This is a genomic window from Pseudarthrobacter sp. rb (assembly GCF_056389225.1).
In genome coordinates this window covers 1-56615 of record NZ_JBWJAR010000003.1, presented here as the reverse complement: position 1 = coordinate 56615, position 56615 = coordinate 1, and the positions used below count along the sequence as shown (strand labels likewise).

Here is a 56615-nt window from a genome sequence, read left to right as displayed (position 1 = left end):
ACGTCCTCGAAGTCGATCACATTGCGGTCCGTCTTGACGTCCTCGTAGGACTGGAAGACGCGGGCCACCGCAGTAAGGTCGAACCCGCCAGGAGCGCCCCTCCCCTGCGCGTTTTCAAGGTAATTGGCCGGCGTAAGCATGGACACTTTGGCCCACTCGATCTCAGAGGCAAGGTCGCGGATGGAGGCCCGGTCCGTGCTGAGCCGGAGCCTCCGGGCGGCCTCTGCAATCATCTGGGCCTTGTGGTCCAGGAGGTTGGGCAGCGTGCCGCCCACGGCCTGGGGCCAAAAGAACTGCAGCTGGCGCAGGGCCGCGGCGTGGAACGTCCGGGCCTGCACATTTCCGGCACCGAGGTCGCGCAGCCGGCTTCGCATCTCTGCCGCCGCCCGGGCAGTGAAGGTCACGGCGAGCAGGCGCTGCGGGCTGTAGACGCCCGAGTGGACGCCATAGGCAATCCGGTGGGTGATGGCACGGGTCTTTCCGGTTCCCGCGCCGGCCAGCACGCACAACGGGCCGCTCAGCGTACTGGCCACCTCACGCTGTTCTGCGTCAAGCCCCCCAAGGATCCGGTCCTCAAGGGAGGCTGCTCCGTCAAAATTTTCTGTAGTCACTTCTGCTGCTTTGTTTCTCGACTACCGCGTGCTGGAGTCTGGTGGATGGAATAACTTAGTCGCCGGTCCGGTCCTGGATCCGGCCGCCGTACCAGTGCTCAATCAGGGAGCGGGCAATGGAGAGCCTGCTGGAAATGGTGATCTCACCACTGAGCACCGCTTCCTGGAGTTCCTCGCGGCTGAACCAGCGGGCCCTGGTGACCTCCACGCCGTCGGGCGTTGCCTGGGCGTCCTCGGTGACGGCGGTAAATCCAAGCATAAGGGAGGCCGGGAACGGCCACGACTGCGAGCCGAGATACTGGCAGGCGGTGACCCGGACGCCCACCTCTTCCTGGATCTCGCGGACCACAGCTTCCTCCAAAGACTCCCCCGGCTCAACGAACCCGGCCAGGGTGGAGTAATTCCGGGCGTCCACGGGGCCACCGCCGCCAAGGAGCAGCCGGCCGTCCGGGCCGACGACCGTGACGATGATGGCGGGGTCGGTCCGGGGATAGTGTTCAGATTTGTCTGCCGGGCACCGGCGTACCCAGCCGCCGGCTTCAACGTCCGTTGGTGTGCCGCAGCGGGGGCAGTGTGTGTGGGCTGCATGCCAGTTGGCGATGGCGCTGGCTTCCACGAACAGGGCTGTGGAGGTGGCCGTCAAGGCTGCTGCGACGTCCCGAAAGCCGGCCCAGGAAGCGTCTGCGGGAATACCGGCCGTGCCGGGTTCCGGAGGAGCAGGCAGGACGAACAGCAGCAGCTCGGTCCCCGCCGGAACGTCCGAAGCAGGCAGGGCGGATCCGAGGTACACCACGAGCTCCGGCGCTGATCCCGCCTCTTTGAGGTGTGCCAGGAGTTCCCTGGCCCCGGTCAGGACCAGGTTGCTGCCGCGCACCAGGCCTTGCCGGCCTGACAGCACTGCGGCCACCGCGTCCGGCCCGGCCAGCAGGTCATCAATCATCCCGGCCCTGATGCGGGCGGCTGATCCGCGGTCCACCAGTGCCGGCCTCACCGGGAGCAGGGTGTCCACCAGATGGTTCGCCGGCAGCGGCGCCGGCACAGCCTGATGGACGGTTACAGCGGACTCCGTGTGGCTCATGCTTCCACCGTACTGACTGCTACAGACATTTCACATTTTGGCCGGGCCCCATCCGCCCCGGGGTGCCCCCTAATTCCAGCTATCTCGAGACTCGCCGCGGCCAGACCGCCGTCTGGGACGGCGCGCAATCTACCGTGGAACGGTGAGAAGAAAACCGATTGAACTGGCGGCGATTGCAACCGCGGCAGTCCCCGGACTGACCCCGACAGCTGTTAGCTCTGCGCCGGACGACCCCGCGGACTTCGACTCGGCCCTGCTCCTCGATTCCGAAGGCAAGCGCTGGCGGGTCCGGTCGCCGCGGCACGCCGAAGCCAGCGCACGGCTGGAAACGGAGTTCCTGGTGCTGCGCGCCTTCGCTCCCGCCGTCCGGGCCGAACTGCCGTTCCTGATGCCAACGGTCGCCGGCAGTGTCCGGTTGGGAAGCCTGACCACATTCGTCTACTCGCACCTGTCCGGGAGCACGCGCAGCGTGGAAGAGCTGACCTCCGGACCGTCAGGCCTCGCCCGCGAGATCGGTTCCGCGCTGGCCGCGGTCCATGACCTCCCCCGGTCGCTGGTCAGCAACGCCGACCTCCCCAGCTACACCCCCAATGAGTTCCGCCAACGGAGGCTGAACGAACTGGACCAGGCGGCAACGACGGGCAAGATCCCGGCCGCACTGCTGCGCCGCTGGGAACATGCCATGGAGGACGTATCCCTGTGGCGGTTCAACCCCTGCGTTGTCCACGGCGACCTGCACGAGGACAACCTGCTGGTGGAGTCAGGCCGGGTGACTGCGGTAACCGGTTGGACGGACCTGCGCATCGGTGACCCCGCAGACGATTTCGCCTGGCTGGTGGCCTCCAACGAACAGGACTTCATTGATGCCGTACTGAAGTCGTACACGTCCAGCCGCCGCGACGTGCCGGACCAGCACCTGCTGCGCCGGGCCGCCCTGTCAGCCGAGTTCGCCCTGGCGCAGTACCTGGTCAAGGGCCTGGCGGCCGGCGACCACGACATGGTCAGCGAGGCCGAGGGAATGCTCGAGAGCCTTGCCAGCGACATCGCCGAATTCGGCGGCCAGCCGATCAGTGTGGAGCCGCTGCCGGCCAAAGGCACTCCCGCCGCACCTGCAGCAGCCGCACCCGCGGCGGCCGGAACGCCGGCTGCAGTCCCGGCTCCCTCACATGGCAGTTCAGCGGTCAGTCCCGCAGTGACGGTCATCCCGGTCCCCGTCGAACCGGCAGCAGATGCCATGCCGGATGTCCCGTCGCCGGCAGCAGTTCATGCACAGCCCGCCGTCCACGTGGCCCCTATCCCGGTGGAGCCAGCCGCGGGTGCTGAGGCCGCGGAGGTGCGGGCCGGAGAAACCAAGGCGGCGGACGACACGTCCACGGCAGCCATCTCGGTCATCAACGCGAACCGGAGCTGAGCCCGACAGGCCGGGCCCCCTGAGGCACCACCGTGGTGTTCCCCAGGTGTGGGCCCAGCCTCAAGGCCGGGTAATCGCAGCGGCAACGATTCCCTCCAGGTCGGCCGCCGTCCCCAGGTCGTGCGGCCGCACTACCGCGTTGTCAGCAACGTAGAAGAATGCCGCCCGCACCTCCTCCAGCGGAACATCCTTGAGGCGCGCCCAAGCCAGCCGGTAGACCGCCAGCTGCACCGACCGGGTCTTCAGCTGCTCTGCCGACGGCCGCCGGCCGGTCTTCCAGTCCACCAGATCCCAGCGGCCGTCAGCGTCCTGGAACACTGCGTCCACCCGGCCGCGCACCACCACTTCGCCCACCCTGGTTTCCACGGGAACCTCAACGAAAGCCGGTGACCTGTCGGCCCACGGGGAAGCCTTGAAGGTGGCTACCATCTCATCAAGGTCGTAGGCAGCATCGATATGGTCGTCCGAACCCGGTGCTTCGCCGAGGTCCAGCATGCCGGCCTTTCCGAAATACTCCTCTACCCAGGCGTGGAACGCCGTGCCCTTCCGCGCCGACATGCCCGGTTCGCGTGGCACAGGGCGGCGCAGGCGGCCCAGCACTGCCGTGGGGTCGTCTCCAAGGTCAACAAGGGTGGAAGCCGATATATGGGTGGGCAGGTGCACATCCTGGCCGCCTGACCTCCTTGCCCTGCGCTCCAGCAGCAGCGCAGCTTCGCGTGCCCAGCCTGCAGCTGCCCCAGTGAGCCCGGGCAGTGATCTGTCTTCCTCTCCGGGCTTGCCTGCCTGCCCTGTCCCCTCAGTCCGAAGCAGCCGGGCAGAACCGGCGGCCAGTATTCCGAGCACCTGCTGCGCCGCCGTTTCCATGGCTGTCCTGCGCCCGCTGGCCAGGCGCAGGCGTTCACCCGTCCGTGGGTCGACAGGTCCTTCAAGAGGATCGTAGGGCCAGCGGGCTTCTTCCGTTTCCAGCGTCAGCGGGCTCTGTTGGGGCAACGCTGCCTCTTCCAGCGACAACGGATGGACAACAGCCGGCACCCTGGATCCGCCATCAGCCGGTTGCGTGAGGGCTTCCAGTTCCGCGAGGAACGGGGACATTTCCGCGCGGCCGGCCCGCGATCCCACCCAGGCGGCACTGGACACCCACAGGACATGTTTGGCCCTGGTGTAGGCAACGTAAGCCAGCCGGCGTTCCTCCGACTCGCCGTGGGCCTGCACCCCGGCTTTGTACTCTTTTTCGGCATCCAGCCAGCCTTTCTGGTCCGGCTGGTCGAGGTCCCACTGCGGCAGGTCTGCCCGGTCCCCACGAAGCGGCCATGGCAGGGCAGCAGAACCGCTGCTCCAGCGGGAGTCCCGGTCGCTGGGAAAGGCGCCCGCGTTCATGCCCGGAACAAACACGACGTCCCACTCCAGCCCTTTGGAAGCGTGCACCGTCAAGAGCTGCACGGCTTCCCGGTTGACGTCGCTGGCTGGCGCCTCCAATCCGTTTTCCTCCGCCGACGCAGCCTCAAGCCAGGACAGGAAAGCGAGGATGTCCACCCGTTGGGAGGTGCGGAGGAACCCTGCAGCCGCATCCTGGAAGGCGTCGAGGTTGCGGCGGGCCTGGTGAATGCTGATTCCGGGGCGGGCGGCGACCTCGATGTCCAGCAGCATGGCCCTTTCGACCTCCCCCAGGAGCGTGGTGAGGTCGTCCCCGAGGTAGCCGCGCAGTTGCCGCAACTCGGCTGACAACCTGGCAAGCCTGCTGCGCGCCTCCGGGCTGAGGGTGCGGCCATTGGACGAGGTCCATCCGTCCCGGGGCAGGAAGTCCAGGGCCTCCACCAGGCTGGCTCCGTCGGTCAGGTCACCCTCAAGGACGGGGGCATCTGCTTCGTCGTTGTCATTGTCCTGGACGTCGTCGTCGAACCCCTGTGCGGCCTTCCCCCGGCTGCGTGCCAGCTGGCTGGACCAGTCGCGCAGGGCCATGAGGTCGGCAGGTCCTATCCGCCACCGGGCACCTGCGATAAGCCGCATGAGGGCATCAGACCGGCCGGGGTCTGCAAGGACGCGCAGCGTGGCCACCAGGTCCACGATTTCCGGAGTGTCCAGGAGGCCGCCGAGGCCCACGATTTCGTAGGGGATGCCCCGGGCCTCAAACTGCCGCCGGACGGGCTCCATCTGCGCGCGCCGGCGGCACAGCACGGCGAGCGCCGGGGGCTCCGGTGTACCGTCCGGCTTCAGCTCGAAGTCCGTCACGCGGTACCGCAGGACATCGTCAGCCAAGGCAGCAGCTTCCTCCACGTCGCTGGCGAAACGCCCCAGCACCACGGTTCCGTCCACGGCGTGGGGGCTCGGTTGCAGCGGCGGCACTTCAGCAGCAGCCGGCCTGCTTCCGGCAGGTCCATGATGTGCAGCTGTCCGGCCCAGGGATTGGGACATGACGTTGGCAGCTGCGAGGATCGACCGGCCGTTCCGCCATGCAGTGGTCAGGTAGGAGGTCGGGGCGGGCGCCCAGCCGGTTCCTTCCCCCGCTCCCCCGGTGCGCACGGGAAACTCGCGAACGAAGTGGAACAGCTGCCCCGCCGAAGCGCCGCGAAAACCATAGATCGACTGATTGGGGTCGCCGACCGCCGTCACGGCATGGCCGCCGCCAAAAAGGCGGGAGAAGAGCACCAGCTGGGCATACGACGTGTCCTGGAATTCGTCGAGCAGAACCACCTTGTACCTTTGGCGTTCCATCTGGGCCGCCAAGGGAACATCCTGCGCCACCTTGGCAGCGAGGGCCACAAGGTCGCCGAAATCGAGTGCCCCGCGGGCCCGTTTGGCGGCGGCGTAGCGGCCCACCATGTCGGCGACGCTTGCCCGGGTCCGCAGCATACCGCCGAGGTCCAACGCGGCCTTTGGCGTGTTCCTCTTCTTGTCGGCCAGGTACGGCAGGGATTCAAACTCCGAAAGACGCGCCATCAGCCACGCTTCCACGTCTTCGGGTTCCTGAAGGTGTTCGGCGCATTCACCGGCCAGTTGGATGACGGCCTTCACCAGGGTGGACTTGGCCGCACGGAAGTGCTGGTATTCGCCGTCGTAGGCTTCAACCACCTCGCTGGCAAGCTGCCAGGCCTGCGCACCCCCCAGCAGAACCACGTCCCGCTCCACCCCAAGCCGCAGCCCGTAGTCGGAAACGATGCCGCTGGCGAATGAGTGGTAGGTGGACACCTTGGGCTCCAATGCGTCACTGCTGACCAGCCCTGCCGGGAATAGCTCCCGGTGGTCGTCCTTCGCGGCAAGACGCTGCAGCGCAAGGAGTTTTGACCGGATCCTGCTGGCGAGTTCACCCGCAGCTTTGCGGGTGAAGGTCACGCCCAGGACTTCCTCAGGGGTGACCCATCCGTTGGCCACCAGCCATACCACCCGGTCGGCCATGGTGGCGGTCTTGCCTGATCCGGCGCCCGCGATGACCAGCCGGGGCGCCAAGGGGGACGAGATGATGGCGGATTGCTCGGGCGTGGGGGTGTTCTTCTCGCCGAGCAGCAAGGACAGTTCTTCGGGGCTGAAACGCACGGCCGGGGTGGCCTCCGCAGTAGGGAGTGCCCCACTCATTCGGTCACCTGCCGTCCACGCACACACAGCGGGCACACCTCGGGAAGCCGGCAACCATGACCGCCGTGGCTGCCCTTGGCGGGATCGTGCCGGGCAATGAATTCACTTCCACCCATGACGGCGGCGGCCTCCTTGACCATATCCAATGCCCAGTTCTCCTGTGGGTCGAGTGGTTCCTGCTGTTGGATGGCGGGACTTTTTGCCCCGGTCCCGAGCTGCGCCAGCACGGCCCCGCCGGACAGGCCCTGGCCGCCGCCGGAGGCGTCAAACCCGCCGGCGAGCACTGCTGCCTGGTAGGCGCCCAGCTGCGGATGGCGGGACAGTTCGTCCTTGCCCGGCTGCCTCTTCCCGGTCTTGAGGTCCACCACCACCAGCCGGCCTTCCCCATCGATTTCCAGCCGGTCCACCTGGCCGCGGAGCACGGACTCCCGCGGCGGAGCTTCATCCACCGCCACTCCGCCGAGGGCCACTTCGAAGTCCTGTTCAACACCCAGCAGACTGCGGCCCTCGTCTCTCATGGACAGCAGATACTGCGCCAGCTTCCGCACCATGGACTCGGCGCGCTGGAAGTCCAGCCGGCCCTCCCAATTGTCCTTCATGCCCAGCGCGGGCCACCGGCGCACGAGTTCAGCAACGTACTCGGATCCGGATGCGTCCGGCATGTCCTGCGCGATTGCATGCACCAGGGTGCCCAGGCTTCGGGCGAAGTCTGTGGCAGGCTCCCCTCCCGCTGCCTGGACGAACCAGTCCAACGGCGACTTCTGCACCGTTTCCACTTTCGACGGGGACACGGACACGGTTCCCCCGGGCGGGACCACAGCCTCGGAGGTGGTCAACGGGGCGAGTCCCCACCAGCTGCCAGGGTGGGCTCCGGCCACGGCTGGTTCGGCCGCTGCGAGATGCGCCAGGACCCTGGCGGCTTCCGCGGCTTGCGGCGCCGCGGCGTCGAGCTGGGCATGCTGCCTGAGCTCCGCCACCAGGGCGCGCAGCGTCATGGGCCGTTCCACCTGGGTGAAAGCCCGGCCCTCGCCTTCCGGTCCCAGTGGTGAAACAAAATCCAGGAACGATGACGGTTGGTGGTCCTCCGACGAAACCGCCGTGCAGACCAGCAGTTCGCGTGCCCTGGACACCGCAGTGGAGAAGCTGCGGAGTTCGTCATAGCGGATATCCCGCAGACGGCTGAGGGGATCGCGCTGCAGGGCGTATTCCGGGCCGTGTTCCACGGCATCCGCGTACAGGGTGCTGCCGAGCAGTTCACCGCGGAGCCTCGTATTGGGCCACACCCCCTCCTGCAGCCCGGCAATGATCACTACGGGCCATTCCCGCCCTGCTGCACTGGCCGGCGTCATCAACTCCACGGCGTCATCGAGCTGGGCCCGGGCGGCGAGGGTGTCCATGGGAAGCTCCTGGTTGAGGAGGTACTCCAGGAACTGTTCGGGGCCGGCGCCGGGCATCTGGTCCACGTAGCGTTCCGCGGTGTGGAAGAGCGCCATCATGGCATCAAGGTCGCGGTCAGCCCGCGCCCCGTGCGGTCCTCCCGACAAAGCTGTCGCTGTCCAGGCCGACGACAGGCCCGTTGAGTCCCAGAGCGCCCACAGTACCGACTCGGCATTGGCACCCGGCAGTCCGGCTGCTTCCCGGCCCGCACGGATCATCCGCGCCGTGCGCCGTGCAGCGCGCCCTTCGATCCCCAACGCCCCCAATGCTCCCGGCTCAAGCAGGGCCTGGACCAGCAGCGCATCACTGGCGCGGCCCCCGCCGCCCAGGAGTTCCTCGCGCCGCAACGATTGCCGGAGCCTGCGCAGCTCAATGGAGGTAGCGCCGCCGATGCGGGAGGTGAGGAGGGACACCGCGGCTTCGGGCGTCAAAAGCTCCGGATCCAGCGCAATGGCGAACGCATCGAGGAGCGGACGTACAGCTACCTCATCGCGCACCGCGGATTCAGCCACGGGCACCCGCACGGGAATGCCCTGCCCGGACAAATAGCGCTGCAACTCGCTGACCTGGCCGCCGTTGCGCACGATCACTGCCATATCCGCGAGATCTCGATTGTGGTTTATGTGCTGGTCCAGGATCCGCTGGGCAACGTACCGCAGCTCATGCACCGGAGTAGGGACAAGGTGGGCCTCGACGCTGCCGGGTTCACCGTCATGGCCGGGCCGGCTGAGGCGGCGGGCCAGTTGGCCGCCTGCCCGCTGTGAGATACGGCCTGCGACATTCAACCACGCCTCTGCCACTGCAGGCGCCAGGCCGTGGGAGTTCCACAGCGGACGCTCGAGGACCGTCGACTGGGCTGACAGCAGCCGGGGCAGTTCAGCCACCAAGTCCGGCCGGGCGCCCCGGAATCCCTGGACCACAGTGTCCGGGGACGACGTCACGTAGCAGTCTTTACCGGCGGCGATATCCGCCAGCAACTCGAAGATGGCGGGGTTTGCTTCCTGGATATCGTCCACCAGGACAACCTGCAGCCTGGCACGTTCCGCTGCGAGGAATTCCGGCGCGTCCTGGAAGATCTGCCGGGCGGCTGTGATGATACCGGCGGGGTCGAAGGCTTCGGGCATCCGCAGGTCAAGGACGTCCCGGTACTCGGCGTAGAGGCGCGCCGCCGCCTTCCAGTCCGGCCGGCCGCAGGCGTCCGCCAGTTGCGCAAGGTCCTCAGCCGTGCGGCCCGATTCAATGATGCGGTCAAAGAGTTGCCGCACCTCCTGGCGGAACCCTCTGGTTTCCAGGGCGCCATCAAGATCGGACGGCCACGGCAGTTCCAGGCCCGGCAGCCTGTGGCCCTCAAGGAGTTCCTTGATGATGAGGTCCTGTTCAGGGCCTGACAGCAGGCGCGGCGGCCTGGACAACGGTATGACGCCTTCAGCCTTGGCGCGGCGGATCAGGTCGAATGCGTACGAGGCCCATGTCCTGGCAGGAGTGGTGCTGAGGCTCCTGTCGAGCCGGGCAGTGAAACGGTCCCGCAGGAAGTCGGCAGCAAGCCGGGTGGGCGCAAGGATCAGCATGCGTTCTGGATCCACGCCGTCGCGGAAGACCCGTTGGACCGCGGCCTCGACGAGGACGGTGGTCTTTCCCGTGCCTGGTGCACCCGGAACCAGGACCGGTCCGGAACCTTGGGTGACGTCAACTGCTGCCTGCTGGTCAGGTGTGAGCACGGGTGACTCGGCGTGCACCCGCCGGGGCGGCAGCAACCGGAGGGCGGTGGTGGCCTGCGCGGCGCTCCCGCCGTCCGGGCTTCCGGGCACGGGGAAAGCCGGCTCCCTGCCTGCTTCCGGCTCCTGCCGGTGCGGGTCCCAGGGTCCGGTCAAAGGAATTGTTACGGTCACAAAATCATTCCATCATCAGGCACCGACAACCTGTGGAGCCGACGCTCCAGTTCCTCGGCAACTGCGTCGATACTGTCAAAATCACTGTCTGTTGGCGCCCAGCGTGCCGTGCCCAAATCCACCCGCCACCGCCCCTCCCCCGTGCGGAGATAGGAACTGTAGTCGCCAACCAGCGGGGTGCCTTCTTCAAGGTAAAGCAGCAGGGCCTCGGCCTCGTGCCCCGGGGGTGCGTGGCCGCTGGCCTTCAGGACGCGCCACCAAGGGACGGCGCCACCATGGTGGCTCATGACGGAACCGACCTGGCGTGGGCCGCCCGCACCCAGGAGCTCGGCAACGTCCCCATAGGATACGGCCGCCCCCGGCGGTACCAGGCCCACGACGGCCAGGACCGCTTGGACGTACTCATTCCGCATTGATCCAATTTAGCCGCAGTGGCGTTCCCCGGAATTGTCGGCGGGTCCCCTTAGCGTTGAAGCATGAGTTCCTGGAACACCCTCCCCCGCGCAGCCTTCGATCTGGAAACCACGGGCCGCAACTCGCGGGCGGCAAGAATTGTCACGGCATCAATCACCGTAGTGGACCACCAGGGTGAGGTCATCAAGGAGCATGAGTGGCTGGCCGATCCGGGGGTGGAGATACCTGTGGAGGCCAGCGACGTCCACGGCATCACCACCGAACAGGCCAGGCGTGACGGCCGCCCTGCGCATGAGGTCACGGGTGAGGTCGCCGCCGTCCTGCAGGAGCTGTTCGATTCCGGCACTCCGGTGATCGCCTTCAACGCGAGCTACGATTTCACTGTCCTTGCCGCCGAGTCGGCACGGTACGGGATTCCGCAGCTGAGCCGCTTCCCGGTCCTGGATCCCTACATTATGAACAAGCAGGTTGACCGCTACCGCAAGGGAAAGCGGACGCTCACCGCACTGTGCGAGGAGTACGGGGTGGTCCTGGACAACGCGCACACTTCCGCGGCGGACGCCCTGGCAACCCTCAGGGTGCTGGATGCCATGGCAGGCAAGTTTCCCAAGCTGATGATGCCGGCCAGCCAGCTGCACCAGCTTCAGGTGGACTGGGCGGTCAGCCAGGCATCGGACTTCCAGGAGTACCTTCGGAAGACGAAGCCGGCCGCTGTCATTGAGGGAGACTGGCCGGTGTTGCCGCCGCAGGATGCCACGACAGGTGGCTTCTAGGGGCGCTCCTGCGCTCACCGTTTTTGGGAGGCATGTCACAGTCACGCCGCTTAACAAAGTTTCGGGTTGCAGGCCGGGCATCGTTCGCCGGGATGGAGTCACAACCCTGCAACTGCTTGGTCCCGCGCCGCAGGGACGGAATTATATTTGGCCGGAATGCGCCTGACTTCCGTTTTGTTCACCTCACGTGCGGTATTCACTCAAGTGAGACAATAAAGTTTTGCGGTCACCCCTGCCCCGGACAGCTGGACCAGCGCCGGGCAGGTGCCAGGCGCCACAGCGCTGCCTTGCGGCCCGGTCGACTTATGCCTCATATGAAAGTGACAACCTGATGAACATCAAAGCGTTGAAGTGGCTCAGGACCGTTCCTGTTGCCCTGGCCCTTGCGGCATCCCTGGCCGCCTGCGGCGGCGGTTCCTCCCAGCCCAGCGGCTCCCCCACGGACGCACTGAAGGGCAGTGACCAGCAGACGCTGGACAAGTACACCACCGCCGATGTCACCCCCCTCGACAAGATTGATAAGAGCAAGCTCGGCCTCGTCACCGAGGGCACCCTGCGCGTGGGAACGTTGTCAGACGCCCCACCCAATATCTTCGTTGATTCCTCGGGCAAGTTCACTGGCTACGACAATGAGCTTCTGCGGGCGATGGCCGACAAGCTGGGGCTCAAGGTCGAGTTCGCCTCCACCAAGTTCCAGGCGCTTCTCAGCCAGGTAAAGAACAAGCAGTTCGACGTGGGATCCTCCTCGATTTCCACCACGGACGCCCGCCGTGAAACGGTTGCCTTCACCAATGGTTACGACTTCGGTTACATGGCCCTGGTGACCAAAGAAGACGCCAAGGTTCAGACGTTCGCGGAACTGAAGAGCGGCCTCCGCATCGGCGTCGTCAGCGGCAGCGTCCAGGAAGACTACGTCAAGAACACCCTGAACATTGAGCCTGTTTCCTTCCCCGACTACAACACCGTTTTCGCCAGCCTGAAGAGCGGGCAGGTGGACGCATGGGTGGCTCCGTCCCAGCAGGCGACCGGCCAGGTCAAGCCCGGTGACGGCACGAAAATCGCCGAGAAGAAGCTCAACACCCAGAACTTCACCGCTTACGCCGTTGCCAAGGACAACCCTGCCCTGCTCGAAGCGCTGAATTCGGCCCTTGATGCCATAGTCGCCGACGGCACCTGGTCCAAGCTGACTGCCGAGTGGTACACGGACCGCCCGACGGCTGCCGAGCAGACCCCCGAGGGTTGGAAGCCGGGCAGCAAAGCCGTCAAGATCCCAACGAAGTAGACACCAGCTACCCAGAAAAGATAACGACGCCATATGGATTTCCTGACACGACTCAGAGAGACCTTCCTTGACTGGGAGAAGATCGCTGAGGTTCTGCCAAGCATGTTCTCTGTGGGCCTGCCCAATACGCTGGTCCTTGCGATCACTTCGGGACTTATCGGGGCCTTCGCCGGCCTGGTCCTGGCTCTCATGGGAATCTCGCGGAATCCTGTGGCACGGTGGGCCGCCCGGGTGTACACAGACGTATTTCGTGGACTCCCGGCCGTCCTCACCATTCTGGTCATCGGCCTGGGATTCGGACCGATATTCCGCGAGATGACGGGCAGCAACAGCCCCTACCCCATGGGCGTTGCGGCTCTGTCGCTCATGGCCGCCGCGTACACGGGCGAAATCTTCCGCTCCGGCATTCAGAGCGTAGACAAGGGGCAGCTCGAGGCGTCACGCGCCCTGGGATTCGGCTACGGTGCATCCATGCGCCTGGTGGTGGTTCCCCAGGGTATCCGCCGGGTGCTTCCTGCCCTCATGAACCAGTTTATTGCGCTGATCAAGGATTCCTCGTTGGTCTTCACCTTGGGCTTGCTGGCCACGGAACGGGAACTGTTCCAAATCGGCCAGGATGCGGCCGCCCGCAGCGGGAACCTGTCCCCATACGTGGCAGCTGCCATTTTCTACCTGGCCATGACCATCCCGCTCACTCACCTGGTCAACTACATCGACGCCCGGCTGCGCAGCGGCCGGCCGGAAAAGAAAGAACCGGACGACGCCGCGGCCGTCGTCGGGAAGGGAGCCCAGGCATGAGCGAATTCGCATCAGGAACACTGAGCGCCAAGAACATCCACCTTTCCTTCGGCAGCAACCACGTCCTGCGGGGCATCGACCTGCATGTACCCCAGGGCACCACGGCGTCAGTCATCGGCCCGTCGGGTTCGGGTAAGTCCACCCTGCTGCGGGTCATGAACCGGCTGATCGAACCCGACCAGGGGGACATCCTGCTGGACGGCCGCTCGGTCCTGAAAGACAATCCCGACGAGCTCCGCCGCCGGATCGGCATGGTGTTCCAGCAGTTCAACCTGTTCCCCCACAAGACCGTGGAGGAAAACGTCTCGCTGGCCCTGCGCAAACTGCGCAAGCTCTCGAAGGAGGAGGCGCGCAGCGAGGCGCTGGAACAGTTGGATCTGGTGGGCTTGAGGCACAAGGCCGATTCCCGCCCGGCCAACCTTTCCGGCGGCCAGCAGCAGCGCGTGGCCATTGCCCGGGCGCTGGCCATGAAGCCGGAGGTCATGTTTTTCGACGAGGCCACCTCCGCCCTCGACCCCGAACTGGTCAAGGGTGTCCTGGCACTGATGACGGACCTCGCCAAGGGCGGCATGACCATGGTGGTGGTGACCCACGAAATGGGCTTTTCCCGCAACGTCTCCGACGCCGTGACGTTCATGGATGCCGGCGTCGTGGTGGAGTCCGGGCCGCCTGAGCAGCTCTTCACCGAGCCAAGGACCGACCGGCTCAAGGGCTTCCTCTCGGACGTCCTCTAACGCCTCGCACGCAAAGAAATCCCCGGCTGCAGCCTGCAGCCGGGGATTTTTTCGTAAGGAACGACGGCGGTGCTAGCCCTGGGCGGCCGCGGCCGCCTTCGCCGCGGCAGGCAGTGCATCGTAGATCCGGTTCATGGCGGCGTCGTCGTGGGCGGCGGAAAGGAACCACGCCTCGAAGACCGACGGCGGCAGGTAGACCCCCGACTCCAGCATGGAGTGGAAGAACGGCGCGTAGCGGAACGCCTCCTGCGCCTGTGCATCGGCGTAGTTGTGGACCCCGTTGGCCGAGGTTCCGAAGGCCACCGAGAACAGGTTCCCCGCGAACTGGATTGAGTGGTCCACCCCTGCGGAATCCAGCGCGTTGGAGACGGCGGAGGAAAGCTCCAGGGAACGGACGTCGATGAAGGAGTAGACATCGCGGGTGGCGTGGGTCAGTGTGGCAACGCCGGCAGCCATCGCCACCGGGTTCCCTGACAAGGTGCCCGCCTGGTACACGGGGCCGGTGGGCGCGAGGTATTCCATGACGTCGGCACGGCCGCCGAGGGCCGCCGTCGGCATTCCACCGCCGATGACCTTGCCGAAGGTGAGCAGGTCGGGCGTCCACGGGTTTTCCGCGTCCGGCGCACCGCCGGTGAGGCCCCAGTAGCCCGAGTAACCGGTGCGGAACCCGGTCAGGACCTCATCGACGATGAGGAGCGCGCCGTGCTCGCGGGTGATCTGCGACAACCCAAGGTTGAATCCCTCGGCAGGGGTTACTACTCCCATGTTCGCCGGCGCGGCCTCGGTGATCACGGCAGCGATGTTCGGCCCGTGCACGGCGAAGGCTTCCTTGACGGCGGTGAGGTCGTTGTAGGGCAGCACCAGCGTCTCCGCGGCGGTTGCTTCCGTGACACCGGCGGAGCCGGGCAGGGCAAGGGTTGCCAGGCCGGAACCCGCGGCGGCCAGGAGTCCATCCAGGTGGCCGTGGTAGCAGCCGGCGAACTTGATGATGAGGTTGCGGCCGGTGAATCCGCGGGCCAGCCGGACGGCGGTCATGGTGGCTTCGGTGCCGGTGGACACCATCCGGAGGCGTTCGACGGCGGGAACGCGCTCCTGGACGATGGCTGCCAGGTTGGCCTCGTCCGGGGTGGATGCGCCGAAGGAGAGCCCCCGGTCGACGGCGGCGTGCACCGCTTCCAGCACGGCCGGGTGGGCGTGGCCCAGCAGGGCCGGACCCCAGGAGCAGACCAGGTCCACGTATTCCTTGCCGTCGGCATCTGTCAGATACGGTCCCTTCGCTGAGACCATGAAGCGCGGGGTCCCGCCGACAGAGCCAAAAGCCCGCACCGGCGAGTTGACGCCGCCGGGCATCAGCCGGCGGGCGCGGTCGAAGAGTGCCTCGTTGCGAGGATTGCTGGAAGTCATGGTTTCTATTCTCTCAGTTAGCCGGAAAGCTCAGTTAGCCGGTAGGCGCAGTCAGCCGCAGAAGCCCAGTCAGCCGGCGAGCAGTTCCGCCACCCGGGGCGCCACCGCCGTGCCCATCAGTTCGATTGAGCGCATCATGGCGCTGTGCGGCAGCGGACCGTTGCTGTATTTCAGGTCGAAGCGGTCAACACCCAGGTTCCGCTTCAGCCGGACGATTTTTTGGGCCACCGTTTCAGGTGATCCGACGTAGAGGGCCCCTTCTGCGGAACAGAGCGCATCGAACTCACCGCGTCCGGCCGGACCCCAGCCACGCTCGGCCCCGAGCCTGTTCCGGAGTGCCAGCCAGTGGGGATAAAGCTCTTCCCGGGCCTGCTCATCCGTGTCGGCGACATGGCCAGGCGAGTGCGTGGCCATCTGCTGCATGGGATGTCCGTATTTGCCCATCGCCTCGCGGTAGAGGTCGGCCAGGGGCCGGAAGCCCCGCGGCTGGCCGCCGATGATCGCGAAGATGATCGGGTAACCGTACTGGGCGCACCGCAGCACGGATTCGGGGGTGCCGCCCACGCCGATCCATGTGGGCAGCACGTGGTGCTCCAGGGGCGGGTAGACGCTCAGCCCGTGCAGGGCGGGACGCGTGCGGCCCTCCCAGTGCACGGGTTTTTGCGCCCGGACCTTGTCGAACAGTTCGAGTTTTTCCTCGAACAGGACCTCGTAGTCCGCCAGGTCCAGCCCGAACAGCGGGAAGGATTCAATGAACGATCCGCGCCCGAGCATCACTTCGGCCCGGCCGTTGGAGATGGCGTCCACGGTGGCAAAGCGCTGGAACACCCTGATGGGATCGTCCGAGCTGAGGACCGTCACGGCGGACCCCAGCCGGATGCGGGACGTGCGCGCCGCGGCGGCGGCCAGGAAGACTTCCGGCGCGGAGACGGCGTAGTCCTTGCGGTGGTGCTCCCCCACGCCAAAGGCATGGAGTCCGACGGCGTCCGCCAGTTCCGCCTGCTCCAGCAACTGGCGCAGGACCTGGGCATGAGGCTGCGGACTGCCGTCCGGGTTCGCGCCGATGTCACCGAAGGTGTTCAGCCCAAGGAGGATGCGGTCCTCCCCCACGGGTGCGGTTGGCGCGGCGGAAGGACCGGTCACCGGGTTGCCTTCAGCCAGCCGGCCAGTTCGGCGGCCCAGTAGGTAAGAACCGTGTGGGCGCCGGCACGCCGGATACCCAGTACGGACTCGGTGATGGCGGCACGGCGGTCGATCCACCCGTTGGCGGCGGCGGCCTCGATCATCGCGTATTCGCCGGAGATCTGGTACGCGGACACCGGTACCGGGCTCATGGCGGCAACGTCGGCCACGATGTCCAGGTAGCTCATGGCCGGCTTGACCATGATGATGTCTGCACCCTCGGCCAGGTCCAGTTCCACCTCGCGCAGGGCTTCGGTGCGGTTTCCGGCGTCCATCTGGTAGGTCCGCCGGTCGCCGGTGAGCTGGGAGTCCACGGCCTCGCGGAAAGGTCCGTAGAACGCGGAGGCGTACTTCGCGGAATACGCGATAACGGAGGTGGTCACGTGCCCTGCTTCATCCAGTGCCGAGCGGATGGCGGCGATCTGGCCATCCATCATGCCTGACGGGCCGAGCATGTGGGCGCCGGCCTCTGCCTGGGCCACGGCCATCCTGGCGTAGATCTCCACGGTGCGGTCGTTGTCCACGTAGCCGTCGGCGTCGAGCACTCCGCAATGCCCGTGGTCGGTGAATTCGTCCAGGCAGACGTCACTCATGATCACCAGGTCATCGCCCACCTCCGCGCGGACGTCCCGGATGGCCTTGTTCAGCACGCCCTCAGGGTCCAGGGACGCGGTACCCTCGGCGTCGCGGGTTTCGGGAATGCCGAAGAGCATGATGCCGCCCAGGCCGAGCTCAACCGCTTCGGCGGCGGCCCGCTTCAGGGTGTCGGTGGTGTGCTGGACTACGCCCGGCATGGACGTGATGGGGTTGGGCTCGGTGAGTCCCTCCCTGATGAAGGCGGGAAGGATGAGCTCGGCCGGTGCGAGGCGTGTTTCGGCTGTCAGCCGGCGCATGGCCGGGGTGGTGCGCAGGCGGCGGGGGCGTTGGGTGGGGAAAGTCATGGGTCCTGTCCTTCGCATGGTTGTGAAGCTTTGTGGAGAGAAAACGTTCCGGTCCGGTCAGGGCGGGTTGAGGGCCTTCGCGACGGCTGCCACCAGCCCGTCCGGTGTGGGCTCTGCCGCCACCTCCGCGACCTCAAGGCCCAGGGCTGCGGCCTGGTCCGCCGTCGAACGGCCAATTGCCACCAGCCGGCAGCCGCCCAGCGGACCAAGGGCGGCGATCCGCCGCACCGCGCTCGGCGAGGCGGCGATCACGGCGGCAATGCGCCGTTCGGCGATGTCCGTGGCGGCAGCTTCCGGCGTTAGGAGGGAGTACGACGGCGGCTGCGGGCCGGCGTCGAACGTTTCCGCCCGGACGGCGAGACGGCGCTCCGCTGCCGCCGGGTAGTCGACGGTGCGGTAGGCAGTCACAGCGGTGACGTCGCCGCCGGCGGCTTCCAGTCCCGCCGCCAGCGTGCCGGCCGCGATATCAGCCTGCGGCAGCAGGATCCTGCCGCTCCCGGGCCAGACGGCGAGCAGGCCGGCGGCTGACTGCTCCCCGGCCGGCGTGAGCGCTACGTCCAGTCCGCCCGCATCCAGCAGCCGGTGGGTTGCCGGACCGATGGCGGCGATCCGCGTGCCGGAAGGTACCAGTTGGTCCAGGCGCAGGCCACGTTCGGCCGCCTTTTCCATCAGGACGTGCACTGTTGTGGCGCTGCTGACCACCAGCCAGTCGAAGGCGCCCGCTGCAAGGGCGTCACAGGCGACGTCCAGCGCGTGTTGGTCCGGCGCTCTTTCGAAATCGATGAGCGGAAGCAGCACCGGCAGCGCACCGGCTCCCTTCAGGGCCTCCACCAGGGCGCCCGAGCGCTCCGGGCTGCGCGTGACCAGGACCCGGACCCCACCAAGCGGCATGCCTCCATGCGGCTTGGCGGATCCGGAGTCACTGGAAGGCTGCGTCATTGCCAGGTCAGGACGCCTGCAGGTCTGCGATGTCGGCGGCTCCGGCAGCAAGGAGGGCCTCCGCCAGTTCAATGCCCAGCAGGGTCGCTCCCACCTCCGTCAGTCCGTCCGTGGCGCGCTTGTCCCGCACGGTGGCGGTGCCGTCCACGGCGCACACCACGGCTTCAAGGTGCAGCATGCTGCCTTTGCGGTAGGCGTATGCTCCCACCGGAGCTGCGCAGCCTGCTTCGAGCCTTGCCAGCAGGGCCCGCTCCGCCGTGACGGCAAGGCGGGTGTCGGGGTCGTCCAGCGCTGCCAGGGCCTGGGCCAGGACGTCACGGGAGCCGTCAGCCGCGCCGGGCTTTGGCGGGGCGTCCGCCGTCCGGCACTCGATGGCCAGTGATCCCTGTCCTGCTGCGGGCAGCATCACGTCGGTTTCCAGGTATTCGGTGACGGCGTCCAGGCGGCCGATCCGCTCCAGGCCGGCGGCCGCGAGCACCACGGCGTCCAAGTCACAGGACTTTCCGGGGACCACCTCGCCAGTGGAGTTGCCGGGCAGCCCGGGAACGCGGCCCAACCGGGTATCCACGTTGCCGCGGATGTCCACGATGTCCAGGTCCGCACGGGCGGCGCGCAACTGGGCCGCACGCCGTGGCGAACCGGTGCCAATGCGGGCACCGGCGGGCAGGTCTGCCAGCTTGAGTCCGTCGCGGGCGCACAGGACGTCGCGGACGTCCACACGGCGCGGGGTGGCGGCAAGGCTGAGGCCTACTGCTGCCCCTGTCGGCAGGTCCTTGAGCGAGTGGACGGCAACATCGCACTCATCGCGCAGGAGCGCGTCACGCAGGGCGGCAACAAAGACGCCCGTGCCGCCCATCTGGGACAGCGAGCCCGTGAGGACGTCGCCGTCCGTGCGGACGTGCACCAGTTCCACCGGGAAACCGCCGACGGCGGCAAGCTGGTCCGCGGTCTGCTGGGTTTGGGTGAGCGCCAGCTTGCTGGCGCGTGTTCCGATCCGGACTGTCACAGCTGGGCCGTTTCCGCGGCACCGCCGGACGGGTACGGGTCATGGCCGGTGCCTACCGTGGTGTCGGCCCCTGCAATGGTGGGCTTTTCGCCACGGAAGTTGGCGCAGCATCCTGGTCGGCAGACGTCGTACCAGGGACCAAGATCCGTCAGGGCGGGGCGGTCGCTGATGTTGTTGGCCACCGTCCGCTCGGAGATGAGGTCCACCAGGCCGTCAACGAACTTCCGGTGCGTACCGGGCGTGGGGACGCGGGTGGCGGCCAGGCCCAGGTTGGCGCAGGTTTCCATCGCTTCGGTGTCCAGGTCCCAGACGACTTCCATGTGGTCGCTGACGAAGCCGAGCGGAACGATGACGATGCCCTTGACGCCCTGGCCGGCCAGTTCCTCGATGGCGTCATTGATGTCCGGTTCCAGCCACGGCACATGCGGGGCACCGGAACGGGACTGGTAGACCAGGGACCACGGTGCGGTCAGCCCGGATTCCTTCTCCACCCGTTCGATGACGGCGGCGGCATTGGCGAGGTGCTGGGCCACGTAGGCGGAGCCTTCCTCGAACACGCGGGGCTCCCCCTCGGAGCGGCCCGCAGCTTCGGCGTCCCGGGTAGGGATGGAGTGGGTGGCGAACAGGATGTGGACGGGGGCATCCGGCGTGCCGGCTTCGGCGAGCTTGGCCCGCACGTCGGCCAGGCCGGCGGCGGTGCCCTCCACGAACGGCTCCACGAAACCGGGGTGGTCGAAGTACTGGCGGACCTTGTCCACTTCGAGTTTGCCGTCCAGACCGGTCTCCGTCAGCGCCATGCCGATGTCCTCGCGGTACTGGCGGCAGCTGGAGTAGCAGGAGTAGGCACTCGTGGTGAGCATCAGCACCCGGCGGTGGCCGGCGTCGTACGCTTCCTGCAGGGTCTGCGGGATGTAGGGGGCCCAGTTGCGGTTGCCCCACAGCACGGGCAGCTCGATGCCGCGGGCAGCCAGCTCGGCTTCCAGCGCTGCCTTCAGCTCGCGGTTCTGCTGGTTGATGGGGCTGACGCCGCCGTTTGCGCGGTAGTGGTGTGAGACTTCCTCAAGCCGCTCGTCCGGGATCCCCCGGCCGCGGGTGACGTTGCGGAGGAATGGGATGACGTCATCCTGGCCTTCCGGGCCACCGAAGGAGGCCAGCAGGACGGCGTCGTAGTTCTTGGGGGCCATGCGTCCGGCCTCGGTCACCGGGTTGACGGCGGTGGCGGCCTGCTGTTCCGGGCTCATGCCAGGACCTCGGCAACCTCTTCGGCGGAGATGCGGCGTCCGGTGTAGAACGGGACTTCCTCCCGCACGTGGTTGCGTGCCTCGGTGGCGCGGAGGTGGCGCATGAGGTCCACCAGGTCAACGAGCTCGGGGGCTTCCAGGCCCAGGATCCATTCCCAGTCGCCCAGGGCGAAGGAAGAAACGGTGTTGGAGATGACCTGGGGGAAGTCGCGGCCCAGGAGGCCGTGGTCGCGGAGCATTTTGCCGCGCTCCGCCTCGGGCAGGATGTACCACTCGTAGGAGCGCACGAACGGGTAAACACAGAGCCACTCCGCCGGAGCGACACCGCGGGAATATGCCGGGGTGTGGTTCTTGGCGAACTCGGCCTCGCGGTGGACACCCATCGCGGACCAGACAATCTCGGTGCCGGCGAAGAGGGTGCTGCGGCGGATGTCCCGGATGGCCTGCTGCAGCGCTTCCGGCTTGGGTCCATGGAGCCACACCATGACGTCGGCGTCGGCGCGCATGGCCGAGACATCGTAGCTGCCCCGGTGGGTGACGCCGGCGGCGGCGAGACGTTCCAGCAGCGCGTCGAAGTCGGCGGCGGCATCAGCGCTGCGGACCACTGACCCCGACCTCTTGAATACCGTCCAGAGGGTAAAGAACTGCTCGGCTGATTCTTCGGTTTTAGTGACAGATTCGGCAGAAGTGTGGCTCATGGTTACAAGTTTGCCCCTTCCCTGCCCCAAGACGAAACCGAAAAGTTCTACAGCTCGTAGAAGTGAGCAAAGTCACATTCCCTTGTGCAGCAGGCCACCGGATGCGCCCCTTAGAGGCGGCGCATCCGCAGGAACACCAGACCGGCAGCCGCTCCCACGCCGACAAGGCCCGCACCCAGCCACACCATGGCATCGGGTACGCCAGGCAATGGGCCGGTGGAGGAAACTGCCTGTCCCGGTCCGGCCGGGGCGCCGGCAGCGTGCGGTGCGCGGGTGGGCTGGGACTGGCGCGCGTTGATGGACAGCGACGTTGGCAAGGCGGACGCATATGTGGCGTCAGGACTACCCTCACCGTCGGAGCCCGGCACGCCGACAGCACTGCCGCCCGCCACGGCGGACGTGGGAACGAAAGGACTGCCCGCGCCGCCGGAGCCCGGCACTGCTGCCTGGGTTCCGGAGGCGGGAGCAGACCCTCCTGCTGGTGCTCCGGTGGCCGTCCCACCGGCGGAAGGAACGCCTTCCGGGGCCGGCGCCCCGGCCGCCGTGGAAGTGCCGGTTGCGGGGTCAGCGGCCGGCGCTGACGCAGTGGAGGGCCCGGACGCCGTGGGAGACTCTGGCCGGTCGGTGGCCGGAGAGCTGGTCGGAGTGGCAGCGGCTGTGGTTCGCGGGCCAGGTGCCGGCGGCGTTTCGGAGGACGTCGGACTGGGCGCGGTAGCCGACGTGGCCCCCGCGGACGGGGAACCGTTGGCCGCCGGAAGCAGGGAACCCGGCACCGGAAGAATGGGCCATGGCGTGCGCGGGGCTCTCGTGGCCGGGGATCCCGCAGGGGGTTCGTCCGCTCGCTGCCGGCCGTCTCCCTCATGCCCGGATGCACCGTTCCCCGTGGCTTCCTGAGTTCCGGGAGCGCCTTGACGGGCCGCCGTGGACAGTCCGAACGCCGCGGCGGTTGCGGCCACGGATCCTTGTGCCGCCGGATCCTGCGGAGGGGGGACCGCGTCGTCAGCCAAGGACGCCTGGACGCCGGTGGAAAGAACCAGTACCGCTCCGACGGCCGCTGCCGCGGTGCCGCGCCGGAGTCCCCCATGGATACCGGTCCGGGAAAGTGAAAGCTCGGACCTGTGTTGAACCATAGTCATCGACCCTAACCAGAACGGCTGGCCGATTGGAAACCAGGAAGGAGGCCCGGCTGTCCCGCCAGGCCGGAGCCGGGGACCGGCTTCGGGGCGCTGACCAGCACCGACGCTCAGGCGGCAGTCAGTTGGCCGATTTGCTCACGTGTGTCGGCCACCACAGCGGCCAACCCGTTCCCGGCAACCCATCCGCCCACGACGGCCAGGCCGCCCGCAGCGCTGCAGGACCGCCGGATGTCCGCTGCCCGTGCGCGGTGACCGACGGCGGCGAATGGCAGGGCTCCGCGCCACCGGACCACGTCCCAGCCCCGCACGTCCCCGCCGGTGATGCGGACGCCGAGCAGGGCGGATGCGTCCCGCAGGGCGGCCGCGAACAGCTCATCATCGGTTTGGGGACCGGCGGCGGCAGGGGCCGAAGCACCGTCCACCCGGCCGTACGAAAGGCGCACCACATGGCGCCCGGGGCCGGCAGCGGCGGTCAGCCAATCCCATTTGCCCGTGGCGTGCGTCAACGCCTTTGCTTCGATGCCGGGCGTTTGCGGGGCCACCAGGATTCCCGTCCCGCGCGGCCGCCGGTCCAGGTCCGGTTTGTCCAGGACCAGCGTGACCAGCTTGACGTCCGGCCCGGAGGCCGGTTTCTTTCCCGAGATGGCAGGTACAGCAGGTTCCAGCAGTTCGACGGCGGCCGGGCCCTCCACGGCCATGACAAGCAGCGCGGCATGGAAGGCCGCGCCGGCAGCGTCGACGCGCCAGCCTTCCGGGGTGCGGGAAACCGACGTGGCGGCAGTGCCCAACAGCAGGGTCACGTCCCGGCGTTCGAGCTCCGACACCAGGGCGTCCACCAGCGTGTGCATGCCGCCTTCGAGGCCTGCGACGGCGGACCCGGCCTTTGCCGGTTGGGGTGTCCGGGCCTGGGCGGTCGTGCCCGCGCCGCGCCGCTGTGCCGAGACCGCGGCAGCGAGGGAACCGTGCCTGCGCAGGCCTGCACGCAGGCCCGGAGCCACCATATCGACGTCGAGCAGGCCGGGATCGGCGGAGTGGACGCCGCCCACCACGGGCGAGACGAGGCGTTCCAGCACGCGGGACCCCATGCGGGTCCGGACCAGCGTTGAGACGCTGGTGACGCCGGCCCCTGCCCCTATGGATGCGGGCAGCAGCCGGTCCAGGGAGGCGCGCAGCGAGCCGAGGATGCCCAGGGTGCGGCGGACCTCAGGGTCCCAGGGGTTGGCGGGGATACCCAGCACTCCGGTCCGGGGCAGCTCGCGCGGCCCGTCCGGCAGCTGCACCCAGGCACCCCCGGGCCGCGGGGGAACGATCTTCGCGCCGAGCCCAAGGTCCGTGCAGAGCCGGGCTACGGCGTCGGACCTGGTGGCGAAGGACTCAGCGCCGCTGTCCAGGGTCAGCCCCGCGACCGTATGGCTGCCAACACAGCCGCCCCACGCCGTCCCGGCTTCCAGGACAGTCACCTCATAACCGGCTGCTGCGAGTTCCCGGGCGGAGAGCAGCCCGGAGATCCCGCCGCCCACCACGAGCGCCTGGCCAGGTTTCGCCGGGGAGCTGCCCACCGGTTACTCCGGCGAGATGGAGTGGATAAGCTCCACCACCCGGGTCAGGACGTCAGGGTCCGTTTCGGGCGGTACGCCGTGTCCCAGGTTCAGGACATGGCCCGGGGCGCCGGCGCCGGCGGCGATGACCTCGCGGACGTGCGCCTCCAGGACGTCCCAGGGTGCTGCCAGCAGCGCGGGGTCGATGTTTCCCTGCAGCGGCACGGTTCCGCCCAGCCGGCGGTTCGCCTCATCGAGCGGCAGCCGGTAGTCAACGCCCACCACGTCCACTCCAACGTCCCGCATGGCCACGAGGAGTTCGGACGTGCCGGTGCCGAAGTGGATGAGCGGGGCACCCAGGTGGCGGACATGGTCCAGGGCACGGGACGACGCCGGCGCAACGTATTTGGTGTAGTCGGCCAGCCCCAGCGAGCCCGCCCAGGAGTCGAACAGCTGGGCGGCCGAGGCGCCCGCCTCCAGCTGGGCCCGGAGGAACATGCCGGAAGCGTCGGCAGCCCAGTTGGCCAGCGCGTTCCATGTCTCCGGGTCGGCGTGCATCATGGTCCGCGGGCCCAGGTGGTCGCGGGACGGCTTTCCTTCCACCATGTAGGCGGCCAGCGTGAACGGTGCGCCGGCGAAACCGATCAGGGGCGTCTTGCCCAGTTCGGCCACCGTGAGGCGGACGGCTTCACGGATCGGCTCCAGGGCTTCCCATGTGAGCTGCGGCAAGGCGGCAACATCGGCTGCCGTGCGTACCGGTTTGTCGAGGACCGGCCCGACCCCGGGCACGATGTCCACGCCCACGCCCGCGAGCTTCAGCGGGATGACGATGTCGGAGAAGAAGATGCCAGCGTCGACATCATGGCGGCGGACGGGCTGGAGCGTGATCTCGGAGGCCAGCTCCGGGCGGAGGCAGGAGTCCAGCATGGCGATGCCTTCGCGCACCTTGAGGTATTCGGGCAGCGACCGGCCGGCCTGCCGCATGAACCAGACGGGACGGCGGGACGGCTTGCCGCCGTGGTAGGCCGTGATCAGCGGGGAGTCTGCTGTGCGGCCGTCCATCAGTGGATGGTCTGCGGCGAGGGTGCCGGCAGCGGAGACGGCAGGGCTAGGAGTCATGCTTTTGATTGTGCCCAAAAAGAGCTGCAAAAGATAACGACAACCTGTCGCTGAGGGCACGGGAATCGCCGAGGTGGCACGGATCACGTCCAGGTGTGGCGACTATCCTTTCCGGTGGTTGTTCTACCGGGCAACGAAAAAGCTATGATTGGTCTGCTGTGGTTCTTTTCTCATTGGTGGCTACACACGCCGACATCGATCTTGAAACCGTTGCTCAGTTGAGCAACGGTTCCTCCGGGATTGCCGCATCCGCGCTCACCGAATCCCCCGCCGTGGCCGGAGCGGTGGTCCTCGCCACCTGCAACCGCTACGAGATCTACGGCGAAGCCCCCAATCCGAACGACGTCGAAGCGGCCCGGGCGGCGCTGGTGTCGCGGATCAGCCAGGCCAGCGGACTCTCCGAGCCCCTCGTGTCACGCTCCTTCAGCACCCGGACCGGTCCCGAGGTGACCCAGCACCTGTTCGCCGTCAGCGCCGGACTGGACTCCGCCGTCGTTGGTGAACGCGAGATCGCCGGCCAGGTGCGCCGCGCCCTCATCACCGCACAGCACGACGGTACTGCCAGCGCCGGCCTGGTCCGACTGTTCCAGGCCGCCTCGAAAACCGCCAAGGACGTCGGCGCGCAGACGGCCCTCGGTTCCCGGGGGCTTTCCATCGTTTCGGTGGCCCTGGACCTGGCCACCGATCTTTCCGAAAACCCCGACTGGTCGACCAAGAAGGTTGTGCTGTTCGGGACCGGCGCGTACGCCGGCGCCACGATGGCACTGCTGCGTGAACGCGGCTGCACGGACATCTCCGTCTACTCCTCGTCTGGCCGGGCCGAAGGATTCGTGGCCTCGCGCGGCGGGTCTGCCCTGGACGTGGATTCACTGCGCCCGGCGGTAGCGGCCGCCGACGTCATGATCGGCTGCAGCGGCTCGGACACCCGGGTTGAAGCTGACGAACTGGCCCAGGTCCGTGCGGACTCACCCCAGCCCCTGATTGCCATCGACCTGGCGCTCACCCACGACTTCGATCCTGCCGTCGGCGAGCTGGACGGCGTGGAACTGCTGACCCTGGAATCGGTGCGCCTGGCAGCACCGCAGGAGCAAGCGGAATCGCTGGCCCAGGCAAGCGGCATCGTCAAGGGCGCCGCCCAAGCCTTCGAACAGGAGCGCGAAGCCCGCTCCGTGGACTCCGCCATCGTTGCCCTGCGCCGCCACACCATGAACGTGCTGGACGCGGAGATGGAAAAGGTCCGTGCCCGCCACGGCTGCACCGCTGCCGCCGAAGAAGTGGAGTTCGCACTCCGCCGCATGGTCAAGCAGTTGCTGCACGTCCCCACCGTCCGCGCCCGCGAACTCGCCGCAAACGGGCAGCAGGATGACTACGTTGCGGCGCTTGAGGCGCTGTACGGCATCACGGTCGAGCAGCCCGGCACGGCCGCGCCGGCAGTGGTGGAGGCCGAGTGCCCGGTGGACCACAAGGGCCGCGAGACCGCCTGACCCACAAACACCCCCTTGCTCTATCAGATATGGCTCCTAAACCACCGGTTTGGGAGCATATCTGATAGAGCAACCGGTCAGTAGACCGGTTTCCCGGGTTCCACATCCCGCACCCAGGCCAGGATCCCGCCGTCGAGATGGCTGACCCGCTGGTAGCCGGCCTGCCGGGCCGCCGCCAGGACGTTGGCGGAGCGTGTACCGGCCTTGCAGTGGAACACGATGTCCCGGTCCTGCGGAAGTTCATCCCAGGCCTCCCCGGCCAGGATGCGTCCCTGCGGGATGAGTTTGGCCCCGTCGATCCGGACGATGTCGTACTCCCCCGACTCCCGGACATCCACCAGCTCGAAGTCCTTGAGCCCGGCTTTCCGCGAGGCCAGCATGGTGGCCAGCTGGGTGGCTGTGACGGTGTGTTCCGTGTCCGACGGGGCGGCCGGGGCGATGCCGCAGAACGCCTCGTAGTCAGTGAGTTCCGTGATGGGCTGGGCAGCCGGGTCCTTCGACACGCGGATTTCACGCCAGCTGCCGCCCAGTGCGTCAAACAGGGCCACGCGGCCCAGCAGGGAACGTCCGACGCCGGTAATCAGCTTCACCGCTTCGGTCACCATGAGCGATCCCACGGCAGCGCACAGCATGCCGAAGACGCCGCCCTCACCGCAGGACGGCACGGAACCGGCAGGCGGTGCCTCGGGGTACAGGTCCCGGTAGGTGGGTCCGTGCTTCTCCCAGAACACACTGACCTGGCCATCGAAACGGAAAATGGAGCCCCACACGTAGGGCTTGCCCAGGATGGCGGCGGCATCGTTCACCAGGTACCGGGTGGCGAAGTTGTCGGCTCCGTCAAGAATGAGGTCGTACCCGCTGAACAGTTCCAGGGCATTGGAGGAGTCCAGGCGCACGTTGTGCAGCCGGACGTCAACCAGCGGGTTCAGCTCGGCAATGGCATCGCGCGCCGATTCGATCTTGGGGCGGCCCACGTCGCTGACGCCGTGGATCACCTGGCGCTGCAGGTTGCTCAGGTCCACGACGTCGTCGTCGACGATTCCGATCGTTCCCACCCCGGCCGCGGCGAGATACAGCAGGGCGGGGGCACCCAGGCCGCCGGCGCCGATGACCAGCACCTTGGCGCTCTTGAGCCGCCGCTGCCCCAGCGCGCCGATCTCGGGAATGATCAGGTGCCGGGAGTACCGTTCAACCTCGGCGGGGGTGAGGCCGGCAGCCGGTTCCACCAGCGGATCCAGGGCAGGGGTTGCAACATTTGCGGTGAAAGTCGAAGCCATACTTCAATGTATGCCCCGGGATACCGCCGGGTCATATTACCCCGCAGTAAAGTGAAGGGTAACTGCAATGGAAAGAAGGACAACTGTGGTCCCTGAAGCACGGGCTGACCGTCCGACCTCCGCCGCACCCCAAGCTCCCTCCCGCCCCGCAGGCCAGCGGTCCGCCCGCCTGCCCCGGGATGAGCGCCGCGCACAGCTCCTTGCCGCGGCCCAGGAGGTGTTCGTAGCCAACGGCTACCACGGTGCGGCGATGGATGAGATTGCAGAAACCGCCCATGTGAGCAAACCGGTGTTGTACCAGCACTTTCCTTCCAAGCGCGACCTCTACCTCGCCCTGCTGGAAAGCCACCTGGCCTCGCTGACCGAACTGATGCTGGGCGCCCTGAACTCCACCACGGACAATGATGAACGCGTCCAGGCCGTCATGCGCGCCTACTTCCACTTCATCGCCAATGACGACCAGGCCCACCGCCTGGTGTTCGAGTCCGACCTGATCAACGATCCCGATGTCAGCTCCCGGCTCGAAACCTTCAACCGGACCTTCGCCGACGCCATCGCCCGGGTCATTGCGGAGGACACCAAGCTCCCCCACCTGGAAGCCGAACTGCTGGGCCGCGGCCTGGCCGGAATGGCCCAGGTCAGCGCCCGGTACTGGCTGGAAACGGACGGCAACCTGGACCTCGATGTGGCCAGCGACCTCATCTACCGTTTAGCTTGGCGCGGAATCTCTCGCTTCCCCAAAGAGTCCTAGACTACAAATAAGACAACACCTCGTAGAGAAACACGAGTACTTTCACAGGCTGGGAGGCCCCCTTGGAAATTAAGATCGGCGTTCAGAACGTTGGCCGCGAAATCGTGCTGGAATCAACCCAGGATGCGGAGACGGTGGCCAAGGTTGTTGGCGAAGCCATTAATGAGGGCAGCGAACTGCGCCTGAAGGATGACAAAGGACGCCTGATCATTGTTCCGGGCAACGCGCTGGCTTACGTGGAAATTGGTGCCGAGGAGGTCCGGCGCGTAGGTTTCGGCCAGTTCTAGTCCGGCCCATTTCAGCCTCTGCCCTTTCCAGGGCCACCGCAGTTTTCCAAGGAGATCCATGCTTTCGCTGACCATCGTGGTGCTGGCAACCGTCGCCGCCGGCTTCGTCGTCTGGGCCAATGACAAGCGGCACGCCAAATACGGCGCGGCAGTGCCGGCCGGTGTTGCCGCGGGTGTTGCGGCGCTGGCGTGGATCATCCTGATGACCGCGGGCTTCGGCTACCTGCCGGGGACCACCTGGCTTCCGTGGGTCCTGCCCATTGTCGTCGGAGTAGCTGCGGCCATCGCCGCCGTCGTCTACCTGGGCCGTACCCGTGCACGCCGGGACACGGAGCGGCTGACTGTCATTCTGCGGCGCTGACCGCCGGCAGGTCAGTAAATACGCGTGTGGCCACCACCCATCCGGGTGGTGGCCACACCTGTCTCACGGTGGGGTCAGAGGAACTCCGCCCGGCCCTCCATCGCGGACGAGGCAAGGGCGTGCTCCCGGCGAGGGATGCGCCCGGCGGCCCTGGCCATCCTGCCGGAGATCACTGCATGCTTGAACGCCTCGCCCATGAGCGCGGGGTTCTGGGCCCGCGTCACTGCCGTGGCCAGCAGGACGGCGTCGCAACCCAGCTCCATGGCCAGCGCGGCGTCTGACGCCGTGCCGATCCCCGCGTCCAAAACCACCGGCACCGAGGCGCGGGAAACGATGAGCTCGATGTTGTGCGGGTTCAGGATTCCCAGTCCGGTGCCGATCGGGGCGCCCAGCGGCATGACGGCGGTGGCGCCGAGGTTCTCCAGCCGCAGCGCAAGCACGGGGTCGTCATTCGTGTAGGCGAAGACCTTGAACCCCCGGTTGACCAGCTGCTCCGTGGCGTCCACGAGCTCCACGGCGTCCGGCAGGAGGGTCTGCTCGTCCGCGATGACCTCCAGTTTCACCCAGTCGGTCTCCAGAGCCTCCCGGGCAAGTTCCGCAGTAAGGACCGCGTCCCTGGCCGTGAAGCAGCCGGCAGTGTTGGGCAGCACGCGGATCCCATGGTCCACCAGCAGCTGGAACAGCGACCCGGTTTCAGCCGTGGAGTACCGCCGCATGGCCACTGTGGTCAGGGCGGTGCCGGAGGCCAGCAGCGCTGCGCCCAGGCCGTCCAGGCTGGGTGCCCCGCCCGTGCCCATGATGAGGCGGGATCCGAGGGCGACGCCGTCCATCACCAGGGCGTCGGCGGCACCCGCGTTTCCGGCGGGGTTGATGGTGTTGGTTTCGGTCATGGCGTCAGCCTCCCTGTACTGCAGTGACAAGTTCAATTTCGTCGCCCTCGGCGAGCGCGGTGGCGAACCATTGGCTGCGCGGCACCACCTGGGCATTATGCGCGACGGCGACGCCCAGTTTCCCGCCGTCCGTCGCCTGTCCGTTGGGTGCCAGCGGGCGCCCGGTGACCTGGCTGACGAGCGTGGTGATGGAGGCGCCGTCGGCCACCTCGTGCGTGTTTCCGTTCAGGGTGATGTTCACGCTGTCTCCTTGATGTGGGGTGTGGTGGCGGCTGCCGCCGGCCGGGAGAACCGCTCCGGGCTGAAGGGCGCCCAGCGGGAATCGGATGTACCGTCCAGCAGCGCCGTGCAGATGGCGGCTGCGGCGGGTGTGAGCAGGACGCCGTGCCGGAAGAACCCGGTGGCGATGATGAGTCCCGGGACGTGCCCGTCGGCAGGGTTTCCGGACCCCGGATCCACCCGCACGCGGCCCAGCAGGGGCGCGTTGTCAGGGGTACCGGGGCGGGCCCGGGCGGTGCACTCGAGCAGTTCCAGTTCGGCGACGGCGGGCACCAGCGCCTGCGCGTCCCGCAGCAGCTGGTAGACGCCTCCGGCGCTCACGGCATCGGAGAGCGCGTCCTCGCGCTGGGTTGCCCCTATCACCACGGTTCCGTCCTGCCGGGGGACGATGTAGACGGGGACGCCGTGCACCAGGCCGCGCACCGTGGAGGTCACCAGGGGCTGGAGGTGCTGCGGAACGGCGAGGCGGAGGATGTCCCCGTGGACTGGGCGCAGTGGCAGGTCGAGGCCGTCGGGCAGGCCCCCAAGGTCCCCTGCCTGCAGGCCGTTGGCCACGATGGTTTCCGCCGCCAGGACGGTGCCGCCGCCGGCGAGGCTGGCACCGGTAACCGTTCCGCCCTCCCACAGCAGGCCGGCGGTCCGGTCGGGTACGGCATACCCGTCCACCGCTCCGGCGGCGGCCAGCTCCGGGGACCTAAGTGCAGCCCCCGCGAGGGCCAGCCGCAGGGCTGCCACCAGGCGCCGGGGATCCACCTGGTGGTCTGCGGGTGTGTCCAGGGCGCAGGCGATGGCGGGACTGAGCAGCGGTTCGCGTTTGCGGGCTTCGCGCACGGCCAGGGGCTCCACCCCCAGTCCGTTGGCCTGTTGTACCGCGCGGAGGTCCATCAGCGCGCGGCGGTCCGCGGCGTCGGCACCCACGGCGATTGTCGGCGTCGTCAGGTATCCGCAATCCGCCCCCGTCGCGCCGGCGATCCCCGCGGCGAACCCGGGCCAGCGGGACGATGCCTCAAGCATCAGTTCCAGGAGGTCCTCCTCCTGGTAGTGAAGTTCGCTGACCGGGGCAAGCATGCCCGCGGCGGCCCAGCTGGCACCGTTTCCGGGTGCGTCATCGATCAGGGCAACGGAGCGTCCGGAACGCTGCGCCTCCCAGGCGATGCCATGGCCCACCACTCCCCCGCCGATGACGGCGACGTCGGCACGGACGGTGGACTGGATGCCGGTATGGGCGGGCCCGGGGAAAGTGTCAACGGGGTTGCGCATGTGGTTCCTTCCCTACGCCGGCATTAACCGGATCAGGTCAAGCGGTCGGCTCTGACGCCCTCTCAGCCCGGCGCTTTGTGACAGCTGCCGCAGGCTCCCGCAGTACCTGCCCAGTTTAGAGGAACTAGGCTTGCAGGCATGAATGTGTCCGCCTCATCCCTGCCCGCCGGTCCCCACGCTCCAGCCACCGCAGCCCTCACCGCCGAAGTTGCCAACGCCGGCCACAGCGACGCCCTCAAGGCAGCCCGCCTGTATCTCTGCACCGACGCACGGACGGCGCGCGGCGATTTCGCGGAGTTCGTGGACGCCGCGTTTGCCGGCGGCGTGGACATCATCCAGCTGCGCGACAAGACCATCGAGGCCGCAGAGGAACTGGACCTCCTGGCGGTCCTGAAGGAAACAGCGGTACGCCATGGCCGGCTCTGGGCCGTCAACGACCGTGCGGACATCGCCGTGCTGTCCGGGGCACCGGTGTTCCACATTGGCCAGAAGGACCTTCCGCTGCCGGCAGCACGGACGCTGGTCGACGGAAACGCGGCCATTGGACTCTCCAGCCACACCACCGACCAGGTGGACGCCGCCTTGGCCGCAACGGTTGGGCCGTCAGGGCTGGACTATTTCTGCGTGGGTCCGGTCTGGGCCACACCCACCAAGCCCGGCAGGGCCGCCGTCGGCCCTGAACTGGTGACATATGCCGCCGAAGCCTCCCGGCAGGCCGGAGATCCCGTGCCGTGGTTTGCCATCGGCGGCATCGACCACGGAAACGTCCGGGAAGTGGTGGAGGCGGGTGCCGGCAGGATCGTGGTGGTCCGCGCCATCACGGAGGCACCCGACCCCGCGGCCGCCGCCGCCTCCCTGCTCGACGCGCTGGACGGCACCGGCTCCTGAGCCTGCTTAATTCCGGGACTTGGGGATACGCTGATTTTTGTGTCACATCATCGGTTGGCCCCCAACGTCCATGACCACAAGAATGCCCTGGAAGAGGCGCTGGGCCTGCTGCGGACGGAACTTGAACTGCCGGGGCCGTACCCCGCCGAAGCAGTGGAAGACGCCCGGGCCGCCATCGCGGCGCTGAAACTGCCGTCATACGACCTGACCACCGTCGAGTTCGTGACCATCGATCCGGCGTCCTCCACGGACCTGGACCAGGCAGTGTTCATCGAACGGGACGGAAACGGCTACCGGGTCATGTACGCCATCGCCGACGTTCCGGCGTTTGTTGCTCCGGGCGGTCCGCTGGACGCCGAAACCCGGCGCCGGGGACAGACGTTCTACGCCCCGGACGGCCGGATCCCGCTGCACCCCGAGGTGATCAGCGAGGGCGCCGGAAGCCTGTTGCCCGGCCAGGAGTGTTCGGCTTTCGTCTGGGACTTCACGCTCGACGGCGACGCGACAGTGCTGTCCGTGGGCGTCCGGAGGGCGCGGGTCATCAGCCGTGACAAGCTCAGCTACAAAGGCGCCCAGACCGATCTTGACGCCGGGACTGCCTCGACCGTGCTGGGGCTGCTCCGCGAGGTGGGGCTGAAGCGGGTGACGCTGGAACGGGCACGCGGGGGCGCCAGCCTGAACATGCCTGAGCAGGAGATCGTCCAGTTGCCCGACGGCGGCTACCGGATCGACGCTGTTCCGCAGCTTCCCGTGGAGGACTGGAATGCACAGATTTCCCTGATGACCGGAATGGCCGCCGCACAGCTCATGCTGGAGGGCAAAGTGGGCATCCTGCGCACCATGCCCGCACCGGATGAACGGTCCCTGCGGCATTTCCGGCTGCAGACCGAGGTGCTGGGCAGGCCGTGGGACGGGGAGGTCAGCTACGGCGAGTACCTCCGGTCGCTCGATCCCACCGATCCCCGGCAGCTGGCCATCATGCACTCAGCCGGCATGCTGTTCCGTGGCGCGTCCTACACCGCCTTCGATGGCACTGTCCCCGAAGACGGCATCCAGTCGGCCATCGGCGCCGCCTATGCCCACACCACCGCGCCGCTGCGCCGCCTGGTGGACCGCTTCGTGCTGGTCATCTGCGAGGCCCTGAGCAACGGCGGCAACGTCCCCGGCTGGGCGCGGGAGGCCCTGCCGCTGCTCCCGGGCATCATGGCGGGATCGGACCAGCTGGCCTCCCGAATGGAACGCCTGGCCCTGGATACCGTGGAAGCGGCGCTGCTGCTGAACCACATCGGGCAGGAGTTTGATGCCATCGTCATTTCCGGATCCAAGCCGCAAAACGGAAACGGGAACGGAAACGGCAACGGAAACGGCAAGAATGGAAACGGGAACGGGAAGAACGGCAACGGCAACGGAAACGGAAGTTCGGGGATCATCCAGATCGCCGAACCTGCGGTGACTGCACGCTGCGCGGGCGAACTGGAGTCCGGCACCAAGGTCCGCGTACGGCTGGTTTCCTCGGACATCACCACCCGGCAGATCCACTTCGAACTCGTTTCCTGAGAGGCCGGCAGGTGCCCCGGGCGGACCGAAACCGTGTTTCCGCGCCCGTACGGCTAGACTGGAAGGGTAGAACTGGATGCCCGGTCGTTGATTTCCTTGATTTGAAACCAACAAGCCCGCCCCTACGCGATCTTGAGATTTACCCGTTGGTCACCAGTGCCAGCATTTAGATAGCCCGCGATCGGCTTCCACTGGAATCGCTTGCGCGCCTGAGCGTGCTCCGGAGCGGCCAGCCTTGGCCGGCCCGTTGAGCAGGCAGCGCCATTGCCCAAATGAATAAGGAAACTCCCCTGTGAGTGAATTGCATACCCACCAGCTCCTGAGCGATGAGTCCGGCACGGAAACCATCGAGCCGGAAGAAACCATCATCTCCGACGAGACGCCGCACGAGATCGCGGAGAAGTCCTTCGCCGACTACAACGTCCGCGCAGACATCGTCGAATCCCTGGCCGACGCCGGCATCACGCACCCCTTCCCCATCCAGGCCATGACCCTGCCGGTCGCCCTGGGCGGCCACGACATCATCGGCCAGGCCAAGACCGGTACCGGCAAGACCCTGGGCTTCGGCATTCCGGCGCTGCAGCGCGTGATCGGGCAGGATGATCCGGGCTACGCCAAGCTGGCCGTGCCCGGCGCACCGCAGGCCCTGGTCATTGTTCCCACCCGTGAACTGGCGGTCCAGGTAGCCAACGACCTTCAAACGGCGGCGCGCAAGCGCAACGCCAGGATCACCACCATCTACGGCGGCCGCGCGTACGAGCCCCAGGTGGAGGCTTTGAAGCAGGGCGTCGAGGTAGTGGTGGGAACCCCCGGCCGGCTGATCGACCTTTTCAAGCAGAAGCACCTGAGCCTGAAGAACGTCAAGATCGTGGTGCTGGACGAAGCCGACGAAATGCTGGACCTGGGCTTCCTGCCGGACGTGGAGACGCTGATCGCGGCAACGCCCGCCGTCCGCCAGACCCTCCTGTTCTCCGCCACCATGCCCGGGCCGGTCATCGCCATGGCCCGCCGCTACATGACCCAGCCCACGCACATCCGCGCTGCGGATCCGGAGGACGAGGGCCTGACCAAGCGCGACATCCGCCAGCTGATCTACCGTGCGCACAGCATGGACAAGACCGAAGTGGTGGCACGCATCCTGCAGGCCCGCGGCCGCGGACGGACCATCATCTTCACCAAGACCAAGCGCACCGCAGCGAAGGTGGCCGAGGAACTTGTGGACCGCGGCTTCGCGGCCGCCGCCATCCACGGCGACTTGGGCCAGGGCGCCCGGGAGCAGGCGCTGCGGGCGTTCCGCAACAACAAGGTGGACGTCCTGGTGGCCACGGACGTTGCCGCGCGCGGCATCGACGTCGAGGACGTTACCCACGTCATTAACTACCAGTGCGTGGAAGACGAGAAGATCTACCTGCACCGGGTGGGCCGCACCGGCCGTGCCGGCAACAAGGGCACCGCCGTCACGTTCGTGGACTGGGACGACATGCCGCGCTGGGGCCTGATCAACAAGGCGCTGGGGCTGAGTGTGCCGGAGCCCGTCGAGACCTATTCCTCCTCGCCGCACCTCTACACCGACCTCGACATCCCCGAGGGCACCAAGGGCCGCCTGCCCCGTGACAAGCGGACCCTGGCCGGTGTCGACGCCGAAGTCCTCGAGGACCTCGGCGAGACCGGCAAGAAGAACAGCCGCGGCGGCCGCGACGCAGGCCGCTCACGCGACCGGGACGGACGGGGCCGCGGAAATACCGACGCCGGCAAGGGCGGCAGCCGTGAAGGCGGCCGCAGCAATGACTCCACCGGACGCCCGGGCGAGCGCCGTCGTCGTCCCTCAACTCCGGAGACCGCATCCGCCGCCGAAGCTGCGGCACCCGCGGCAGAGGGCGAAAAGCCCAACCGCGCCCGCCGGACCCGCACACGCACCCGCCGCCGCAACGGCGAAGTGGTGGCCGGTGCGGACAACGGCAGCCAGCCGGGCAACTCCGAGGCCTAACTGCCCTGATGACTGACACTGTTTGGGCGCCGGACGGCGGCAGCCTGGTGGTGCACGCGGACAACGCGGCGTACCTCCCCACGCTGCCGGACGGCGCCTTCACACTGATTTACGTGGACCCGCCCTTCAACACGGGCCGGCCGCAGCAGCGCCAGGAAACGCGGATGGTGGTGAACGCCGGCGGCAGCGGGGACCGGGTGGGCTTCAAGGGCCGCTCCTACGACACGATCAAGGGCGCCCTGCACCGCTATGACGACGCGTTCAGCGACTACTGGTCCTTCCTGGAACCCCGGCTCGTGGAGGCCTGGCGCCTCCTGGCCGACGACGGCACCCTGTACCTGCACCTGGACTACCGCGAGGTGCACTACGCCAAGGTGATGCTGGATGCCATCTTTGGCCGGGAGTGCTTCCTGAACGAGATCATCTGGGCGTACGACTACGGCGCCCGGGCGAAAAACCGGTGGCCCACCAAGCACGACAACATCCTGGTGTACGTCAAGAACCCCGCGAAGTACCATTTCGACAGCGCCGAGGTGGACCGGGAGCCCTACATGGCGCCCGGCCTGGTGACCCCTGCCAAGCGGGAGCTGGGAAAGCTGCCCACCGACGTCTGGTGGCACACCATCGTCTCGCCCACCGGCAAGGAAAAGACCGGCTACCCCACGCAGAAACCCGAGGGTCTGGTCCGCCGCGTGGTCGCTGCTTCGTCCCGGCCCGGTGACTGGTGCCTGGACTTCTTCGCCGGCTCCGGCACCCTCGGGGCAGTTGCCGCCAAGCTCGGCCGCAGGTTCGTGTGCGTGGACCAGAACCAGCCCGCCATCGACATCATGGCCAAGCGGCTCGGAGCGCACGCCACCCTGAGCTCCTTCCCGTCCCGCTAGTCAGGGTGTTGCCTGCCCCTTAGGGGCGGACGACGGCGGCTCCCGTACCCAGGTCCTCGATCCGCGCCAGCATCTCCGGGGCCGTGAGGTTTTCGCCGAGCAGGTTGGGCTTGCCGGTGCCGTGGTAGTCGGAGGAGCCGGTGATCAGCAGGCCGTGCCTGGCCGCGAGTTTGCGCAGGAAATCCCGGCCCTCTTCCGGATTGTCCCGGTGGTTGATCTCCAGGCCCGCCAGCCCGGCGTCGATCATCTCCCGGTAGGTCCGCTCCCCCACGATCCGCCCCCGGGAGGAGGCCACGGGATGGGCAAACACGGGCACGCCGCCGGCGGCACGGACCAGTTCAACGGCGGTGGCCGGGTCCGGTGCGTAGTGCGGGATGAAGTAGCGGGACCGGGAGGTGAGGATGGAGGCAAAGGCCTCGGACCGGTCCTCCACCACACCCGCGGCGACGAGGGCGTCGGCGATGTGCGGCCGGCCCAGGGTGGCTCCGGGCGCCACATGGTGGATCACGTCGTCCCAGGTGAGCGGATAGTCCTCGGCAAGGATGGTGACCATGCGTTCGGCGCGGGTCAGGCGGGAGTCCTTGGCCTTCGTGATTTCCTCGAGCAGCCCGGGATGGGTGGGGTCGTGCAGGTAGCTCAGGAGGTGGACACTGATGCCCTCCTCCGTCCGGCAGGAGACTTCCATGCCCGGCACCAGGGCCACTCCGTACGTGGCGGCGGCCGCGGCGGCCTCCGCCCAGCCGGCCGTCGAATCATGGTCAGTCAGGGCCACCACGTCCAGTCCCGCACGGGCAGCAGAGGCCATGACATCGGCCGGGGTCTCGGTGCCGTCGGAGACGTTGGAGTGGGCATGCAGGTCAATCCTCACTTATCCAGCGTAGTGGACCGGGAACAGGAGACCGGGGAGGCCTGTTCGCATAGCCGGGACGCTGGTGAGACGATGGTGCCGTGAACGATGCCGAAAACACCCAAAACTCTGCTTCCCAGCCGCTGGAGGACCGCGTCAACAACCGCTCCCAGCGGCCCAGTTCCAACGCCTTCAAGGCCTTCATGGCCAGCAACTGGGCGCCGTCCAGCCAGGAGCTCCCCGGGCGCGACGCCGTCGCCGGCTACGCCGCAACCCGGCGCAAGGCAATCTCGGCCCAGTTCAAAGGCGAACGCCTGGTCATCCCCGCGGGGCCGCTCAAGGTCCGTTCCAACGACTGCGACTACCGCTTCCGCCCGCACTCCGGCTTCGCCCACCTGACGGGCCTCGGGCTGGACCACGAGCCCGACGCGGTCCTGATCCTGGAACCGGTGGAAGAGGGAACGGGCGACGACGGCGCCCACCACCGCGCCACGCTGTACTTCCGGCCGCTGGCCGGCAGGGACACGGAACAGTTCTACGCGGACTCCCGCTCCGGTGAGTTCTGGATTGGGGCCCGCCCCACCCTCGAAGAGTTCGAGGCCCGGCTGGGACTGGCCACCGCGCACATCGACCAGCTGGAAACGGCAATCACCAAGGATGTGGGCGCCCCGGAGATCGGCGGCATCTCCATCCGCCTGGTCCGCAAGGTTGACGACAACATTGACGCACTGGTGGATACAGCCCGGTACAACACGGCCAGGGACCCCGAGAACCTGGACCTCGAAGTGCTCGACGCCCTGGACGAGAAACTCAGCGAAGCCCTCTCCGAACTGCGCCTGCTCAAGGACGAGTGGGAAATCGAGCAGATGAAGATTGCGGTGTCGGCCACCGTTGAAGGATTCGAAGAGGTGGTCAAGGCCCTGCCGCGGGCCCTCACGCACGCCCGCGGTGAACGCGTGGTGGAGGGGGCCTTTTTCGCCCGTGCCCGCGAGGTAGGCAACGAACTGGGCTACGACACCATCGCGGCGTCCGGCAACAACGCCACCGTGCTGCACTGGACCCGGAACACGGGCCGGATCCACGCCGGCGAGCTCCTGCTCCTGGACGCCGGCGTCGAGGCCGACTCGCTCTACACCGCGGACATCACCCGGACCCTTCCGGCCAGCGGCACCTTCAGCGACATCCAGCGCAAGGTCTACCAGGCGGTCCTCGACGCTGCCGACGCCGGATTCGCGGCGGCCCAGCCGGGAACCAAGTTCCGTGACATCCATACCGCAGCCACCACGGTCCTGGCCGAGCGCCTGGCCGAATGGGGAATCCTGCCCGTCAGCGTGGAGGAAGCCATCAGCCCGGAGGGCCAGCAGCACCGCCGCTGGATGCCGCACGGCACCAGCCACCACCTGGGCCTGGACGTCCATGACTGTGCGCAGGCCAAGCGGGAACTCTACCTTGACGGCGTCCTCACCGAGGGAATGGTGTTCACCATTGAGCCGGGTCTGTACTTCAAGAAGGAAGACCTGGCCATCCCGGAGGAATACCGCGGGATCGGTGTCAGGATCGAGGACGATATCCTCATGACCGCTGATGGCCCCGTCAACCTTAGTGCCGCCCTGCCACGCAATGCGGAGGATGTGGAGGACTGGATGGCCGGCATCTACCGGACCGAAGAAGCCTGACAGGGGCTGAAGAATCAAAGAGCGGGGGCGCGGGGATAAATGCACCGGCCCCCCGCGGTTTTTGTGGGCCCCGGTACGGACGCCGTCAGGCTCCTGGACCTCGACGCACCTGCGGTGTTACTGCCGGTGGTCGCCCCGGTGCTGGTCCCCGTCCGGACCATACTGGTTTTCACCCGGGTGCTCCGCGCCATCCTGCACGTGGTCCCCTGCCCGGTGTTCTGCTTCTGCCCGGTGTTCCGTGGTCTGTCCCATGCCCGGCTGCCCCGCTTCGGCGGCAGGGCCCTGGGGCAGGCGCACGCCGTACTGCGGGCGGCCGTCCGGCAGGTCCGGGTAACGGACGGAACGGACCGGCTGCTGGCCGCTGTGCTGCTGGCCGCCGTCGTACTGCTGCGCCGGCTGCTGGCCGGTATGCTGCTGGCCGGCGTCGTCCGGGTACCCGTGGCCTTCCTGCTCCGGCCCGTTATGGGCGGACGAACCGGAGGACCGCTGGCCGTAGGGATCGTTCCAGCCGGCGGGGCGGGCCGGGCCCTGCCCCTGCTGCTGCCCGGGCTGCTGGTGGTGCTGCTGCTGGTACGGCTGGTTGTAGTAGTCATGCTGCGTATACGGGCCGTGGCCGGATGCCGCGTCCGAGCGGGACATGGGCAACTGCTGCAGGAGCCGCCGGGCCTCGTGGGCTGCCTCCGGGGCCACGATCACGTCGTAGCTGGTGGCCACCACCTGGCTGGTGGAGGTGAAGTCCCGCTTGCCGCGCTGCATGGCGTAGGTGACGATGCCGAACAGCATGAAGAACGCCGCGCCCATCAGCACCGAGGTCATGATGGAGAAGTACCCGGGTGACGGAGCGAAGAAGGACAGCATGACGCCCACGAACAGGCCGAACCACATGCCGCTGAGCGCTCCCGACAACGCCACCCGCGGGTAGCTCAGGCGCCCCGTAACCCGCTCCACCATCTTCAGTTCATTGCCCACGATGGACACCATCTGGACCGGGAACTGCTGGTCCGCCAGGTAGTCAACCGCTTTCTGGGCGTCGAGGTAGGAAGTGTAGGAGCCTACGGTGTCACCGGTGGGAACAGCCCGGGCATCGTCCGGTCCGTTCGCGGCGCCGGCCTTGGGAGCACCAAAAATGTTCGACATAAACCCATTCTTGCCCATCAAGGTGGGTGCCGCCTGTAAATTCAGCTAAAAGAGAGCAGACTCGGTAGCCTGTAGTGGTGAGCACAACACCTACACGCGTCTTCGTGGCACGCCTCCTGGGCCTCGACGTCTTCGACCCGCTGGGCGACCGGCTGGGCCGGCTGCGTGACGTTGTTGTGCTGTCCCGGGGAACCCAGGGAGCCCCGCACGTGGTGGGCATTGTGGTGGAAGTTCCGGGCAAGAAGCGTGTCTTCGTGCCCATGACCCGCATCACCTCGATCGACCAGACGCAGATTATTTGCACAGGCCTGGTCAACCTGCGCCGGTTTGAACAGCGCGGGGCGGAAACCCTGGTGGTGGCCGAGATGTTCGACCGCCGGGTTACCCTCCGCGACGGCAGCGGCGACGCCACGATCGAGGACATCGCCATAGACCAGCACCGGTCCCGCGACTGGTTCGTCAGCAAGCTCTTTGTGCGGCGCGGCCACTCCCTGTCCCCTTTGAGCCGGCTGCGGCGCAACGAAACGTTGATCATCGACTGGGCGGACGCCCAGCAGGGGCCGCGCACCGAACCTCAGGCTGCCACCCAGTTCGTGGCCAACCACGAGGACCTCAAGCCCGCGGACTTCGCCGAGGCCCTGCAGGAAATGAGCGACAAGCGCCGCTTCGAGGTTGCCAGCGAACTGCAGGACGAACGGCTCGCGGACGTCCTCCAGGAACTGCCCGAGGACGACCAGGTGGAGATCCTCTCCGCCCTGGATGTCCAGCGCGCCGCGGACGTCCTGGAGGAGATGGATCCCGACGACGCCGCCGACCTCCTCGGTGAACTCCCCTCCGCCCAGGCAGAGGAACTGCTCCAGCTCATGGAGCCTGAAGGCGCCGAAGACGTCCGCCGCCTGCTTGAGTACGACGAGGACACCGCCGGCGGCCTGATGACCCCGGTGCCTGTCATCCTGCCCCCTGAGGCCACTGTCGCCGAAGCCCTGGCCCACGTCCGGCGCGAGGAGCTCTCCCCCGCCCTGGCGTCGTCGATCTTCATTGCCCGGCCGCCGCTGGAAACGCCCACCGGCCGATTCCTGGGCGTGGTGCACATTCAGCAGCTGTTGCGGTTCCCGCCGTTCGAGGCACTGGGAAACCTGGTGGACAAGAACCTGGAGCCGTTGTCCGACCAGGCCCACATCAGCGAAGTGGCACGGACTTTGGCGACTTATAACCTGAACTCCCTCCCGGTGGTCAATGACGCCGGCCGGCTTGTGGGGGCGGTGACTGTTGATGACGTATTGGATCACTTGTTGCCGGACGACTGGCGCGCCCATGATGGCGAAGCCCCGATAAGAAAGCTCGGTGGCCGCATTGGCTGATAACAGCGCTCCGAAGAACACCAACCAGCGGAACCTGGCCAATGCGGAATCAAAAGGCAGTCTCGACACACCTTTGAGCGCCCGTCAGCGGATCCTGCCCAAGTTCTCCCCGGACCCGGACGCCTTCGGCCACGCCACCGAGGGCTTTGCCCGGTTCATGGGCACCCCGCAGTTCCTGGTCTACATGACCGTGTTCTGCATTTTCTGGCTCGGCTGGAACACATGGGCGCCTGTCGACTGGCAGTTCGACTCGAGGGACCTGGGCTTCACCCTGCTGACCCTGATGCTGTCGCTGCAGGCCTCCTATGCGGCACCCCTGCTGCTGCTGGCGCAGAACCGGCAGGATGACCGCGACCGCGTCTCGCTGCAGCAGGACCGGCAGCGCGCCGAGCGCAACCTGTCCGATACCGAGTACCTGACCCGGGAGCTTGCCTCCCTGCGGATCGCACTGCGCGAAGTAGCAACCCGGGACTATGTCCGGGCCGAGCTGCGTTCCCTCCTGGAAGACCTCCTGGAAGCCCAGGAGGAGCTGCGCACCCACGAGGACTCCGGTCCCGGCTCGCACGAATCCCCGCGGGACAAGGTCAAGGACAAACTGCGCGAACAGCGGGACCGCCAGCGCAACCCGCGCACCCAGCAGATCCCCCGCGTTAAACCCGGCCACTCTGCCCAATGACAAGCAGGCCGACCGTCACCGGCCGGCCCGTCGCCGATACCGCACGAAAGCCGAGGCTCCGTCCATGAGCGCCCCCACAAACCCCGCAGCCACCGGCTGGTCACCACTGGTCCGTGCCGTCAACGATGCCCTGGCGACGGTCATTGATCCGGAGCTGCGCCGCCCCATCACGGAACTGGGCATGGTGGAATCCGTCCAGGTGTCCGACGACGGGAAGGTCACCGTGGCGGTCCTGCTCACCATCGCCGGCTGCCCGTTACGGGATACCATCACCGCCGATTCGCAGAAAGCCCTTTCAGCGGTCCCCGGCGTCACGGCCGTCAACGTCGAGCTCAAGGTAATGGACCAGGCGCAGCGTGATGCCCTCAAGGAAAAGCTGCGCGGGCCGGGCGGCCAGCGCAGGATTCCCTTCAACGAGCCGGATTCCCTGACCAAGGTCTACGCGGTGGCCAGCGGCAAGGGCGGCGTGGGCAAGTCCTCGGTAACGGTCAACCTGGCCACGGCACTGGCCGCCCAGGGCCTCCGGGTGGGCATCGTGGACGCCGACGTCTACGGCTTCTCCGTACCCGCCCTGCTCGGCATCACGCAAAAACCCACGCAAGTGGACGACATGATCCTTCCGCCGGTGGCCTACGGCGTGAAGGTGATTTCCATCGGCATGTTCGTGACCGGCAACCAGCCGGTGGCCTGGCGCGGACCCATGCTGCACCGGGCGCTGGAACAGTTCCTCACAGATGTCTATTTCGGCGACCTGGATGCCCTGTTCCTGGACCTTCCGCCGGGCACCGGTGACATCGCCATCTCCGTTGCCCAGCTGCTGCCCAAGGCCGAAATCCTGGTGGTCACGACGCCGCAGGCAGCGGCAGCCGACGTCGCCGAACGGGCCGGTGCCATCGCCACGCAGACCGGGCAGAAGATCGCAGGCGTCATCGAGAACATGTCGTATTTGGAGATGCCCGACGGCGGCCGGATGGAGCTCTTCGGCCGCGGCGGCGGGACGGTGCTCACGGAACGGCTCAGCGCCACGGTGGGAGCGGACGTTCCCTTGCTGGGCCAGATTCCCTTGGACATCGAGCTGCGCGAGGGCGGGGATGCAGGGGTGCCGATCGTCCTTGGCAGGCCCGGGGCTCCGGCGGCGGCCGCGCTTAACGGCATCGCCGGGCAGCTTGCCGCCAAACCGCGCGGCCTCGCGGGGATGAAGCTGGGTCTGCAGCCCCGCTGAGTGGGCCGCCTAAGTGGCTTCGGTGTCGAACGGGGCGGTCTCGCCCGGGGCGAGCCGCTGGACTACCCTTTCGGGCCGGTGGGGGGCGGCATCTGCTGCGGCCGCAGCACCGGAAACGGCAGCCGCCGCGGCGGGGGCGCCTGCGCTGACAGGCTTGGTGTCGTCGTCGAGCAGTGCTTCCTTGATGATGCGCCGGGGATCGTACTGGCGGGGATCGTACTTCTTCCAGTCGACATCGTCGATGTCGATGCCCACTTCTTCCTTGATTTGCTCACGGGCACCGTTGGCCATCCGGCGGACTTCCTTGACCAGGTTCGCCAGCTTCTGGGTATATTCCGGCAGCCGCTGGGGGCCGATCACCAGCACGCCAATGATCAGCAGAAGGATGAACTCCGGGCCGTTGATTCCAAACACTTTAGGAAGATTACCCTCTCCGGGCAGCGAGTGACGATTCCCACCCGGCGGGCGGGTAAACAGTCCGTGTCATTGGGTGAACAGGGCCGCGATCTTGTTGATTCCGCGCTCCAGCCGTGCATCCAGGGGTTCCGCGGCCTGCCCTTCCGGCCGGTCCGGGACGGCTGCCGCGACCCCCTCCGCCGCGGAATCGGCAAGCCGCTTGAGGATGGGCATGGCATCGTCGGCCTGCTCCGCGGGCAGGTCGGAGCGGTACGTGATGGTGAGGCCTGCGGCCCGGTAGGTGGCGGACCACTGGGAGGTGCCCGGCACCTGCACCGGTCCACCCTGCTGGCCCGGGTCGCTCTCCCCCTCTGCAACCCCGTGAACCACGGGGGCCTGGCCTGCTGGTTCATTGGTGACAAGGTGCTGCTCCGTGACAGTGGCGTGGTGTGCGCCGTCAGTGAGCCTCAGCTCAACTGCGGGCTCCCCGTTAACCACCAGCGCACGTGCCGCTTCCAGATGGAATCCCATGGCCTGCAGGTCCGGACACGCCCATCCTTCAGAACGCAGGGTGGCCAGCTGCGCGGCGGTCAAGGTCCGGCCGTCAGCGGGGGTCTGTGATGAGACATGCGAAAAAGCGGCCTCGGTTCCCGCTGGTTCGCCGGCCCCGGGGTCCCCGGCTGCCGTGAACGCCCCCACGGCCAGCACGCCGGCCGCGGCCACGGTTCCGCCGGCGGTGAGCGCAAGGGCCCGGGCGGCCATGCGGGAGGTGACACCCTGGTGCGCCGCCACCGGGGCGGCCGGCTGGGCTGCCAGTTCGTGGGTCCGGGCCAGCAGCCGTGCCGTCAGGTCCTGGCTGGCGGGCGGAATGGGAGCCTCCCGCAGGCGCTCAAGGTACTGCCGTTCCCGGCGCACGGTGGCGGCACACTCCTGGCAGGCCTCAAGGTGGCTGCCGGTGCGCTGATGCCTGCCGCCGAAAGGAAACTGGGACTTCATATGCCGTTCAGAGGATGCCGGCGATGCGGGGCATCGAAAGCTTGCGGCGGGACTGCTGCGGGCGCGGATCGCGGTGGGCCAGCTTTTCGCGGAGCATGGTCCGTCCCCGGTGGATGCGCGAACGGACGGTGCCCAGCTTAACGCCCAGGGCCTCGGCGACTTCGTCGTAGGAGAGCCCTTCAAGGTCGCACAGGACCACCGCGGCACGGAAGTCCGGCGGCAGTTCCTCCAGCGCGGCCTGCACGTCCAGGTCCAGGTTGTTCAACTCGAAGCTCTGCTCCGGGCCTGGCTCCCGGCCTGGCAGCCGGGACTCCGCGTCCTCCGCCAGCGCGTCGAAACGGATGCGGGTCTTCCGGCGGGCCTGGTCAAGGAACAGGTTGGTGGTGATGCGGTGGAGCCAGCCATCGAGGGTTCCGGGCTTGAAGTTCTCCAGCGAACGGAACACGCGGACAAAGACCTCCTGGGTGAGGTCCTCGGCGTCGAACTTGTTGCCGGTCAGGCGGTAGGCCAGCCGGTAGACCTTCGCGGAGTGGTTGGTGACCACTTCTTCCCAGGTGGGACGGACCCACTCATCATCGGGATTGTTTACTGCAGGGACAGGTGCCACAACTGAAGATGACATCGTCCACTCCCCTCGTGGAATGCTAACGCCCGGATACTGTTGACATCTCTGATTCGGCGCCGGTCACCTTTTGGATGAGCGGATACCAATCATTTCAAACTTGGCTGGGAATTTCCTGATCGGGCGCAAACTTCAGCCGTCGGCGCAACGCCTGCTTCCCTGCCCGGCCCGGCCGGACACAGTAGGCTGGAGGAGACATTCCCCCTTTACGCCCAGAAAGCGATTATTCATGAGCGCCGACAAGTCCAGCAGCTGGTCCTATGCAGAAGATCTGCCCGCTGAGGATGAGGTTATGCTTCGGGCCCGGGAACGTTCTTTTGAATTGGGCGTCAGCGCCATCAGTCCCGGCGTGGGCGCGGTCCTCACGGTCCTGGCCGCTGCGTCAAAAGCGCAGACGGCGGTGGAGATCGGCACCGGCGCCGGCGTCTCCGGCGTCTGCCTGCTGCGGGGCCTTGGCGCGCATGCTGTCCTGACCACCATCGATGTGGACGTGGAGCACCTCCGGGCTGCCCGCGAAGCGTTCGCCGAGGCCGGCAGTCCCGCCAACCGGACCCGCACTATTTCCGGCCGCGCGGGCGACGTCCTCCCCCGGCTCACGGACGGCGCCTATGATCTTGTCTTCATTGATGCGGACAAGCCCGGACTCCCCGGCTACGTGGAACAGGCCATCCGGCTGCTCAAGCGTTCGGGCCTGCTGGTCATCAACGATGCCCTGGACAAGGACAAGGTGGCCAACCCTGCGGGGCGCGAGCCCAACACGGTGACCCTGCGGCAGGTGGGCAAGGCCATCCGGGACGACGACAGGCTTGCTTCGGCAATGCTTCCCACCGGGGACGGCCTGCTGGTGGCCGTCAAGAAGTAGTCGCCGCATAAAGGTCAGGGTGCGCAGCCCGCGGGCTGCGCACCCTGACCGGCACGACTATTCGGTAACGCCAACCAGGCATTCCTTGAGGTTTGCTGCCTCGGCCGCGTTCAGTTCGACCACCAGGCGCCCGCCGCCTTCGAGCGGGACCCGCATGATCAGGCTGCGGCCCTCCTTGGTGACTTCCATTGGGCCGTCGCCGGTGCGTGGTTTCATAGCCGCCATGAGGAATTCCCCTCCATTTTGTCCCAGGACTAATCAGCCCGGGCGGGCTGTGTCCGCATGTCGATCAGGCCGCTGTGGCGGGGTGGTTGGACCACCGCCGAGGCTGCGCGTTTTCTGAATGCTTTTGTCCTTGCTTACCTATCATTATCGCGGAATTACCCGCACGTAGCTAATCGATGGACATTTCCCGGAACGTGTCATTCCCGCCCTGACCTGCGCGAAAGCCCGTTTTGCTACGGCGGGTAATCGCCTCCCCCGGGCAGCTGTGCCCACGCCCACAGCCACACGATCCAGACGATCTGCAGCAGCAGGAACATGGCCACCACGGTCCCCCGGTACGCCCTGGACCGGGACAGGAACACCGCGCCCAAGGCCAGCGGAAACAGCGGCAGCAGCATCCTGAACGTACTGGTCTGGGGGTGGAGGAACGCCAGCAGGTAGCCCATGTAGCAGGCACACCAGAGCCGCAGTTCGACGCCGAGCCGCACCACCGGGGGCAGGAACAGCATCACGCCGAACAACGCCGCGAACACCAGGGGCGCGAGGACGCCCAGCACAGGACCAAAGAGGTCGACGCCGGCGTCGAACCACGGCTTGAAAGGCACCAGGTCGCGGCCCCGCCAGACGGTTTCGGTTTTGGTGTACGCCTGCAGGTCCCCGGTAGCCGCCCATGCCGCAGCCGGCCAGGCCAGCGCGGACAGGCCTGCGACGGCGGTGAGCCCGGTGAGTGCCCCCAGGTCCTTGACCGAGTGGGCATTGTCAGCCGGAGCCCGTTGCCGCCCGCGGCGGACATTTGCGGCGGCGTGGAAGACCAGGAGCAGCCCCAGCATGACGGCGAAGGGAACGCCCACGGGCCTGGACAGGCACAACAGGACCACTACGGGGGCGGCCCAGAGGTACTGGCGGCGCACCACCAGGAGCAGTGCCCCCGCGAGCAGCAGGAGGGACAACGGCTCGGCGTAGGGCACCTGCAGCACAGCCGAGACGGGGAAGACCGAGAAGAAGGCAACACCCCACATGGCGGGTGCGTGCGGGGCCTTCTGCCGGAAGAGTGCGTACACCGCCAGCGCAGCACCCCATCCGGCCAGCATGGCGACCAGCGTGAGCGCGGCGGCCGGGTTCAGCCCGGTAAGGCGGCTGAGTCCGCCGGCCAGTGCAGGAAAAAGCGGGTAGAAAGCCCACGTGTTTTCCTGGACGTTACCGGCGGCGTCCGTGGGAAGGACCGACGGGTAGCCGTTGGCGATGACCTGTGCGTACCAGCGGGCGTCCCAGATGTTGATGAAGTTCCAATAGTCCGGCTTTGGCGGAAACCAGGGGTTGGGGCCCTGGTGGAGCGCCGCGGCCATGAAGATGCAGGCTGTTACCAGCCTGGATCCGCCGTACAGTGCCGTGACCTGGAGCCACCATGGCCACCCGCGGACGGCGGACGCAGCCCGGTGGGCCATATTGCCGGCAGAGGCCAGCGGGCTGCGGCGGGCAACTGTGCTCACAGGCCGCCCTTCCGCGGGGCAGCGTCCTCATGGACCGCCTGGTTCCCGCCCTCTCCGGCGTCCGGCACTTCCGGAGCCGTGCCGTGGGCCGGGAGCCCGTCGTCGTCCGGCTGCCGCGTACCGGCGCCGGTTTGCACCTCCGTGGCGGCCAGCCGGTCCCGCAGTTCGGCCAGTTCTGCGTCGCGTGCCGCCAGCTGGTCCCGCAGTTCGTCCAGGACCTGGTCCACCTGGTCCATCCGGTAGCCGCGCAGGCCCAGCGAGAAGCGAAGGCGGGTCACGTCCTCCGGAACGGCGCGCTCCGGCAGCAGCACCGGCGGCAGGTTGGCCGGCGGCTCTTCGAAACCGCCCAGCAGGACGGGCAGCGCCGCCCCGTCCGGCTTGCGGGAGCGCCGGCCCAGGCCGGCCCAAAGGACCGCCGCCACGAGGACGACGGCAAGGAAAACCAGAAAGAAGCTCACTGTTCCATCGTGCCAGACCGGTGGCGCCAACCGCGGCCCGCAGCTACTCCGGCCGCTGTTCCCCGTTCAGTGACGGGGTCACGGCGCCGCTGAGGACCCGGTCCACAGCTTCCGCGGGGTCATCGACCAGCTGGATGAGGTCCAGGTCCTTCTCGGACACCATGCCCTCGGCCACCAGTGTTCCCCTGATCCAGTCGATCATCGGCCCCCAGAAGTCGACGCCCAGGAGGACGATGGGGAACGACGTCACCTTCCGGGTCTGGACCAGTACCATGGCCTCGAACAGCTCATCCAGGGTGCCCAGGCCGCCGGGCAGCACGATGAAGCCCTGGGCATATTTGACGAACATGGTCTTGCGGGCGAAGAAGTAGCGGAAGTTGATGCCCAGGTCCACCCACTGGTTCAGGCCCTGCTCGAAGGGCAGTTCAATGCCGAGGCCCACCGATACGCCGTTGCCTTCCACCGTTCCCCGGTTGGCCGCCTCCATGGAACCCGGGCCGCCGCCGGTGATCACGGCGACTCCGGCTTCGGCGAGCTTGCGCCCCACCTCCACGCCCATCTCGTAGTACAGGCTTCCGGGCTTGGTGCGGGCTGAGCCGAACACGCTGACCGCCTTCCCGATGTCCGCCAGCGCGCCGAAGCCCTCGACGAATTCGCTCTGGATGCGCAGGACCCGCCACGGGTCGGTATGGACGAACTGGCCGGGGCCTTTCGTATCGAGCAGATGCTGGTCCGACATTTCCACGGCCGCCTGCTTGCGGCGCAGTTCGAGGGGCCCCTTACGGCGCGGCTGGGAATTCTTGGCCGGATCTGCGTTGATGCTCATTCCCCTAGGCTAACCTCCAACTCCAGGTATCTCTTGAATCACGATCAGCATGAACTTGGGGTGATTGGCGTCATAACCCCCGGTTGTTCGCTAGATTCTTTCCTATGACTACTCATGTGCCCGGCGATGCTCTCGTCTCCCTGAACGCCGTTAACAAGCATTACGGCCAGCTGCACGTTTTGAAGGACATCAACCTCCAGGTCCGCAAGGGCGAGGTTGTTGTGGTCATCGGGCCCTCCGGCTCCGGTAAGTCCACCCTCTGCCGGGCAATCAACCGCCTGGAAACCATCGAGGGCGGAACCATCAGCATCGACGGGAAGGTCCTCCCCGAGGAAGGCAAGGAACTTGCACAGCTCCGCGCCGACGTCGGAATGGTCTTCCAGTCGTTCAACCTGTTCGCGCACAAGACCATCCTTGAAAACGTCACCCTGGGGCCGATCAAGGTCAAAGGCGCCTCCAAGGCGGCAGCGGAAAAGGACGCCATGGCGCTCCTGGAACGGGTGGGCGTGGGCCACCAGGCGCCCAAGCTGCCGGCCCAGCTCTCGGGCGGCCAGCAGCAGCGCGTTGCGATCGCCCGTGCCTTGGCAATGAAGCCGAAGGTGATGCTGTTCGACGAGCCCACGTCAGCGCTGGACCCCGAAATGATCAACGAGGTCCTGGACGTCATGGTCCAGCTCGCCAAGGAAGGCATGACCATGATCGTGGTCACCCACGAGATGGGCTTCGCCCGCAAGGCCGCCGACCGCGTGGTCTTCATGGCGGACGGCCAGATCGTGGAGGACGCCACCCCGGAGGAGTTCTTCACCAACCCGAAGAGTGACCGGGCCAAGGACTTCCTGTCCAAGCTCCTCACCCACTGACTTACCGAACAACCACACTTCAGATCGTATCCAGGCCGGAAACCCGCGGCCACCAATGAAAGGAATGTCATGAAGGCATTTATGTCCCGGCGAAAGTCCTTCGTCGTGGCGGCTACCGCTGCCCTCGCACTGTCGCTCAGCGCCTGCGGCGGTGGAGACTCAGGCGGCTCCAGCAACCCGAGCCCCGTTGAGAAGCCGTCGTTCGCTGCCGGAACCACCATGGCGAAGCTGTCCTCCGCCGGCACCATCAAGATCGGCACCAAGTTCGACCAGCCGCTGTTCGGCCAGGTGGGCCTGGACGGCAAGCCCGTAGGTTTCGACGTCGAAATGGGCAAGCTGATCGCCGCCAAGCTGGGCATCCCCGCGGACAAGATCGAATGGTCCGAGACCGTTTCCGCCAACCGCGAGCCCTTCATCGAGCAGGGCAAGGTTGACCTGGTCATCGCCACGTATACCATCAGCGACAAGCGCAAGCAGGTTGTCGACTTCGCCGGCCCGTACTACGAAGCCGGCCAGGCCCTCATGGTGAACAAGGACAACGACACCATCAAGAAGCCCGAGGACGTCAAGGGCAAGAAGGTCTGCTCCGTCACCGGTTCCACCCCGGCCGCCACGATCGTGGACAAGTACGGCGCCGAGCTCGTCCCGGCCGCCACCTACTCCGCCTGCCTGGAGCCGCTGCGCAACAAGCAGGTTGAAGCCGTGACCACGGACAACGTGATCCTGGCCGGTTTCGTTGACAAGGAGCCGGACGCCTTCAAGCTCGCCTCTGACGAAACCTTCACCAAGGAGCCTTACGGCATCGGCCTGAAGAAGGGCGACACCGAGTTCCGCAACTGGATCAACGATCAGCTCGAATCCTTCGAAAAGGACGGCTCCTACAAGAAGGCCTGGGAAGCCACTGCAGGTTCGGTCATTAAGACCGCCCCCAGCCTCCCGGCCATCAACCGTTACTAAGTAGCGTCCGCCGCGCCGCCGGGGCTGTCCAGCAGCCCCGGCGGCACAGCCGTTAATCCGTCCACGCTTACAGCCGAAGGATCTTATGGACGTCATCTTTGAAAACCTGCCCCTGTACTGGGAAGGTTTTCTCCGCACTCTTTTTCTCTCTGTCGTTTCCGGCATTTTCGCGTTGATTCTTGGCACCCTGCTGGCCGCGGCACGCGTCTCCCCGGTGGCGGCGCTGCGCGGTTTCAGCACCGTGTACGTAGAGGTACTCCGCAATACGCCGCTGACCATCGCGTTCTTCTTCGCAGCGGTGGTACTCCCTCGGATCGGGGTCAAATTCGAGCAGTTCGAGATCGCTGCCATCATTGCCCTCAGCACCTACACCGCCGCGTTCATCGCCGAAGCTGTCCGCTCAGGTGTCAACAGCGTGCCTGTCGGCCAGGCCGAGGCAGCGCGCAGCATCGGCATGAAGTTCGGCCAGGTGCTCTCGCTCATCATCCTCCCCCAGGCCCTGCGGACGGTTATCCCGCCGCTGATCAACATCCTGATCGCGCTCGTCAAGAACTCTTCCGTGGCCGGCGCCTTCTTCGTCCTGGAGCTGTTCGGCTACGGCCGCCAGCTGGCCAACGCCAACGGCGACGCCGTCATCACCGTCCTGCTGGGCACGGCGTTCTTCTATCTGCTCCTCACCGTTCCGCTGGGAATCCTCGCCAACACGGTGGAACGAAAGGTGGCGATTGCCCGATGAGCTCGGTTCTCTACGACGTCCCCGGACCCAAAGCGCGCCGGGTTTCCCTCATTGCCTCCATCATCGGCGGTCTGCTGATTCTCGGCCTGCTGGCCTGGGTGGTCACGATCCTCGCCCAGCAGGGCATCTTCGAAGCGCGCCGCTGGCAAATCTTCACCCGCGGCGACGTGTGGCAGCTGCTCGGTAAGGGGCTGGGGTCCACGCTTTCCGCAGCCGCACTGGCGGCAGTCATCGCGTTCCCGCTGGGCCTGCTGCTGTGCCTGCTCCGCATTTCGGATGCCGCATTCATCCGGATTCCCATGAGGATCATCCTGGAATTCCTCCGCGGCATGCCCGTGGTCCTCATGATGCTCTTCATCCTGCTCGGGTTCGGCACCTCGGCGTTCATCGCCGTCGTGGCCGGCCTGGTGCTGTACAACGCTGCGGTCTTTGCCGAGATCATCCGCGCCGGCATCCAGTCCCTGCCCAAGGGACAACGGGAAGCCGGCCTGGCCATCGGCCTCACCAGCTACAAGTCTCGTATGCTGATCGAGCTGCCGCAGGCGATCCGCCGCATGATGCCTTCCCTCGTGGCGCAGATGGTGGTGCTGCTGAAGGACACCTCGCTGGGCTACATCGTGGCGTACGGCGAGCTGCTGCGCGCGGTGCAGGTCATGGCGGACTTCCTGGGCACGCAGTACCTGTTCCCCATCTTCTTCGTGGCGGCGGCCATTTACATCGCCATCAACATCTCGGTTTCGCGGCTTGCCGTATGGATCGAGCGCCGCGGCTCCAAGAAGGCCGCCGGCGGCATGGCGAAGGCCGAACCCGACGTCCTGGAAGCTGCGGCTCCCTAGACTTCCAAGCTGCATCAGGTGCTCCAACAAGAAAAGGTCCGGAATTCCCGTGGGGAGTTCCGGACCTTTTCGGTTACTGGCCGTCAGCCAGCGAGCCAGCTTTGCAGCGCGGCGAGGCATTTGCGGACGGCATCAGCGTGGACGTGCTCGTTGTCCTTGTGTGCCAGCAGTGCATCGCCCGGGCCGAAGTTCACCGCCGGGATGCCCAGCTCACTGAAGCGTGCGACGTCGGTCCAGCCGTATTTGGGCTTGGGCTCGGCTCCCACGGCGGCAACAAAGGAGGCGGCAGCCGGGTGCTGCAGGCCAGGACGCGCTCCCGCGGCGGCATCGGTGCGGACCACGTCAAAGCCCTCCAGCAGTTCCCGGACGTGGGCTTCGGCCTGGTCCGGCGTCTTGTCCGGGGCGAACCGGTAGTTGATTTCCACCACGCAGCGGTCCGGGATGACATTGCCGGCAGTGCCGCCGTTGATCTTTACCGCGTTGAGGCTTTCCCGGTAGTCAAGCCCGTCAACGTTAATGGTCCGCGGTTCGTAGGATGCCAGGCGGGCCAGGATGGGGGCTGCTGCGTGGATGGCGTTGCTGCCCATCCACGCCCGCGCCGAATGTGCGGCCTCGCCCGCCGTGCTGGCCTCGAACCGGCTGGTGCCGTTGCAGCCGCCCTCCACCGTTCCGTCCGTGGGCTCCAGCAGGATGGCGAAGTCTCCCTGCAGAAGGTCTCCGTGGTTGCGGACCAGGCGTCCCAGGCCGCTCTTGACCGCTTCCACTTCCTCGTGGTCGTAGAACACAAAGGTGACGTCCCGCTTGGGCTGCGCGCCGCCGTCGAACATTCCTGCTGCCAGCGCGAGCTGGACCGCCACGCCGCCCTTCATGTCGGTGGCTCCGCGGCCAAAGAGGATGCCCTCGCCCGGAACGCCGGACTCCCAGCTGGACGGGACAGTGCCCCTGGAACCTTCAGTCAGCGGAAGCGGGACCGTGTCCAGGTGGCCGGCGAGAATCACGCGCTCACCCAAGCCCAGTTCCGTGCGGGCAATGATGGCGTCACCGTCGCGCACCACGGTGAGCTGGGGAATCTCCCGCAGGGCCGCTTCGACGGCGTCCGCGAGCTGCTTCTCATTGCCCGACACGCTGTTGATGTCCATGAGTGCCGCGGTCAGCAGCGCAACGTCCTGGTGCAGGTCAAGGGGGGACACGGAAGATTCAGGGGCGGTTTCAGCAGTCACGAAGCCAGTCTAGTTCGAACCGGCGGCCCGGCCCTCGATAGACTGGAGCACATGACTGAGACTGCTTCCTCCGCCGTGCCCGAAACCCTGACCTCCAACGCTGATGACCGTTCCGCCTATGGCTTTGGTGTGGCCACCGTTGCCACCGCCGGCAGCGGCACCACGGTCCTGGACGTCTGGTTCCCGGCACCGGCACTCGGTGTTGCGGCCGAGGACCTCCGCTCGGTGGAAAACGCCGACGAAGCCCTGACCGCCATCGCTGAGAACGGCGCAGACCAGGACCGCGGCACGGAGCAGAAGGTGGTCTTTGTCCAGGTCAACCTCGACGAAGCCCCCGCCGACACCGCGGACGCCTACCTCCGGTTGCACCTTCTCTCGCACCGCCTGGTCCAGCCCAACACCATCAACCTGGACGGCATCTTCGCCAAGCTCCCCAACGTCGTGTGGACCAACTTCGGCCCCGCCGCCGTCGAGGGCTTTGAACTGACGCGCGCCAAGCTGCGCCGGCGGGGCGCTGTCACCGTCTACGGCATCGACAAGTTCCCGCGCATGGTGGACTACGTGGTACCCAGCGGGGTCAGGATTGCCGACGCCGACAGGGTTCGCCTGGGTGCGCACCTTGCCGCCGGCACCACCGTCATGCACGAGGGCTTCGTGAACTTCAACGCCGGAACCCTGGGCACCTCCATGGTGGAGGGGCGCATTTCGGCGGGCGTCGTGGCCGGTGACGGCAGCGATGTGGGTGGCGGCGCCTCCATCATGGGCACCCTGTCAGGCGGCGGCAAGGAAAAGATCACCATCGGCGAGCGTGTCCTGCTCGGTGCAAACTCAGGTGTGGGCATCAGCATCGGTGACGATTCGGTAGTGGAAGCCGGCCTCTACGTCACGGCCGGCACCCGTGTCCGCGTTCCGGGCCCCAAGGACGAGGTGGGCGAGGACACCACCAAGATCGTCAAGGCCGCCGAGCTCTCCGGCGTCCCCAACCTGTTGTTCCGCCGCAACTCCACCACGGGCGCGGTGGAAGCTCTCCCCCGCAAGGGCCAGACCGTGGAACTGAACGACGCCCTGCACGCCAACTAGTCTCTTCGTGGCACCTCTGTCTGTGGCGCGCAGGCGCGGCCTGCGCCGCCTGGCGGTGCTGCTCCTCACCCTGGCACTGGCAGCGGGAGGCATTTACACGGCGGTGTACTTCGTGCAGCGTTCCGAGACCCTCGTCTCGGAACGCTGCACAGCCACGGCCGGCGGCCGGACCGGGGAACTGGCGCCGGACCAGGCGGCCAACGCAGCCCTGATCACCGCCGCGGCCGTCCGGCGGGGCCTCCCTCCGCGTGCCGCCACCATTGCCCTGGCCACTGCCATGCAGGAGTCCAAGCTGCGCAACATCGGCCACGGCGACCAGGCCGGCCCTGACTCGCGGGGGCTCTTCCAGCAGCGGCCGTCCCAGGGCTGGGGCACCGAGGCCCAGATCATGGACCCGTACTACGCCGTCAATGCCTTCTATGACGCCCTGGTGAAGATCCCCGGGTACGAGGCGCTGGACATCACTGACGCGGCCCAGCAGGTCCAGCGTTCCGCCTACCCTAAGGCCTACGCCCAGCATGAGGAGATGGGCCGGGCCTTCGCTTCCGGGCTGACCGGACAGACCCCCGCGGGTGTCCAGTGCACGCTGCGTTCCCCGACGGCGGGCGGGAATTCAACAACAGTGGTGACGGAACTGGACCAGGCTTACGGCGGCGTGGATGCGCAGGTGGACGGCGCCACCCTGGTGGTGGACGCGGACGGGGCACTGGCGTGGTCGGTGGCGCAGTGGGCGGTTGCGAATGCCAAGAACCTGGCGGTGACCAAGGTGGAAGTTGCCGGCCGCAGCTGGGACCGGCCGGGCGGGGACGGATGGCAGGCGTCGGGGGCCGCCGCCGGGCAGGTGCGCATCACCGTACGGCAGGACGACGGCGGCACGTGACGTCCCGCCGTCGTCCTCCCTGCAGGGGCTAGCGGTCTAGCGTCGCTGGCGCGCCGTGTTCGGAGAAAGTTTGCGGCTGCCTCGCCCCGGGCTCTGGCCGGGGATGAGGTTTTGGGCAGATCATGGAGGTGTCTGCCGCGGTGGACGCC

General features: G+C 67.2%; 54 protein-coding genes and 1 riboswitch (1 of these 55 running past the window's edge). Of the genes, 24 read left to right on the top strand and 30 right to left on the bottom strand.

What is annotated here, in order from left to right; translation table 11 throughout:
- Both ACWRN3_RS05325 and nudC read right to left on the bottom strand, forming a co-directional pair.
- A protein-coding gene (locus tag ACWRN3_RS05325) for an ATP-dependent DNA helicase UvrD2 (protein ID WP_476740042.1) crosses the window boundary here: on the bottom strand, window positions 1–611 show its 5' portion. It extends 1525 nt beyond the left edge of the window; the window shows 611 of its 2136 coding nt (coding positions 1–611); its start codon is at window positions 609–611; its stop codon lies off the left edge, out of view.
- A gap of 55 nt (window positions 612–666) precedes the next feature.
- Entirely contained in the window at window positions 667–1689 is a 1023-nt protein-coding gene (gene nudC, locus ACWRN3_RS05320) for an NAD(+) diphosphatase (RefSeq protein ID WP_476740041.1), read from the bottom strand.
- Between the two features lie 142 nt (window positions 1690–1831).
- Between nudC and ACWRN3_RS05315 the strand changes: the two genes are divergently transcribed.
- On the top strand, window positions 1832–3100 hold the full coding sequence (locus tag ACWRN3_RS05315; protein ID WP_324642501.1) for a macrolide 2'-phosphotransferase: 1269 nt from the start codon (window positions 1832–1834) through the stop codon (window positions 3098–3100).
- A 60-nt stretch (window positions 3101–3160) separates the two neighbouring features.
- On the opposite strand, the gene ACWRN3_RS05310 is transcribed toward ACWRN3_RS05315, so the two are convergent.
- Genes ACWRN3_RS05310 through ACWRN3_RS05300 form a run of 3 tightly spaced genes read right to left on the bottom strand, consistent with a single transcriptional unit; the run spans window position 3161 to window position 10409 of the window.
- Window positions 3161–6670: a UvrD-helicase domain-containing protein gene (locus ACWRN3_RS05310; RefSeq protein ID WP_476740040.1), complete on the bottom strand. Its 3510-nt coding sequence runs from the start codon at window positions 6668–6670 to the stop codon at window positions 3161–3163.
- Complete coding sequence (locus ACWRN3_RS05305; RefSeq protein ID WP_476740039.1) at window positions 6667–9996, bottom strand: ATP-dependent helicase; 3330 nt, start codon at window positions 9994–9996, stop codon at window positions 6667–6669. Before ACWRN3_RS05305 ends, ACWRN3_RS05310 begins: the two co-directional genes overlap by 4 nt.
- Window positions 9993–10409: an MGMT family protein gene (locus tag ACWRN3_RS05300; RefSeq protein WP_255172697.1), complete on the bottom strand. Its 417-nt coding sequence runs from the start codon at window positions 10407–10409 to the stop codon at window positions 9993–9995. The genes ACWRN3_RS05305 and ACWRN3_RS05300 overlap by 4 nt, the downstream gene beginning before the upstream one ends.
- Window positions 10410–10472: 63 nt before the next feature.
- Here ACWRN3_RS05300 and ACWRN3_RS05295 point away from each other — a divergent pair, with 63 nt between their 5' ends.
- From ACWRN3_RS05295 to ACWRN3_RS05280, 4 genes are all read left to right on the top strand, one after another.
- The gene (locus ACWRN3_RS05295) at window positions 10473–11183 is read left to right on the top strand and encodes a 3'-5' exonuclease (protein WP_324642505.1); all 711 of its coding nucleotides are present in this window, start codon (window positions 10473–10475) and stop codon (window positions 11181–11183) included.
- Window positions 11184–11514: 331 nt separating this feature from the next.
- Complete coding sequence (locus ACWRN3_RS05290; protein WP_255172699.1) at window positions 11515–12465, top strand: substrate-binding periplasmic protein; 951 nt, start codon at window positions 11515–11517, stop codon at window positions 12463–12465.
- 33 nt (window positions 12466–12498) lie between these two features.
- Entirely contained in the window at window positions 12499–13263 is a 765-nt protein-coding gene (locus ACWRN3_RS05285) for an amino acid ABC transporter permease (RefSeq protein ID WP_324642506.1), read from the top strand.
- A complete protein-coding gene (locus ACWRN3_RS05280; protein ID WP_255172701.1) occupies window positions 13260–13997 on the top strand; it encodes an amino acid ABC transporter ATP-binding protein in 738 nt (245 codons plus the stop codon). Before ACWRN3_RS05285 ends, ACWRN3_RS05280 begins: the two co-directional genes overlap by 4 nt.
- Window positions 13998–14069: 72 nt before the next feature.
- Here the strand turns inward: ACWRN3_RS05280 and hemL are convergent, their stop codons facing one another.
- The 11 genes from hemL to hemE all read right to left on the bottom strand — a co-directional run bounded on the left by hemL (window position 14070) and on the right by hemE (window position 25201).
- A complete protein-coding gene (gene hemL / locus ACWRN3_RS05275) occupies window positions 14070–15401 on the bottom strand; it encodes a glutamate-1-semialdehyde 2,1-aminomutase (protein WP_255172702.1) in 1332 nt (443 codons plus the stop codon).
- 69 nt (window positions 15402–15470) lie between these two features.
- On the bottom strand, window positions 15471–16544 hold the full coding sequence (locus tag ACWRN3_RS05270) for an LLM class flavin-dependent oxidoreductase (protein WP_476740038.1): 1074 nt from the start codon (window positions 16542–16544) through the stop codon (window positions 15471–15473).
- Window positions 16541–17524 (bottom strand): porphobilinogen synthase, encoded by a 984-nt coding sequence (gene hemB / locus ACWRN3_RS05265; RefSeq protein ID WP_476740037.1) that lies wholly within the window; start codon window positions 17522–17524, stop codon window positions 16541–16543. The genes ACWRN3_RS05270 and hemB overlap by 4 nt, the downstream gene beginning before the upstream one ends.
- A 57-nt stretch (window positions 17525–17581) precedes the next feature.
- The gene (locus ACWRN3_RS05260; protein ID WP_476740036.1) at window positions 17582–18463 is read right to left on the bottom strand and encodes a uroporphyrinogen-III synthase; all 882 of its coding nucleotides are present in this window, start codon (window positions 18461–18463) and stop codon (window positions 17582–17584) included.
- Between the two features lie 7 nt (window positions 18464–18470).
- The gene (gene hemC / locus ACWRN3_RS05255; RefSeq protein WP_255172706.1) at window positions 18471–19469 is read right to left on the bottom strand and encodes a hydroxymethylbilane synthase; all 999 of its coding nucleotides are present in this window, start codon (window positions 19467–19469) and stop codon (window positions 18471–18473) included.
- Window positions 19466–20710, bottom strand: coding sequence for a ferrochelatase (locus tag ACWRN3_RS05250; protein WP_476740035.1), 1245 nt, complete (start codon window positions 20708–20710; stop codon window positions 19466–19468). The genes hemC and ACWRN3_RS05250 overlap by 4 nt, the downstream gene beginning before the upstream one ends.
- On the bottom strand, window positions 20707–21408 hold the full coding sequence (gene hemQ, locus ACWRN3_RS05245; protein ID WP_255172708.1) for a hydrogen peroxide-dependent heme synthase: 702 nt from the start codon (window positions 21406–21408) through the stop codon (window positions 20707–20709). Before hemQ ends, ACWRN3_RS05250 begins: the two co-directional genes overlap by 4 nt.
- A 110-nt stretch (window positions 21409–21518) precedes the next feature.
- The gene (locus tag ACWRN3_RS05240) at window positions 21519–21848 is read right to left on the bottom strand and encodes a hypothetical protein (protein ID WP_476740034.1); all 330 of its coding nucleotides are present in this window, start codon (window positions 21846–21848) and stop codon (window positions 21519–21521) included.
- 124 nt (window positions 21849–21972) lie between these two features.
- Window positions 21973–22197, bottom strand: a complete 225-nt coding sequence (locus tag ACWRN3_RS05235; protein WP_476740033.1) for a hypothetical protein — start codon at window positions 22195–22197, stop codon at window positions 21973–21975.
- A gap of 454 nt (window positions 22198–22651) precedes the next feature.
- On the bottom strand, window positions 22652–24103 hold the full coding sequence (hemG, locus tag ACWRN3_RS05230; RefSeq protein ID WP_476740032.1) for a protoporphyrinogen oxidase: 1452 nt from the start codon (window positions 24101–24103) through the stop codon (window positions 22652–22654).
- Between the two features lie 3 nt (window positions 24104–24106).
- Window positions 24107–25201 (bottom strand): uroporphyrinogen decarboxylase, encoded by a 1095-nt coding sequence (gene hemE, locus ACWRN3_RS05225; RefSeq protein WP_476740031.1) that lies wholly within the window; start codon window positions 25199–25201, stop codon window positions 24107–24109.
- A gap of 158 nt (window positions 25202–25359) precedes the next feature.
- Between hemE and ACWRN3_RS05220 the strand changes: the two genes are divergently transcribed.
- Window positions 25360–26685, top strand: coding sequence for a glutamyl-tRNA reductase (locus ACWRN3_RS05220; RefSeq protein ID WP_476740030.1), 1326 nt, complete (start codon window positions 25360–25362; stop codon window positions 26683–26685).
- 77 nt (window positions 26686–26762) lie between these two features.
- Here ACWRN3_RS05220 and moeB read toward each other — a convergent pair whose 3' ends face one another.
- Window positions 26763–27962: a molybdopterin-synthase adenylyltransferase MoeB gene (moeB, locus tag ACWRN3_RS05215; protein ID WP_476740029.1), complete on the bottom strand. Its 1200-nt coding sequence runs from the start codon at window positions 27960–27962 to the stop codon at window positions 26763–26765.
- An 85-nt stretch (window positions 27963–28047) separates the two neighbouring features.
- Between moeB and ACWRN3_RS05210 the strand changes: the two genes are divergently transcribed.
- The 3 genes from ACWRN3_RS05210 (at window position 28048) to ACWRN3_RS05200 (ending at window position 29361) form a co-directional block, all read left to right on the top strand.
- The gene (locus ACWRN3_RS05210; protein ID WP_476740028.1) at window positions 28048–28713 is read left to right on the top strand and encodes a TetR/AcrR family transcriptional regulator; all 666 of its coding nucleotides are present in this window, start codon (window positions 28048–28050) and stop codon (window positions 28711–28713) included.
- 62 nt (window positions 28714–28775) lie between these two features.
- Window positions 28776–29000 (top strand): DUF3107 domain-containing protein, encoded by a 225-nt coding sequence (locus ACWRN3_RS05205; protein WP_159631504.1) that lies wholly within the window; start codon window positions 28776–28778, stop codon window positions 28998–29000.
- A 58-nt stretch (window positions 29001–29058) separates the two neighbouring features.
- Entirely contained in the window at window positions 29059–29361 is a 303-nt protein-coding gene (locus ACWRN3_RS05200; RefSeq protein WP_476740027.1) for a hypothetical protein, read from the top strand.
- Between the two features lie 74 nt (window positions 29362–29435).
- On the opposite strand, the gene ACWRN3_RS05195 is transcribed toward ACWRN3_RS05200, so the two are convergent.
- The 3 genes from ACWRN3_RS05195 to thiO form a co-directional block, all read right to left on the bottom strand.
- A complete protein-coding gene (locus tag ACWRN3_RS05195) occupies window positions 29436–30251 on the bottom strand; it encodes a thiazole synthase (RefSeq protein ID WP_476740026.1) in 816 nt (271 codons plus the stop codon).
- Between the two features lie 4 nt (window positions 30252–30255).
- The gene (thiS, locus tag ACWRN3_RS05190; RefSeq protein ID WP_476740025.1) at window positions 30256–30492 is read right to left on the bottom strand and encodes a sulfur carrier protein ThiS; all 237 of its coding nucleotides are present in this window, start codon (window positions 30490–30492) and stop codon (window positions 30256–30258) included.
- The gene (gene thiO / locus ACWRN3_RS05185) at window positions 30489–31790 is read right to left on the bottom strand and encodes a glycine oxidase ThiO (protein ID WP_476740024.1); all 1302 of its coding nucleotides are present in this window, start codon (window positions 31788–31790) and stop codon (window positions 30489–30491) included. The genes thiS and thiO overlap by 4 nt, the downstream gene beginning before the upstream one ends.
- Window positions 31783–31901, bottom strand: a riboswitch (TPP riboswitch). It overlaps the preceding gene by 8 nt.
- 27 nt (window positions 31902–31928) lie before the next feature.
- Between thiO and thiE the strand changes: the two genes are divergently transcribed.
- The 4 genes from thiE to ACWRN3_RS05165 all read left to right on the top strand — a co-directional run bounded on the left by thiE (window position 31929) and on the right by ACWRN3_RS05165 (window position 37103).
- Window positions 31929–32678, top strand: a complete 750-nt coding sequence (gene thiE / locus ACWRN3_RS05180) for a thiamine phosphate synthase (RefSeq protein WP_476740023.1) — start codon at window positions 31929–31931, stop codon at window positions 32676–32678.
- A gap of 39 nt (window positions 32679–32717) precedes the next feature.
- Window positions 32718–34235, top strand: coding sequence for an RNB domain-containing ribonuclease (locus ACWRN3_RS05175; protein ID WP_476740022.1), 1518 nt, complete (start codon window positions 32718–32720; stop codon window positions 34233–34235).
- A gap of 292 nt (window positions 34236–34527) precedes the next feature.
- The gene (locus ACWRN3_RS05170) at window positions 34528–36222 is read left to right on the top strand and encodes a DEAD/DEAH box helicase (RefSeq protein WP_324642523.1); all 1695 of its coding nucleotides are present in this window, start codon (window positions 34528–34530) and stop codon (window positions 36220–36222) included.
- Window positions 36223–36230: 8 nt separating this feature from the next.
- On the top strand, window positions 36231–37103 hold the full coding sequence (locus ACWRN3_RS05165) for a DNA-methyltransferase (protein WP_476740021.1): 873 nt from the start codon (window positions 36231–36233) through the stop codon (window positions 37101–37103).
- 19 nt (window positions 37104–37122) lie between these two features.
- Here ACWRN3_RS05165 and ACWRN3_RS05160 read toward each other — a convergent pair whose 3' ends face one another.
- Window positions 37123–37971: a PHP domain-containing protein gene (locus ACWRN3_RS05160; protein WP_476740020.1), complete on the bottom strand. Its 849-nt coding sequence runs from the start codon at window positions 37969–37971 to the stop codon at window positions 37123–37125.
- 80 nt (window positions 37972–38051) lie between these two features.
- Here ACWRN3_RS05160 and ACWRN3_RS05155 point away from each other — a divergent pair, with 80 nt between their 5' ends.
- Window positions 38052–39626, top strand: coding sequence for an aminopeptidase P family protein (locus tag ACWRN3_RS05155; RefSeq protein WP_476740019.1), 1575 nt, complete (start codon window positions 38052–38054; stop codon window positions 39624–39626).
- A gap of 117 nt (window positions 39627–39743) precedes the next feature.
- On the opposite strand, the gene ACWRN3_RS05150 is transcribed toward ACWRN3_RS05155, so the two are convergent.
- Window positions 39744–40763 (bottom strand): YflT domain-containing protein, encoded by a 1020-nt coding sequence (locus ACWRN3_RS05150; protein WP_255172724.1) that lies wholly within the window; start codon window positions 40761–40763, stop codon window positions 39744–39746.
- A gap of 77 nt (window positions 40764–40840) precedes the next feature.
- Between ACWRN3_RS05150 and ACWRN3_RS05145 the strand changes: the two genes are divergently transcribed.
- From ACWRN3_RS05145 to ACWRN3_RS05135, 3 genes are all read left to right on the top strand, one after another.
- On the top strand, window positions 40841–42124 hold the full coding sequence (locus ACWRN3_RS05145) for a magnesium transporter MgtE N-terminal domain-containing protein (RefSeq protein ID WP_026265667.1): 1284 nt from the start codon (window positions 40841–40843) through the stop codon (window positions 42122–42124).
- Window positions 42108–42800, top strand: a complete 693-nt coding sequence (locus ACWRN3_RS05140; protein WP_255172726.1) for a DUF1003 domain-containing protein — start codon at window positions 42108–42110, stop codon at window positions 42798–42800. Before ACWRN3_RS05145 ends, ACWRN3_RS05140 begins: the two co-directional genes overlap by 17 nt.
- Window positions 42801–42864: 64 nt before the next feature.
- A complete protein-coding gene (locus ACWRN3_RS05135) occupies window positions 42865–44022 on the top strand; it encodes an Mrp/NBP35 family ATP-binding protein (RefSeq protein ID WP_476740018.1) in 1158 nt (385 codons plus the stop codon).
- A gap of 9 nt (window positions 44023–44031) precedes the next feature.
- Here ACWRN3_RS05135 and ACWRN3_RS05130 read toward each other — a convergent pair whose 3' ends face one another.
- From ACWRN3_RS05130 to sigE, 3 genes are all read right to left on the bottom strand, one after another.
- Window positions 44032–44436 (bottom strand): twin-arginine translocase TatA/TatE family subunit, encoded by a 405-nt coding sequence (locus ACWRN3_RS05130; RefSeq protein ID WP_476740017.1) that lies wholly within the window; start codon window positions 44434–44436, stop codon window positions 44032–44034.
- 69 nt (window positions 44437–44505) lie between these two features.
- A complete protein-coding gene (locus tag ACWRN3_RS05125) occupies window positions 44506–45414 on the bottom strand; it encodes an anti-sigma factor (protein ID WP_476740016.1) in 909 nt (302 codons plus the stop codon).
- A 7-nt stretch (window positions 45415–45421) separates the two neighbouring features.
- A complete protein-coding gene (sigE, locus tag ACWRN3_RS05120) occupies window positions 45422–46036 on the bottom strand; it encodes an RNA polymerase sigma factor SigE (RefSeq protein WP_159631489.1) in 615 nt (204 codons plus the stop codon).
- 229 nt (window positions 46037–46265) lie between these two features.
- Between sigE and ACWRN3_RS05115 the strand changes: the two genes are divergently transcribed.
- Window positions 46266–46898 carry an O-methyltransferase gene (locus ACWRN3_RS05115; protein ID WP_159631488.1) on the top strand — a complete coding sequence of 211 codons (633 nt, stop codon included), beginning with the start codon at window positions 46266–46268 and terminating at the stop codon, window positions 46896–46898.
- A 57-nt stretch (window positions 46899–46955) separates the two neighbouring features.
- Here ACWRN3_RS05115 and ACWRN3_RS05110 read toward each other — a convergent pair whose 3' ends face one another.
- From ACWRN3_RS05110 to ACWRN3_RS05095, 4 genes are all read right to left on the bottom strand, one after another.
- On the bottom strand, window positions 46956–47123 hold the full coding sequence (locus tag ACWRN3_RS05110) for a DUF3117 domain-containing protein (RefSeq protein WP_009357720.1): 168 nt from the start codon (window positions 47121–47123) through the stop codon (window positions 46956–46958).
- 233 nt (window positions 47124–47356) lie between these two features.
- On the bottom strand, window positions 47357–48613 hold the full coding sequence (locus tag ACWRN3_RS05105; protein WP_476740015.1) for a hypothetical protein: 1257 nt from the start codon (window positions 48611–48613) through the stop codon (window positions 47357–47359).
- Window positions 48610–49071, bottom strand: coding sequence for a DivIVA domain-containing protein (locus ACWRN3_RS05100; RefSeq protein ID WP_324642532.1), 462 nt, complete (start codon window positions 49069–49071; stop codon window positions 48610–48612). Before ACWRN3_RS05100 ends, ACWRN3_RS05105 begins: the two co-directional genes overlap by 4 nt.
- A 43-nt stretch (window positions 49072–49114) precedes the next feature.
- Window positions 49115–49897, bottom strand: coding sequence for an LOG family protein (locus ACWRN3_RS05095; protein ID WP_255172732.1), 783 nt, complete (start codon window positions 49895–49897; stop codon window positions 49115–49117).
- A 104-nt stretch (window positions 49898–50001) separates the two neighbouring features.
- On the opposite strand from ACWRN3_RS05095, the gene ACWRN3_RS05090 reads away from it, so the two are divergent.
- The 4 genes from ACWRN3_RS05090 (at window position 50002) to ACWRN3_RS05075 (ending at window position 53286) form a co-directional block, all read left to right on the top strand.
- On the top strand, window positions 50002–50757 hold the full coding sequence (locus tag ACWRN3_RS05090) for an amino acid ABC transporter ATP-binding protein (protein WP_056334619.1): 756 nt from the start codon (window positions 50002–50004) through the stop codon (window positions 50755–50757).
- 69 nt (window positions 50758–50826) lie between these two features.
- Window positions 50827–51714, top strand: coding sequence for a glutamate ABC transporter substrate-binding protein (locus ACWRN3_RS05085; protein ID WP_141159890.1), 888 nt, complete (start codon window positions 50827–50829; stop codon window positions 51712–51714).
- An 85-nt stretch (window positions 51715–51799) separates the two neighbouring features.
- The gene (locus ACWRN3_RS05080; RefSeq protein ID WP_018768597.1) at window positions 51800–52450 is read left to right on the top strand and encodes an amino acid ABC transporter permease; all 651 of its coding nucleotides are present in this window, start codon (window positions 51800–51802) and stop codon (window positions 52448–52450) included.
- Complete coding sequence (locus ACWRN3_RS05075; RefSeq protein ID WP_018768598.1) at window positions 52447–53286, top strand: amino acid ABC transporter permease; 840 nt, start codon at window positions 52447–52449, stop codon at window positions 53284–53286. Before ACWRN3_RS05080 ends, ACWRN3_RS05075 begins: the two co-directional genes overlap by 4 nt.
- 83 nt (window positions 53287–53369) lie before the next feature.
- Here ACWRN3_RS05075 and dapE read toward each other — a convergent pair whose 3' ends face one another.
- Window positions 53370–54506 carry a succinyl-diaminopimelate desuccinylase gene (gene dapE, locus ACWRN3_RS05070; protein ID WP_476740014.1) on the bottom strand — a complete coding sequence of 379 codons (1137 nt, stop codon included), beginning with the start codon at window positions 54504–54506 and terminating at the stop codon, window positions 53370–53372.
- A 51-nt stretch (window positions 54507–54557) separates the two neighbouring features.
- Here dapE and dapD point away from each other — a divergent pair, with 51 nt between their 5' ends.
- Window positions 54558–55586 (top strand): 2,3,4,5-tetrahydropyridine-2,6-dicarboxylate N-succinyltransferase, encoded by a 1029-nt coding sequence (dapD, locus tag ACWRN3_RS05065; protein ID WP_324642535.1) that lies wholly within the window; start codon window positions 54558–54560, stop codon window positions 55584–55586.
- A 22-nt stretch (window positions 55587–55608) separates the two neighbouring features.
- Complete coding sequence (locus ACWRN3_RS05060) at window positions 55609–56466, top strand: transglycosylase SLT domain-containing protein (RefSeq protein ID WP_476740186.1); 858 nt, start codon at window positions 55609–55611, stop codon at window positions 56464–56466.
- Window positions 56467–56615 lie beyond the last annotated feature (149 nt).

Excerpts from the sequence above, each read along its gene's own strand:
- nudC (WP_476740041.1), bottom strand. The coding sequence starts at position 1,689 with ATGAGCCACACGGAGTCCGCTGTAACCGTCCATCAGGCTGTGCCGGCG.
- ACWRN3_RS05310 (WP_476740040.1), bottom strand. The coding sequence starts at position 6,670 with ATGAGTGGGGCACTCCCTACTGCGGAGGCCACCCCGGCCGTGCGTTTC.
- ACWRN3_RS05300 (WP_255172697.1), bottom strand. The coding sequence starts at position 10,409 with ATGCGGAATGAGTACGTCCAAGCGGTCCTGGCCGTCGTGGGCCTGGTA.
- ACWRN3_RS05295 (WP_324642505.1), top strand. The coding sequence starts at position 10,473 with ATGAGTTCCTGGAACACCCTCCCCCGCGCAGCCTTCGATCTGGAAACC.
- ACWRN3_RS05290 (WP_255172699.1), top strand. The coding sequence starts at position 11,515 with ATGAACATCAAAGCGTTGAAGTGGCTCAGGACCGTTCCTGTTGCCCTG.
- ACWRN3_RS05285 (WP_324642506.1), top strand. The coding sequence starts at position 12,499 with ATGGATTTCCTGACACGACTCAGAGAGACCTTCCTTGACTGGGAGAAG.
- ACWRN3_RS05280 (WP_255172701.1), top strand. The coding sequence starts at position 13,260 with ATGAGCGAATTCGCATCAGGAACACTGAGCGCCAAGAACATCCACCTT.
- hemL (WP_255172702.1), bottom strand. The coding sequence starts at position 15,401 with ATGACTTCCAGCAATCCTCGCAACGAGGCACTCTTCGACCGCGCCCGC.
- hemB (WP_476740037.1), bottom strand. The coding sequence starts at position 17,524 with ATGACTTTCCCCACCCAACGCCCCCGCCGCCTGCGCACCACCCCGGCC.
- ACWRN3_RS05260 (WP_476740036.1), bottom strand. The coding sequence starts at position 18,463 with ATGACGCAGCCTTCCAGTGACTCCGGATCCGCCAAGCCGCATGGAGGC.
- ACWRN3_RS05250 (WP_476740035.1), bottom strand. The coding sequence starts at position 20,710 with ATGAGCCCGGAACAGCAGGCCGCCACCGCCGTCAACCCGGTGACCGAG.
- hemQ (WP_255172708.1), bottom strand. The coding sequence starts at position 21,408 with ATGAGCCACACTTCTGCCGAATCTGTCACTAAAACCGAAGAATCAGCC.
- ACWRN3_RS05235 (WP_476740033.1), bottom strand. The coding sequence starts at position 22,197 with ATGGCCCATTCTTCCGGTGCCGGGTTCCCTGCTTCCGGCGGCCAACGG.
- hemE (WP_476740031.1), bottom strand. The coding sequence starts at position 25,201 with ATGACTCCTAGCCCTGCCGTCTCCGCTGCCGGCACCCTCGCCGCAGAC.
- moeB (WP_476740029.1), bottom strand. The coding sequence starts at position 27,962 with ATGGCTTCGACTTTCACCGCAAATGTTGCAACCCCTGCCCTGGATCCG.
- ACWRN3_RS05200 (WP_476740027.1), top strand. The coding sequence starts at position 29,059 with ATGCTTTCGCTGACCATCGTGGTGCTGGCAACCGTCGCCGCCGGCTTC.
- ACWRN3_RS05195 (WP_476740026.1), bottom strand. The coding sequence starts at position 30,251 with ATGACCGAAACCAACACCATCAACCCCGCCGGAAACGCGGGTGCCGCC.
- thiO (WP_476740024.1), bottom strand. The coding sequence starts at position 31,790 with ATGCGCAACCCCGTTGACACTTTCCCCGGGCCCGCCCATACCGGCATC.
- thiE (WP_476740023.1), top strand. The coding sequence starts at position 31,929 with ATGAATGTGTCCGCCTCATCCCTGCCCGCCGGTCCCCACGCTCCAGCC.
- ACWRN3_RS05165 (WP_476740021.1), top strand. The coding sequence starts at position 36,231 with ATGACTGACACTGTTTGGGCGCCGGACGGCGGCAGCCTGGTGGTGCAC.
- ACWRN3_RS05150 (WP_255172724.1), bottom strand. The coding sequence starts at position 40,763 with ATGTCGAACATTTTTGGTGCTCCCAAGGCCGGCGCCGCGAACGGACCG.
- ACWRN3_RS05135 (WP_476740018.1), top strand. The coding sequence starts at position 42,865 with ATGAGCGCCCCCACAAACCCCGCAGCCACCGGCTGGTCACCACTGGTC.
- ACWRN3_RS05125 (WP_476740016.1), bottom strand. The coding sequence starts at position 45,414 with ATGAAGTCCCAGTTTCCTTTCGGCGGCAGGCATCAGCGCACCGGCAGC.
- sigE (WP_159631489.1), bottom strand. The coding sequence starts at position 46,036 with ATGTCATCTTCAGTTGTGGCACCTGTCCCTGCAGTAAACAATCCCGAT.
- ACWRN3_RS05115 (WP_159631488.1), top strand. The coding sequence starts at position 46,266 with ATGAGCGCCGACAAGTCCAGCAGCTGGTCCTATGCAGAAGATCTGCCC.
- ACWRN3_RS05110 (WP_009357720.1), bottom strand. The coding sequence starts at position 47,123 with ATGGCGGCTATGAAACCACGCACCGGCGACGGCCCAATGGAAGTCACC.
- ACWRN3_RS05095 (WP_255172732.1), bottom strand. The coding sequence starts at position 49,897 with ATGAGCATCAACGCAGATCCGGCCAAGAATTCCCAGCCGCGCCGTAAG.
- ACWRN3_RS05090 (WP_056334619.1), top strand. The coding sequence starts at position 50,002 with ATGACTACTCATGTGCCCGGCGATGCTCTCGTCTCCCTGAACGCCGTT.
- ACWRN3_RS05085 (WP_141159890.1), top strand. The coding sequence starts at position 50,827 with ATGAAGGCATTTATGTCCCGGCGAAAGTCCTTCGTCGTGGCGGCTACC.
- ACWRN3_RS05080 (WP_018768597.1), top strand. The coding sequence starts at position 51,800 with ATGGACGTCATCTTTGAAAACCTGCCCCTGTACTGGGAAGGTTTTCTC.
- ACWRN3_RS05075 (WP_018768598.1), top strand. The coding sequence starts at position 52,447 with ATGAGCTCGGTTCTCTACGACGTCCCCGGACCCAAAGCGCGCCGGGTT.
- dapD (WP_324642535.1), top strand. The coding sequence starts at position 54,558 with ATGACTGAGACTGCTTCCTCCGCCGTGCCCGAAACCCTGACCTCCAAC.